Source organism: Streptomyces sp. NPDC090025 (assembly GCF_044748125.1).
Taxonomy (GTDB): domain Bacteria; phylum Actinomycetota; class Actinomycetes; order Streptomycetales; family Streptomycetaceae; genus Streptomyces.
On record NZ_JBIVFL010000010.1, the window covers coordinates 1 to 57061 of the forward strand.

At 71.9% G+C, this 57061-nt stretch carries 46 protein-coding genes (1 of these 46 cut by a window edge); 18 read left to right on the forward strand and 28 right to left on the reverse strand.

The window, feature by feature from the left end:
- Positions 1–291: 291 nt before the first annotated feature.
- Entirely contained in the window at positions 292–1944 is a 1653-nt protein-coding gene (locus tag ACIPXM_RS22250; protein WP_401657966.1) for a protein kinase, read from the reverse strand.
- 296 nt (positions 1945–2240) lie between these two features.
- On the opposite strand from ACIPXM_RS22250, the gene ACIPXM_RS22255 reads away from it, so the two are divergent.
- Positions 2241–3971, forward strand: a complete 1731-nt coding sequence (locus ACIPXM_RS22255) for a protein kinase (RefSeq protein WP_401657968.1) — start codon at positions 2241–2243, stop codon at positions 3969–3971.
- 39 nt (positions 3972–4010) lie between these two features.
- On the opposite strand, the gene ACIPXM_RS22260 is transcribed toward ACIPXM_RS22255, so the two are convergent.
- The 3 genes from ACIPXM_RS22260 to ACIPXM_RS22270 form a co-directional block, all read right to left on the reverse strand.
- Complete coding sequence (locus tag ACIPXM_RS22260) at positions 4011–5039, reverse strand: phosphotransferase (RefSeq protein WP_401657970.1); 1029 nt, start codon at positions 5037–5039, stop codon at positions 4011–4013.
- A 15-nt stretch (positions 5040–5054) separates the two neighbouring features.
- Complete coding sequence (locus ACIPXM_RS22265; RefSeq protein ID WP_401657972.1) at positions 5055–5543, reverse strand: pyridoxamine 5'-phosphate oxidase family protein; 489 nt, start codon at positions 5541–5543, stop codon at positions 5055–5057.
- Positions 5544–5792: 249 nt separating this feature from the next.
- Complete coding sequence (locus ACIPXM_RS22270; RefSeq protein WP_401657974.1) at positions 5793–6452, reverse strand: response regulator; 660 nt, start codon at positions 6450–6452, stop codon at positions 5793–5795.
- Positions 6453–6790: 338 nt separating this feature from the next.
- Here ACIPXM_RS22270 and pdhA point away from each other — a divergent pair, with 338 nt between their 5' ends.
- The 6 genes from pdhA to ACIPXM_RS22300 all read left to right on the forward strand — a co-directional run bounded on the left by pdhA (position 6791) and on the right by ACIPXM_RS22300 (position 13199).
- Positions 6791–7966: a pyruvate dehydrogenase (acetyl-transferring) E1 component subunit alpha gene (gene pdhA / locus ACIPXM_RS22275; RefSeq protein ID WP_401657976.1), complete on the forward strand. Its 1176-nt coding sequence runs from the start codon at positions 6791–6793 to the stop codon at positions 7964–7966.
- A 2-nt stretch (positions 7967–7968) separates the two neighbouring features.
- Positions 7969–8949 (forward strand): alpha-ketoacid dehydrogenase subunit beta, encoded by a 981-nt coding sequence (locus ACIPXM_RS22280; protein ID WP_401657978.1) that lies wholly within the window; start codon positions 7969–7971, stop codon positions 8947–8949.
- A 40-nt stretch (positions 8950–8989) separates the two neighbouring features.
- Entirely contained in the window at positions 8990–10441 is a 1452-nt protein-coding gene (locus ACIPXM_RS22285) for a dihydrolipoamide acetyltransferase family protein (RefSeq protein ID WP_401658486.1), read from the forward strand.
- Positions 10442–10463: 22 nt separating this feature from the next.
- On the forward strand, positions 10464–11138 hold the full coding sequence (locus ACIPXM_RS22290) for a hypothetical protein (protein WP_401657980.1): 675 nt from the start codon (positions 10464–10466) through the stop codon (positions 11136–11138).
- Between the two features lie 109 nt (positions 11139–11247).
- Positions 11248–11889, forward strand: a complete 642-nt coding sequence (locus ACIPXM_RS22295) for a GntR family transcriptional regulator (protein WP_401657982.1) — start codon at positions 11248–11250, stop codon at positions 11887–11889.
- Positions 11886–13199, forward strand: coding sequence for a nitrate/nitrite transporter (locus tag ACIPXM_RS22300; RefSeq protein WP_401657984.1), 1314 nt, complete (start codon positions 11886–11888; stop codon positions 13197–13199). The genes ACIPXM_RS22295 and ACIPXM_RS22300 overlap by 4 nt, the downstream gene beginning before the upstream one ends.
- Before the next feature lie 21 nt (positions 13200–13220).
- On the opposite strand, the gene ACIPXM_RS22305 is transcribed toward ACIPXM_RS22300, so the two are convergent.
- The gene (locus tag ACIPXM_RS22305) at positions 13221–14048 is read right to left on the reverse strand and encodes a maleylpyruvate isomerase family mycothiol-dependent enzyme (protein WP_401657986.1); all 828 of its coding nucleotides are present in this window, start codon (positions 14046–14048) and stop codon (positions 13221–13223) included.
- A 197-nt stretch (positions 14049–14245) separates the two neighbouring features.
- On the opposite strand from ACIPXM_RS22305, the gene ACIPXM_RS22310 reads away from it, so the two are divergent.
- Entirely contained in the window at positions 14246–15025 is a 780-nt protein-coding gene (locus ACIPXM_RS22310; protein WP_401657988.1) for a carbon-nitrogen family hydrolase, read from the forward strand.
- Between the two features lie 31 nt (positions 15026–15056).
- Here the strand turns inward: ACIPXM_RS22310 and ACIPXM_RS22315 are convergent, their stop codons facing one another.
- Positions 15057–16700 (reverse strand): PLP-dependent aminotransferase family protein, encoded by a 1644-nt coding sequence (locus ACIPXM_RS22315; protein ID WP_401657990.1) that lies wholly within the window; start codon positions 16698–16700, stop codon positions 15057–15059.
- Between the two features lie 73 nt (positions 16701–16773).
- On the opposite strand from ACIPXM_RS22315, the gene ACIPXM_RS22320 reads away from it, so the two are divergent.
- Positions 16774–18033: a trans-sulfuration enzyme family protein gene (locus ACIPXM_RS22320; protein ID WP_401657992.1), complete on the forward strand. Its 1260-nt coding sequence runs from the start codon at positions 16774–16776 to the stop codon at positions 18031–18033.
- A 135-nt stretch (positions 18034–18168) separates the two neighbouring features.
- Here the strand turns inward: ACIPXM_RS22320 and ACIPXM_RS22325 are convergent, their stop codons facing one another.
- The 3 genes from ACIPXM_RS22325 to ACIPXM_RS22335 are packed head-to-tail and all read right to left on the reverse strand — an operon-like array spanning position 18169 to position 20800.
- Positions 18169–18660, reverse strand: coding sequence for an LURP-one-related/scramblase family protein (locus tag ACIPXM_RS22325; RefSeq protein ID WP_401657994.1), 492 nt, complete (start codon positions 18658–18660; stop codon positions 18169–18171).
- Between the two features lie 18 nt (positions 18661–18678).
- Positions 18679–19431, reverse strand: a complete 753-nt coding sequence (locus ACIPXM_RS22330; RefSeq protein WP_401657996.1) for a hypothetical protein — start codon at positions 19429–19431, stop codon at positions 18679–18681.
- 22 nt (positions 19432–19453) lie between these two features.
- Positions 19454–20800 (reverse strand): hypothetical protein, encoded by a 1347-nt coding sequence (locus ACIPXM_RS22335; RefSeq protein WP_401657998.1) that lies wholly within the window; start codon positions 20798–20800, stop codon positions 19454–19456.
- Positions 20801–21038: 238 nt separating this feature from the next.
- Between ACIPXM_RS22335 and ACIPXM_RS22340 the strand changes: the two genes are divergently transcribed.
- Positions 21039–22883: an NHL domain-containing thioredoxin family protein gene (locus tag ACIPXM_RS22340; RefSeq protein WP_401658000.1), complete on the forward strand. Its 1845-nt coding sequence runs from the start codon at positions 21039–21041 to the stop codon at positions 22881–22883.
- A 43-nt stretch (positions 22884–22926) separates the two neighbouring features.
- Here the strand turns inward: ACIPXM_RS22340 and ACIPXM_RS22345 are convergent, their stop codons facing one another.
- Both ACIPXM_RS22345 and ACIPXM_RS22350 read right to left on the reverse strand, forming a co-directional pair.
- The gene (locus ACIPXM_RS22345; protein WP_401658002.1) at positions 22927–24225 is read right to left on the reverse strand and encodes a M18 family aminopeptidase; all 1299 of its coding nucleotides are present in this window, start codon (positions 24223–24225) and stop codon (positions 22927–22929) included.
- 298 nt (positions 24226–24523) lie between these two features.
- Positions 24524–26353: an acyl-CoA dehydrogenase gene (locus ACIPXM_RS22350; protein ID WP_401658004.1), complete on the reverse strand. Its 1830-nt coding sequence runs from the start codon at positions 26351–26353 to the stop codon at positions 24524–24526.
- Positions 26354–26561: 208 nt separating this feature from the next.
- On the opposite strand from ACIPXM_RS22350, the gene ACIPXM_RS22355 reads away from it, so the two are divergent.
- The 3 genes from ACIPXM_RS22355 to ACIPXM_RS22365 all read left to right on the forward strand — a co-directional run bounded on the left by ACIPXM_RS22355 (position 26562) and on the right by ACIPXM_RS22365 (position 29376).
- The gene (locus ACIPXM_RS22355) at positions 26562–27104 is read left to right on the forward strand and encodes an SseB family protein (RefSeq protein ID WP_401658006.1); all 543 of its coding nucleotides are present in this window, start codon (positions 26562–26564) and stop codon (positions 27102–27104) included.
- A 112-nt stretch (positions 27105–27216) separates the two neighbouring features.
- A complete protein-coding gene (locus ACIPXM_RS22360; RefSeq protein WP_401658008.1) occupies positions 27217–28179 on the forward strand; it encodes a pirin family protein in 963 nt (320 codons plus the stop codon).
- Positions 28180–28290: 111 nt separating this feature from the next.
- Positions 28291–29376 carry an AI-2E family transporter gene (locus ACIPXM_RS22365; protein WP_401658010.1) on the forward strand — a complete coding sequence of 362 codons (1086 nt, stop codon included), beginning with the start codon at positions 28291–28293 and terminating at the stop codon, positions 29374–29376.
- Here ACIPXM_RS22365 and ACIPXM_RS22370 read toward each other — a convergent pair.
- Positions 29373–30188: an MBL fold metallo-hydrolase gene (locus tag ACIPXM_RS22370; protein ID WP_401658012.1), complete on the reverse strand. Its 816-nt coding sequence runs from the start codon at positions 30186–30188 to the stop codon at positions 29373–29375. The two genes, ACIPXM_RS22365 and ACIPXM_RS22370, sit on opposite strands and share 4 nt — an antisense overlap.
- Positions 30189–30375: 187 nt before the next feature.
- Complete coding sequence (locus tag ACIPXM_RS22375) at positions 30376–32478, reverse strand: SpoIIE family protein phosphatase (protein WP_401658014.1); 2103 nt, start codon at positions 32476–32478, stop codon at positions 30376–30378.
- A 154-nt stretch (positions 32479–32632) separates the two neighbouring features.
- On the opposite strand from ACIPXM_RS22375, the gene aspS reads away from it, so the two are divergent.
- On the forward strand, positions 32633–34411 hold the full coding sequence (gene aspS, locus ACIPXM_RS22380) for an aspartate--tRNA ligase (RefSeq protein WP_401658016.1): 1779 nt from the start codon (positions 32633–32635) through the stop codon (positions 34409–34411).
- Positions 34412–34533: 122 nt separating this feature from the next.
- On the opposite strand, the gene ACIPXM_RS22385 is transcribed toward aspS, so the two are convergent.
- From ACIPXM_RS22385 to ACIPXM_RS22415, 7 genes are all read right to left on the reverse strand, one after another.
- Positions 34534–34977: a hypothetical protein gene (locus ACIPXM_RS22385; protein ID WP_401658018.1), complete on the reverse strand. Its 444-nt coding sequence runs from the start codon at positions 34975–34977 to the stop codon at positions 34534–34536.
- Entirely contained in the window at positions 34974–35402 is a 429-nt protein-coding gene (locus tag ACIPXM_RS22390) for a hypothetical protein (protein WP_401658020.1), read from the reverse strand. The genes ACIPXM_RS22385 and ACIPXM_RS22390 overlap by 4 nt, the downstream gene beginning before the upstream one ends.
- A gap of 23 nt (positions 35403–35425) precedes the next feature.
- Positions 35426–40018: a putative T7SS-secreted protein gene (locus ACIPXM_RS22395; RefSeq protein WP_401658022.1), complete on the reverse strand. Its 4593-nt coding sequence runs from the start codon at positions 40016–40018 to the stop codon at positions 35426–35428.
- Entirely contained in the window at positions 40018–40665 is a 648-nt protein-coding gene (locus ACIPXM_RS22400; RefSeq protein WP_401658024.1) for a hypothetical protein, read from the reverse strand. Before ACIPXM_RS22400 ends, ACIPXM_RS22395 begins: the two co-directional genes overlap by 1 nt.
- Entirely contained in the window at positions 40662–41129 is a 468-nt protein-coding gene (locus ACIPXM_RS22405; RefSeq protein ID WP_401658026.1) for an SseB family protein, read from the reverse strand. The genes ACIPXM_RS22400 and ACIPXM_RS22405 overlap by 4 nt, the downstream gene beginning before the upstream one ends.
- 207 nt (positions 41130–41336) lie before the next feature.
- Positions 41337–42944: a methionine--tRNA ligase gene (metG, locus tag ACIPXM_RS22410; RefSeq protein ID WP_401658028.1), complete on the reverse strand. Its 1608-nt coding sequence runs from the start codon at positions 42942–42944 to the stop codon at positions 41337–41339.
- Positions 42945–43059: 115 nt separating this feature from the next.
- Positions 43060–44712, reverse strand: a complete 1653-nt coding sequence (locus ACIPXM_RS22415) for a VWA domain-containing protein (RefSeq protein ID WP_401658030.1) — start codon at positions 44710–44712, stop codon at positions 43060–43062.
- Positions 44713–44921: 209 nt separating this feature from the next.
- On the opposite strand from ACIPXM_RS22415, the gene ACIPXM_RS22420 reads away from it, so the two are divergent.
- Positions 44922–46994, forward strand: coding sequence for a PhoX family protein (locus ACIPXM_RS22420; RefSeq protein ID WP_401658032.1), 2073 nt, complete (start codon positions 44922–44924; stop codon positions 46992–46994).
- An 88-nt stretch (positions 46995–47082) separates the two neighbouring features.
- Here ACIPXM_RS22420 and ACIPXM_RS22425 read toward each other — a convergent pair whose 3' ends face one another.
- The 6 genes from ACIPXM_RS22425 to ACIPXM_RS22450 all read right to left on the reverse strand — a co-directional run bounded on the left by ACIPXM_RS22425 (position 47083) and on the right by ACIPXM_RS22450 (position 53655).
- Entirely contained in the window at positions 47083–48075 is a 993-nt protein-coding gene (locus tag ACIPXM_RS22425; RefSeq protein WP_401658034.1) for a hypothetical protein, read from the reverse strand.
- A gap of 315 nt (positions 48076–48390) precedes the next feature.
- A complete protein-coding gene (locus tag ACIPXM_RS22430; protein ID WP_401658036.1) occupies positions 48391–49869 on the reverse strand; it encodes an APC family permease in 1479 nt (492 codons plus the stop codon).
- 332 nt (positions 49870–50201) lie between these two features.
- Positions 50202–52214: an FUSC family protein gene (locus tag ACIPXM_RS22435; RefSeq protein WP_401658038.1), complete on the reverse strand. Its 2013-nt coding sequence runs from the start codon at positions 52212–52214 to the stop codon at positions 50202–50204.
- Between the two features lie 185 nt (positions 52215–52399).
- On the reverse strand, positions 52400–52636 hold the full coding sequence (locus ACIPXM_RS22440) for a DUF2630 family protein (RefSeq protein WP_401658040.1): 237 nt from the start codon (positions 52634–52636) through the stop codon (positions 52400–52402).
- Positions 52637–52750: 114 nt separating this feature from the next.
- Complete coding sequence (locus ACIPXM_RS22445; protein ID WP_401658042.1) at positions 52751–53200, reverse strand: hypothetical protein; 450 nt, start codon at positions 53198–53200, stop codon at positions 52751–52753.
- Positions 53197–53655, reverse strand: a complete 459-nt coding sequence (locus ACIPXM_RS22450; RefSeq protein ID WP_401658044.1) for a hypothetical protein — start codon at positions 53653–53655, stop codon at positions 53197–53199. Before ACIPXM_RS22450 ends, ACIPXM_RS22445 begins: the two co-directional genes overlap by 4 nt.
- 175 nt (positions 53656–53830) lie before the next feature.
- Here ACIPXM_RS22450 and ACIPXM_RS22455 point away from each other — a divergent pair, with 175 nt between their 5' ends.
- The 3 genes from ACIPXM_RS22455 to ACIPXM_RS22465 all read left to right on the forward strand — a co-directional run bounded on the left by ACIPXM_RS22455 (position 53831) and on the right by ACIPXM_RS22465 (position 56471).
- Positions 53831–54235, forward strand: a complete 405-nt coding sequence (locus ACIPXM_RS22455) for a hypothetical protein (RefSeq protein WP_401658046.1) — start codon at positions 53831–53833, stop codon at positions 54233–54235.
- A gap of 311 nt (positions 54236–54546) precedes the next feature.
- Positions 54547–55608 carry an ATP-binding cassette domain-containing protein gene (locus ACIPXM_RS22460; RefSeq protein ID WP_401658048.1) on the forward strand — a complete coding sequence of 354 codons (1062 nt, stop codon included), beginning with the start codon at positions 54547–54549 and terminating at the stop codon, positions 55606–55608.
- Complete coding sequence (locus ACIPXM_RS22465) at positions 55605–56471, forward strand: ABC transporter permease (RefSeq protein ID WP_401658050.1); 867 nt, start codon at positions 55605–55607, stop codon at positions 56469–56471. The genes ACIPXM_RS22460 and ACIPXM_RS22465 overlap by 4 nt, the downstream gene beginning before the upstream one ends.
- Before the next feature lie 27 nt (positions 56472–56498).
- Here ACIPXM_RS22465 and ACIPXM_RS22470 read toward each other — a convergent pair whose 3' ends face one another.
- Both ACIPXM_RS22470 and ACIPXM_RS22475 read right to left on the reverse strand, forming a co-directional pair.
- Positions 56499–56870, reverse strand: coding sequence for a glyoxalase superfamily protein (locus tag ACIPXM_RS22470; RefSeq protein WP_401658052.1), 372 nt, complete (start codon positions 56868–56870; stop codon positions 56499–56501).
- A 121-nt stretch (positions 56871–56991) separates the two neighbouring features.
- A protein-coding gene (locus ACIPXM_RS22475) for a universal stress protein (protein WP_401658054.1) crosses the window boundary here: on the reverse strand, positions 56992–57061 show its 3' end. The gene runs 380 nt beyond the window's last position; only the last 70 of its 450 coding nucleotides appear in the window; the start codon falls outside the window, past its right edge; it ends in the stop codon at positions 56992–56994.

Consider the following 57061-nt stretch of genomic DNA (forward strand, 5'->3'; position numbering starts at 1 on the left):
GGTGTCCGGACTGTCGAGTCCACCGTGCTCCGCACGAGTTCCCTCGCCTTTACGTCCGGACACCCCCACCCCCACTCCGGCCCCGGCCCCCTCCCGCCGGACTCGGGAGAGAGGCCGGGGGTGGGGAGGGGGAGGGCAGGGGTGGGTGGGCCTCCGCCCCGTCGTTGGGCGGTGAGGGTGGGTGGGCTGGGGTGGGTGGGCCTTCGCCCCGCTGTTGTGTGGTGAGGGTGGGGCGGGGACCCGTCCGTCGTTGGGCGGTGAGGGCGGGGTGGGGCCGTCGTCCGGCAGGGGCTACTGCTGGGGCAGGTCGCCCGTCGAGATCTCGAAGGTGAACTCGGCGTCGTCCTTGCCGATGTCCGTGCCCTGGCGCGGGTACTGCGACATCACCGTGCCCTGCCCGTACGTCGCCTCGTCCACCGACGACTGCGCCTTGATCTTCCAGCCGGCCGCCTGGATGCACGCCTTCACGGACTGGATGTTCTTGTACGTGAAGTCCGGGACCTCGAACTTCGCCGGGTCCTGGCCCTCGCGGGGCTCCGTGCACTTCTTGGTGTCGATGGTCTTGGTGAGGTCCGGGCCCTTGTGGGTGGTGCCGTTGCTCGCGCTGCTGGTCGGGCTGTCGTCGCCGCCCTTGCCGTTGTCGCCGCCCGGGTCGCGGTTCATCAGCGAGACGCCGGTGATCGCGCCCGCGATCACGATCAGCGCCACCGCGCCGATGGCGATCTTGTTCCGGTTCCCGCCGCCGGTGCCGCCGGACGCGTGGCCGGCCTGCCCGGGCTGTCCCAGCGGGCTCTGCGCCGTGTACGGGCCGGGGATCGGCGCGGGCGCGGGCGTCTGGTACATCGGCGCGGGGGTCTGCGGGTAGCCGTACCCCGGCTGGGGCGTCGGGGCCGGGGTCGGCGGGCCGTACGGGCCGGGCTGCGGGGTGTGCGGCGGCTGGTACGGCGTCTGCATCCCGTGCGTGGACGGCGGCGGGGTCTGGCCGACCGGCGGGAAGACCGCCGAGCCGACGCCCGCGCCGCTGTTCACCGGGCCGCCCGCCACGATCACCGGCGCGCCGGTCTGTCCGGCGCCGAGCACCCGGAGGCACTCGTCGCGCATCGCGGCGGCGCTCGGGAAGCGCTCGTTCGGGTTCTTCTTCAGGGCCCGGGCCACCAGCGCGTCCATCGCCGGGGTCACCGACCGGTTGACGCTGGACGGCGCGACCGGTTCCTCCTGGACGTGCGCGTACGCGATGGCCAGCGGCGAGTCGGCGTCGAACGGCAGACGGCCCGTCAGGAGCTGGAACAGCATGATGCCGACCGAGTAGAGGTCGGAGCGGGCGTCGACGGCGCGGCCGAGGGCCTGCTCGGGGGAGAGGTACTGCGGGGTGCCGACGACCATGCCGGTCTGGGTCATCGAGGTGACCCCGGACTGCATGGCGCGGGCGATGCCGAAGTCCATGACCTTGACGACGCCGCGCTTGGTCATCATCACGTTGCCCGGCTTGATGTCCCGGTGGACCAGGCCCATCTCGTGGCTGACCTCGAGTGCCGCGAGCACGTCGCCGGTGACCTTCAGGGCCTTGTCGGCGGGCATCGCCCCGTACTGCCGGACGTCCGTGGCGAGCACCGAGCCGAGCGGCTGGCCCTCCACGTACTCCATGACGATGTACGGCATGACGGCGCCGTCGAGGCTGTCCTCGCCGGTGTCGAAGACCGAGACGATGTTGGTGTGCGACAGCTTGGCGACGGCCTGCGCCTCACGGCGGAAGCGTTCGCGGAAGGACTGTTCGCGCCCGAGCTCCGAGTGCAGCGTCTTGATCGCGACCTGGCGGTCGAGCGCGCTGTCGTACGCCAGGTACACCGACGCCATGCCGCCCTCGCCGAGCAGGTCGCGCAGCTGGTACCGGCCACCCGCCACCGATCCGCCCGCATAGCGCCCCTGTGCGCCGTCCTGGCTCATTCGTGCTTCCCCCTACACGCGCGCGTGGCGGCGCTGATCCGAAAATTTCCTGGCCAAGTCTGCCCCAGGGCCCTGCCACGTCAAGCCACGCACCGCTTCGGTGCCCGTTCCGTGACCCTCGGTGCGGCAAACGTCCCGGAAGCGTGACAGTCGTGCCACGGAATTTGCACAGGTGTACGTCTGAGGGTTGGATGGCCCGTTCATCGCGGACCGTGATGTCGTACGGAGCCTGTAGCGTGACGACTGGACACGGCACAGGGCACGACACGGCACCGAAGAGACGACGGCGAGGACTGATGGCACCCGAATCCGAAGCTGGTGGCGGTGTGCCGGACGCGTCCATCGACTCCTGGGGCGGCGCCCCGGAGGCCGTCGAGAGCGTCGAAGGTGTCGTCGGCGAGGGGCGTTACCGCCTGACGCACCGTCTGGGACGCGGCGGCATGGCCGAGGTCTACGCGGCGGAGGACGTACGGCTCGGCCGCACCGTCGCCGTGAAGCTGCTGCGCGCCGACCTCGCCGAGGACCCGATCTCCAAGGCCCGCTTCACCCGCGAGGCACAGTCCGTCGCGGGCCTCAACCACCACGCCATCGTCGCCGTGTACGACTCCGGCGAGGACTACGTCGGCGGCCAGTCCGTGCCGTACATCGTGATGGAGCTGGTCGAGGGCCGCACCATCCGCGACCTGCTGATCAGCGCCGAGGCGCCGGGCCCCGAGCAGGCGCTGATCATCGTCTCCGGTGTCCTGGAGGCGCTCGCCTACTCCCACCAGCACGGCATCGTGCACCGGGACATCAAGCCCGCCAACGTGATCATCACCCACGGCGGCGCCGTGAAGGTCATGGACTTCGGCATCGCCCGCGCCCTGCACAGCGGGCAGGCGACGATGACGCAGACCGGCATGGTCATGGGCACCCCGCAGTACCTGTCGCCGGAGCAGGCCCTCGGCAAGGCCGTCGACCACCGCTCCGACCTGTACGCGACGGGCTGTCTGCTCTACGAGCTGCTCGCGCTGCGGCCCCCGTTCACCGGTGAGACCCCGCTGTCGGTGGTCTACCAGCACGTCCAGGACGCCCCGGTCCCGCCGTCCGACGTCGCCCAGGCGGCGCCGCCGGAGCTGGACGGTCTGGTGATGCGCTCGCTGGCGAAGGACCCGGACGACCGCTTCCAGTCCGCCGAGGAGATGCGCGGCCTGGTGCAGTACGGGCTGCAGATGCTCCAGGAGCAGGGCAGCCACACCGGCGGGTGGAACACCGGACCGGTCGGCATGTACGACGGGTACGACCAGATGGGCATGCACACGCCCGGCGGCGGGGTCACCACGACCACGCCGATGGGCCACCCCATGCACCACGAGACGGCGCAGCGCCCGATCCTGCCGCCGATGAACCCGGACGACGGCGGCGTCGGCTACGACGGCGGCTCCGGTGGCTACGGCACGGGCGGTTACGGCCAGCCCGGTGGCGGCGGCAAGAGGTCCGGTCGTGGCCGGACGGTGCTGTTCATCGCGCTCGCGCTGATCGCGATCGTCGCGGGCGTCGCGTACGCGATCGACAAGTCGTCCGACAAGGGCGGCGACACCAAGCCGCCGGCCGTCACCGACTCCCCGTCGACGAAGTCGGAGTCGCCGACCCCGTCGGACGAGCCGTCCACCGAGGACCCCACCGAGGACTCGTCGTCCGGTGGCAACGAGCAGCCGTGGACGCCGTCGACCAAGCGGCCGACCTACCGGCCGACCACCCCGCCGCCGACGACGCCGCCCCCGTCGACCGATCCGACGGACACCACCGACGGCGGCACCGGCACCACCGAGGGGACCACCGAGGGCTCCACGGAAGGCAGCACCGAGGGCTCGACCGAGGGTTCGACGGAAGGCAGCTCGACGGGCACGTCGAACGGCACGACGACGGGCACCTCGAGCGGCACGTCCACGGGCACGTCGGCGGGCAGCACCAACGGCAACACCGGCACCTCGACCGGCACCGGAACCTCGACGGGCACCGGGACCAGCACCGGCACCGGCGCCTGACCGAGGGCCCGGTCCCCCGGAGCCCCGGGCACCGGCCCGTCAGCCCGTGAAGGCGTCGCGGACCGCCTCGTACTCCCTGGTCCACCACACCGCGAGGGCCGACACCGCGGGGAACTGCGGATCGGCCCTGCGGTCGTGCAGCTGGTAGCGCCAGCGCAGGGTCCAGAAGTCGTTGAGCCGCTCCCACCACACCCGGTGCACCGCCGCGGCCAGTTCCGCGCCGTCCGCCCCGGCCGCCCGCCGGTACGCGCGCGCGTACGCCCGTACCTTGTCCAGGGCCAGCTCGCCCGCCGGCCGTACGAAGAAGATCGCGGCGGCCCGGACCGCCTCCTCGGCGCGCGGGCGCACCCCGAGCCGGTCCCAGTCGACGATCGCGGCGGGCTCGGCGCCCCGGTAGAGCAGGTTGAAGGGGTGGAAGTCGCCGTGCACCCAGCCGCTGGCGGCGGCGGACGGCGGGCGGCGGTGGGCGTGCGCGGTGAGCAGCACCCGGCGTTCGCGCAGCCGGTGCTCGGCGAGCTCGTCGAAGCCGTCGCGGACGCGACGGGTGTGGATCAGCCGCAGCAGCTCGTCGATCAGCCGGTAGGTGTCCTCGGGCCGGGCGCTGGCCCGGCCCTCGCCCGGCGCGGTCCGGCCGGCCGACGGTTCCATCACCCGCTCCAGGCTGGTGTGGACCTGCCCGAGCAGGGTGCCGAGGCGGCAGGATCCGGCGGCGGACAGCTGGGCGCCGTCCCGGTGCCGGCCGTCGATCCACGGGTGGAGGGCGTAGCAGTGGCCGCCGATCACCGCGACCGTGCGGCCGGTGGCGTCGGGCAGCGGCGGGGCGACCGGCAGGCCGAGGGCGTGCAGCCGCTGGGTGGCCCGGTGCTGGCGCACGATGGTCGCGCGGTCGGCGGTGCGGGAGTCCAGGTGCTGCTTGAGGAAGTAGGCGCCGCGGGTGGTGGCGAGCCGGTAGCCGCGGTTGAGCAGCCCCTGGGCGACGGGCTGGCAGGACAGCGGCTCGCCCGCGTCCGCGTAACGGCGCAGCAGAGCGCCGACCGGGGGAACCAGTGGTGCAGATGAGCGCGGCACGCCGCAGATGTTAGATCACGCTACGTGGTGCAGGTGTCGCTCAGGGGGGCGGGTGGTGCCCGTGGTGCCGGTGGGTGGCGGCGTTTCGGCCACCGCGGCGGGCGCGGTCTGCTCGGCGGGATAGTCCAGCGTGTGCACCGTGACGAACTGGGGGTCGATGCGCATATAGACCGGCTGGAACGGTTCTCCGTCGACGGAGCTCGGCTCGGGGCCGAACGCGGCGATCTCTTCCTCGGTCGGCTCGACGATCTCGGCGGTGCCGGTGAACTGGACCGACCACTGGTTCCCGGTGGGCGAGCTGAGGTTGTCCGCTCCGTAGGCGACGACGCTTCCGTTGCAGGCCCGGTGGTATCCCAGGCCCCGGTGCAGCCGGATCAGCACATGGCCGCCCGCCACGATGTGGCGGGCCGGGGCGACGAACGGCATCGCCCGCATGCTCGTGGCCAGCCGTCCGTACGCGACACGGTTCAGCAGCTCGATGGCGCGGATCTCGTCGGTGGACATGGCTCCCACTCTCCGCCACCGGCATCATGTCGGGAAAGGGGCCCCTGCCCCGGTTCGGCGGGGACATAGGTCCCGAAAACCGGCCGTCCGGTCCGGTTGCATCCATTCGGGTGACGAAACCGGAATCCGGACAGGATCCGCACGGTGATTCCGCGATTCCACGTGGTGGTTCCGCGTGGTGATTCCGCGTGGTGATTCCGCGTGGTGGTTCCGCGCGGACGGCGGACGGCGGACAGCCGACGGCGGGCGTCAGCGGCGCTCGGCCTGCATCCTCGCCACATAGGCGGCGGCCTGCGAACGGCGTTCCATGTTCAGCTTCGACAGCAGGCTGGAGACATAGTTCTTGATGGTCTTCTCCGCCAGGTGGAGCCGCTCGCCGATGGCCCGGTTGGTCAGGCCCTCGCCGATCAGATCGAGGATCTTGCGCTCCTGCTCGGTGAGATTGGCGAGCCGGTCGTCGCCCTTCGGGCTGTTGCCGTCCCGCAGCCGCTCGAGCACCCTGGCCGTGGCCACCGGGTCGAGCAGCGACTTGCCCGCGGCGACGTCACGGACCGCCGAGAGCAGCTCGTTGCCGCGGATCGCCTTGAGCACATAGCCGGAGGCACCGGCCATGATCGCGTCGAACAACGCCTCGTCGTCCGCGTACGACGTCAGCATCAGACACTTGATCGACTCGTCCTGAGAGCGCACCTCCCGGCAGACCTCGACACCGCTGCCGTCCGGCAGCCGCACATCGAGCACCGCCACGTCGGGCCGGGTCGCGGGGATCCTGACCAGGGCGTCCGCCGCCGTTCCGGCCTCGCCGACCACCTCGATGTCGTCCTCCACGGAAAGCAGCTCGTGGACGCCGCGCCGGACGACTTCGTGGTCGTCCAGCAGAAATACCCGGATTTTTCCATCTTCGCGCACCCTGCCAGTCTCACATATTGGCTCTTCCCGCGCCCGGGGTGACCGGGATAACGTGCCGGTTGTTCCGACGAGGGCGTCGGGCCGTTGTCCGCGCGCTGACCAGCGGCGAGTCACCGCTTTTCTCGATTTACTTGGAAATCCAAGCAAAATCGCAGGTCAAGCGGGGTTTCGCAGGAATGCCGTGCTGTGGGTAACGTGCCTATGACGGCGCTCGCCGGGGCACCTGTCACGCCCGACCCGGTCGCGTCGCACCCACCCCGTGCGAAGAGTACGGAGAAGGCGGAGCCGCACTGGCTTACCGGCGAACCCGGGGGCCGGACCGACGGAGGAGCACGCACGTGACCGTGGAGAGCACTGCCGCGCGCAAGACGACGCGACGCAGCAGCGGCACCAAGCGCACCACCAGCGCGAGCGCGAAGCAGGCGCAGGCCGCACAGCCGGCCGAGCCGGAGCTCGTACAGCTGCTGACGCCCGAGGGCGAGCGCGTCCAGCACCCCGAGTACGACATCGACCTGAGCGCCGACGAGCTGCGCGGCCTCTACCGCGACATGGTGCTCACCCGCCGCTTCGACGCCGAGGCCACCGCGCTGCAGCGGCAGGGCGAGCTCGGCCTGTGGGCGTCGCTGCTCGGCCAGGAGGCCGCCCAGATCGGCTCCGGCCGCGCGCTGCGCGACGACGACTACGTCTTCCCGACCTACCGCGAGCACGGCGTCGCCTGGTGCCGCGGCGTCGACCCGACGAACCTCCTCGGCATGTTCCGCGGCGTGAACCACGGCGGCTGGGACCCCAACAGCAACAACTTCCACCTGTACACGATCGTCATCGGCTCGCAGACCCTGCACGCCACCGGCTACGCCATGGGCATCGCCAAGGACGGCGCGGACTCGGCCGTCATCGCCTACTTCGGCGACGGCGCCTCCAGCCAGGGCGACGTGAACGAGGCGTTCACCTTCTCCGCCGTGTACAACGCGCCCGTCGTGTTCTTCTGCCAGAACAACCAGTGGGCGATCTCCGAGCCCACCGAGAAGCAGACCCGCGTCCCGCTCTACCAGCGCGCCCGCGGCTTCGGCTTCCCCGGCGTCCGCGTCGACGGCAACGACGTCCTCGCCTGCCTCGCGGTCACCCGCTCCGCCCTGGAGCGCGCCCGCCGCGGCGAAGGCCCCACCCTCGTCGAGGCGTTCACCTACCGGATGGGCGCCCACACCACCTCCGACGACCCGACGAAGTACCGCCGGGACGAGGAGCGCGAGGCATGGGAGGCCAAGGACCCGATCCTGCGCCTGAAGACGTACCTGGAGCGCGAGGGCCACGCCGACGAGGCGTTCTTCGCGGAGCTCGAGACGGAGAGCGAGACGCTGGGCAAGCGCGTCCGCGAGGCGGTCCGCGCCATGCCCGACCCGGAGCACCTGGCGATCTTCGAGCACGTCTACGCGGACGGCAACGCGCTCGTCGACGAGGAGCGCGCCCAGTTCGCCGCCTACCAGGCGTCCTTCGCGGACGGAGAGGCCGAGTAATCATGGCTGTTCAGAAGCTTCCCCTCGCGAAGGCGATCAACGAGTCGCTGCGCACGGCCCTGGAGACCGACCCCAAGGTCCTGATCATGGGCGAGGACGTCGGCAAGCTCGGCGGCGTCTTCCGGGTCACCGACGGCCTGCAGAAGGACTTCGGCGAGGACCGGGTCATCGACACCCCGCTCGCGGAGTCCGGCATCGTCGGCACCGCGATCGGCCTCGCGCTGCGCGGCTACCGCCCGGTGGTGGAGATCCAGTTCGACGGTTTCGTCTTCCCCGCGTACGACCAGATCGTCACCCAGCTCGCCAAGATGCACGCCCGCGCGCTCGGCACGGTCAAGATGCCGGTCGTCATCCGCATCCCGTACGGCGGTGGCATCGGCGCGGTCGAACACCACTCGGAGTCCCCCGAGGCGCTGTTCGCGCACGTCCCCGGCCTCAAGATCGTCTCCCCGTCGAACTCCTCCGACGCCTACTGGATGCTCCAGCAGGCGATCCAGAGCGACGACCCGGTGATCTTCTTCGAGCCGAAGCGGCGCTACTGGGACAAGGGCGAGGTCGACACCGACGCCATCCCCGGTGAACTGCACCGCGCCCGGGTCGCCCTGGCGGGCACCGACCTCACCCTCGCCGCGTACGGCCCGATGGTGAAGACCTGCCTGGAGGCCGCCGCGGCGGCCGCCGAGGAGGGCAAGTCGATCGAGGTGCTCGACCTGCGCTCGATCTCGCCGCTCGACTTCGACACCATCCAGTCCTCGGTCGAGAAGACCCGCAGGCTGGTCGTGGTCCACGAGGCCCCGGTCTTCTTCGGCTCCGGCGCGGAGATCGCCGCCCGGATCACCGAGCGCTGCTTCTACCACCTGGAGGCCCCGGTGCTCCGGGTCGGCGGCTACCACGCGCCGTACCCGCCGGCGCGCCTGGAGGAGGAGTACCTGCCGGGCCTCGACCGTGTGCTCGACGCCGTCGACCGCTCGCTGGCGTACTGAGGACCTTGAGGAGAGCATCGTGACGATCCGCGAATTCAAGATGCCCGACGTGGGCGAGGGCCTCACCGAGGCCGAGATCCTCAAGTGGTACGTGCAGCCCGGCGACACCGTCGCCGACGGGCAGGTCGTGTGCGAGGTGGAGACGGCGAAGGCGGCCGTCGAGCTGCCGATCCCGTTCGACGGGACCGTGCACGAGCTGCGCTTCCCCGAGGGCACGACGGTCGACGTCGGCCAGGTCATCATCTCGGTGAACGTGGGCGGGGAGGTGGCCGAGCCGGTCGCGGAGCCGGTGGCCGTGCCCGCTGCCGCTCCCGTACCCGCCGCCGAGGAGGAGGCCCCGGCGGGCCGGACCCCGGTGCTCGTCGGGTACGGCGTGGCCGCGTCGTCCACCAAGCGCCGGGCCCGCAAGGCGGCGGACGCCCCGGCGGCCCAGGCCGTCGCCGCGCCCGTCGCCGCTCCGGTGGCTCCGGCTCCGGCCGCGCCGGTCACGGTGGTGCCCGAGCAGCTGAACGGTCACGGCCACGGCCCGGCCGCAGCCCGCCCGCTGGCCAAGCCGCCGGTCCGCAAGCTCGCCAAGGACCTCGGCGTCGACCTGGCCACGGTCACCCCGACCGGCCCGGACGGCATCGTCACCCGCGAGGACGTGCACCGCGCGGCGGCCCCGGCCGCCGAGGCGCAGGTCGTCGAGCAGCCCGTGGCCGAGCCGGTCGTGGCCGAGCCGACCGTGGCCGCGTCCGCGAACGTGGCCGTCGAGCGGTCCGCGGTGGCCGCGCCGCCGGCGGCGGACGGTGCCCGGGAGACCCGTATCCCGATCAAGGGCGTACGGAAGGCGACGGCGGCGGCGATGGTGGGGTCGGCGTTCACCGCGCCGCACGTCACCGAGTTCGTGACCTTCGACATCACCCGCACCATGAAGCTGGTCGAGGAGCTCAAGTCCGACAAGGACATGGCGGGCCTGCGGATCAACCCGCTGCTCCTCATCGCCAAGGCGGTCCTGGTCGCGATCAAGCGCAACCCCGAGGTCAACGCGGCCTGGGACGAGGCCGCCCAGGAGATCGTGCTCAAGCACTACGTGAACCTGGGCATCGCCGCGGCCACCCCGCGCGGTCTGATCGTCCCGAACATCAAGGACGCCCACGCCCAGACCCTGCCGGAGCTGTCCCGCTCGCTCGGCGAGCTGGTCGCGACGGCCCGCGAGGGCAAGACGACCCCGGCGGCCATGCAGGGCGGCACGATCACCCTCACCAACGTCGGCGTCTTCGGCGTCGACACCGGCACGCCGATCCTGAACCCGGGCGAGTCCGCGATCCTCGCGATCGGCGCGATCAAGTTCCAGCCCTGGGTCCACAAGGGCAAGGTGAAGCCCCGCCAGGTCACCACCCTGGCGCTGTCCTTCGACCACCGCCTGATCGACGGCGAACTGGGCTCCAAGTTCCTGGCCGACATCGCGGCGATCCTGGAACAGCCGAAGCGGCTCATCACCTGGAGCTGATGCCCCGTTCTTCCTGTTTCACGTGAAACAGGAAGCCCGGGTGGTGCGCGGTCGCGCACCACCCGGGCTTCGTCGCGTTCTCTGCCGCAGACGCGCCATCGATGCCATCGATGCCATCGATGCGATGATCGTTCTCGGACCAAGTCGGGCCAAGGGGGGATGCATCGTGCGTCATCAGAGGAGTGGACTCCGTACCAGGGGCGTGTTGTTCGGCGGCCTTTCGGCGCTGCTGGTGCCGTTGCTCGCGGGGTGCGTCAGTCAGAGCCGGGACGAGGTGCTGAAGGAGTTCGTGCTGGAGCTTCCGGCGTGCCCCACCGAGGCGGAGACGTTCTCGGGATCGACGGACGTGGCCGACTGGCACCTGGACATGAGCTTCACGGTGCCCCGTGCGTGCGCGGACACCTATCTCAAGGACCACGGTGTCGATCTCGACACCCATCTCACCTGGCCCGCTTCGGGGACGACCGTGATCGATGGCGTCACGATCCCGCCGGACACTCCGCCGTTCACGGACGGGGCCATGAAGCGGTTCGGGCTGTCTCTGGACCCGAAGAAGAAGTACGCGCTGTACAGAACGTTTCGTACGCCCAAGGACGCCAGGTTCAGGGTCCTCGTGGTGCCCGCGGGGGACAAGGTCGGGCTGTACATGGAGGTGGTGGGCCCCGGGTTCGTCCGAGGGTCCGGCAACGCCGGATAGGCCGGACAGGCCGGAGGCAGGTCCTTCGGCGCGACCGCACGGCACCCAGGCCCGTCCGCATCGCGGACGGGCCTGTCTGTTGCACCCCTGTTGTATCTATGCTGTGTCCATGCCTTCAGCACCGCCCGCGGCCGACCGCGTCTACATGCACGTCAAGCAGGCCGTCCTCGACCGCCGCTACGAGGGCGGGACGCTGCTCACCGAAGGGGAACTGGCGCAGGCCGTGGGCGTGTCCAGGACGCCCGTGCGGGAGGCGCTGCTGAAGCTGGAGATGGAGGGGCTGCTCAAGCTGTACCCGAAGAAGGGCGCCCTCGTGCTCGCCGTCTCCGCGCAGGAGATCGCGGACGTGGTCGAGACCCGGCTGCTCGTCGAGGAGTTCGCGGTACGGCGGGCGGTGCCCGCGCCCCCGGTGCTCGTCGCGCGTCTGGAGGAGCTCCTGGAGGAGCAGAAGCGGCGGGCGCTCGCCGGGGACCTGGCCGAGGTCGCCGTCACCGACCGGTGCTTCCACGCCGAGATCGTCCAGCACGCCGGGAACCAGATCCTCGCCCGCCTCTACGACCAGCTCCGCGACCGCCAACTGCGGATGGGCGTCGCCGTGATGCAGTCCCAGCCGGACCGGATCGCCAAGAACATCGCCGAGCACGCCGAGATCCTCGACCGGATCAAGGCGGGCGACGCCGAGGGCGCCGCCGCCTGCGTCCGGCAGCACCTCAGCTGGGTGAAGGTGCTGGTCCGGGGGGAGGCGCGATGAGCCGGGACGGCTACGGCTCCGCCGTCACCCTGCCCGGCGACCCGCCCGGCGGCCGACGCGCCGCCCTCGTCTGGGGCGTCGGCGTCTCCGTCTACTTCGTCGCCGTCATCTTCCGAACCTCGCTCGGCGTCGCCGGGCTCGACGCCGCCGACCGCTTCCACGTCAACGCCTCCGCCCTCTCCACCTTCTCCATACTCCAGCTGCTCGTCTACGCGGGCATGCAGATACCCGTCGGCCTCATGGTCGACCGGCTCGGCACCAAGAAGGTGCTGACCATCGGCGTCGTCCTGTTCACCCTCGGCCAGCTCGGCTTCGCGCTCTCCCCCTCGTACCCGATGGCGCTCGCCTCCCGCGCGCTCCTCGGCTGCGGCGACGCGATGACCTTCATCAGCGTGCTGCGGCTCGGCAGCCGCTGGTTCCCGGCCCGCCGCGGACCGTTCGTCGCCCAGGTCGCCGCCCTCTTCGGGATGGCCGGGAACCTGGTCTCGACGATCTTCCTGTCCCGCGCCCTGCACGGCTTCGGCTGGACCCAGACCTTCGTCGGCAGCGTCTTCGCCGGGGTCGTCGTCCTCGTCCCGCTGCTGCTGTTCCTGAAGGACCACCCCGAGGGGTACGCGCCGCAGCCCGCCCCGCACGCGGGCGCCGCCTTCGTCCGCCGCCAGATCGCCGAGTCCTGGCGCGAGCCCGGCACCCGGCTCGGCATGTGGGTGCACTTCACCACCCAGTTCCCCGCGATGGTGTTCCTGCTGCTCTGGGGGATGCCGTTCCTCGTCGAGGACCAGGGCCTGAGCCGGGGCACGGCCGGTGAGCTGCTCACCCTGGTGGTGCTCTCCAACATGGTGGTGGGACTCGCCTACGGCCAGATCATCGCCCGCCACCACACCGCCCGCGCGCCCCTCGCGCTCGGCACCGTCGCCACCACCGCCCTGCTGTGGGGCGCCACCCTCGCGTACCCCGCCGACCACGCCCCGATGTGGCTCCTGATCGTGCTGTGCGCGGTGCTCGGCGCCTGCGGACCGGCCTCGATGATCGGCTTCGACTTCGCCCGGCCCGCCAATCCGCCCGAGCGTCAGGGCACCGCATCGGGAATCGTCAACATGGGCGGTTTCATCGCCTCCATGACGACGCTCTTCGCCGTCGGCGTGCTGCTCGACGCGACCGGCGACGACTACCGGATCGCGTTCTCCTCGGTCTTCGTCCTCCAGGCCGTCGGCGTCGTGCAGATCCTCCGCCTCAAGTCCCGCACCGCGAGACGCGAACGGGAACGGCTCGTGGCCAGCCGCGTGGAGGCCGTGCACGTCCCCGCGTGAGCCCGACCGGCCAGGGGGCAGCTAGTTCGGCGTCACCGCGAAGTGCGCCAGGATCGCGCCCGCCAGGTCCTCGTCGCCCTCCACCTTGATCCGGTCGGCGACGTCCGCCACGCGGACCCGGCCGCAGGCCAGGCGCACATACGTCTCCCAGTCCAGCGCCAGCGTCGCCGCCGGGCCGAGCGACGGCGCCCCGTCCACCGAACCCCGGCCCTCGGCGTCCACCCGTACCGTCCGCAGGAACTCCACCGGGCCGCTCACGTCGAACACCACCGCCGACTGCGCGGGCGCGCCCGCGTCCCGCGCGACCACCTTCGGCAGCGCCGCGAGCAGCACGTCACGCGCGATGTACGCGCCGGGGGAGTCCAGGTTGCCCGGCACGCCGAGCGACGCCCGCAGGTCCTGCTCGTGCACCCAGCAGTCGAAGGCGCGCATCTGATAGGCGAGTTCCAGACTCTGCTCGGCGCCCAGCGGGGCCCGCATCAGGGCGTCCGGCTGCCGGGTCTCGTTGCGCAGCTGGCGGGCCCGGCGGATCAGGATGTACTCCAGCTCCGACGTCATCTCGGGACCGGTGTGGTGCCGCCGTACGTCGACCTGCATCTCCATGTAGCGGGCGAAGTCCGTGCGCACGTGGTAGAGATCGCGGGGCAGCGTGTGGATCGGCCGCGGGTCGCCCAGCATCTCGGTCTCCATGCCGATCACATGCGAGACGATGTCGCGGACCGACCAGCCCGGACACGGCGTGGCGCGGTTCCACTCGCCCTCGACGAGCGGCTGCACCAGCTCGGCTATCGCTTCGATGGAGTGGGTCCAGGCGTCGGCGTAGTTCTGGAGGCTGGGATGGACGGTCACGGGACCCCTCGGCGGTTCTTTTGTACGCGGTTGGCTGGAGCTGGTGTGGCTGGCGGGCGACTGCTCTTCCGGGCTGAAAACATGACGGGGTGGGAGGCTCGGACGCTAAGTTACGCTGCCCGAAGGCACCCCGGCAGTGCTTTCGTGTGACGATCGTAGGCCGGTGTTGACGGCTCGAATGCCAGGACGGTGGTACTGTGCGCGCCTCGCTGATCCAGATCGCGGTAGACCCGGACGAACCGGTCGACGACCGCAGGGCCCGGGTGGCCCGTCTCGTACGGGCCGAGCGCGGTGCCGCCGACCTCGTCGTCCTCCCCGAACTGTGGCCCACCGGCGCCTTCGCGTACGAGGAGTTCGCCGCCGAGGCCGAGCCGCTGCGCGGCCCCACCTGGACGGCGATGTCCGCCGCCGCCCGGGACGCCGGGGTGTGGCTGCACGCGGGCTCCTTCGTGGAGGCGGCGGGCGGCGCCCTCCACAACACCTCCCTCGTCTTCTCCCCCGACGGCGAACTCGCCGCCAGCTACCGCAAGATCCACCGCTTCGGCTTCGACAAGGGCGAGGCCGTGCTGATGGCGGCGGGCGAGGACCTGGTCACCGTCGACCTGCCGCAGCTCACCGTCGGCGTCGCCACCTGCTACGACCTGCGCTTCCCCGAGCTGTTCCGGGGCCTGCTCGACGCGGGCGCCCAGGCGTTCGTCCTCCCGGCCGGCTGGCCCGCCCGGCGCCGCGCCCACTGGACGCTGCTCGCCCAGGCGCGGGCCGTCGAGAACCAGGCGTACATGCTGGCCTGCGGCACCGCCGGGACCCACGCGGGCGTCGAACAGGCCGGGCACTCGATCGTCGTCGACCCGTGGGGCGAGGTCCTCGCCGAGGCCGGTCCCGGCGAGGAGGTGCTGCGCGCGGTCCTCGACCCGGCGAAGGTGACGGCGACCCGCGAGCAGTTCCCGGCCCTGAAGGACCGCGTGCTCGGGCGGTAGCCGCCCCGCGAGGGTCACGGCCCGGTGGTGGCTACACCGCGATGGCGTTCAGGGACGCCGGTACGGGTTCCCCGCCCGCCGCTCCGGTACGCGCCGGGCCCGCCGCGTACTCCTGCCAGGCCGCCGCGAGGCGCCGTACCGCCTCCCGCAACCGCGCGTGCGGCAGCAGGAAATGCAGCCGCAACGCGCGCGTGGAGCCGCCCAGGGCGTCCATCGTCGAGCCGGGCAGAACGGCGACGCCGTGGCGCAGCGCGAGCTGGGCGAACGACACCCCGTCGCCGTGCGGCAGTTCCACCCACAGGGTCTGCCCGCCCGTCACGGGCGGGCAGTGCCACGACGGCAGCAGCCGGGCCAGCTCGGCCCGCAGCAGGTCGTGCCCGGCGCGGAGTTCCGCCACGCGCGCGTGCACGAGCCCGTCGAAGCCACCGGAGCCGTCGGGGCTTTCGGAGCCACCCGAGCCGCTTGAGCCGCTTGAGCTCTCGGACCCGTCGTACAGCAGCCGGGCCGCGACGAGCTGCCCCGGCACGTTGCTGCCCAGGTCGTGCAGCGCCTTCAGCCGGGCAAGGCGTGCGACCAGCGGCGCCGGGCCGCGCACCCAGCCGATCCGCAGCCCGCCCCACACCGCCTTGCTGAGCGAACCGACGGCGATCACCTCCGACGCCTCCGACAGCTCGGAGCCGTACGCGGACAGCGGCACGGCCCGCCCCGCCCCGCCACCACCGCCACCGACGAAGTCCAGCTCCGCCGGGACCTCGTCGTCGACCAGCGGCACCCCGCACGCCCGCTCCGCCGCCACAAGCCGCCGCCCGAGCAGCGGCGGAAGGACGGCGCCCGTCGGGTTCTGGAAACGCGGGATCACATAGGCCAGGGCCGGGCGGTGACGCTCCATCACCTGGATCGCGGCCTCGACGTCGATCCCGTACGGGCCGACCGCCACCGGGTGCAGCACGGTCGCCGCCTCCCGGAACAGGTCGAGCGCCCCCGGATAGGCCGGGGCCTCCACCAGGACCCCGTCGCCGGGCGCGACAAGAAGGCGGGTGAGCAGTGCGAGGGCCTGCTGGGCGCCGGTGGTGACCAGGATCTGGTGCGGCTCCGTGGGCACCCCGCGCCGCGCGTACCGGGCGGCGACGGCGGCGCGCAGCGCGGGCAGCCCGGCCGGGTGGTAGCCGAGGTCCTCGGTCGGCAGGTCGAGCGTGCGGTACGCCTCCCGGACCGCGGGCGGCGGCGCGAGCGGCGCGGCACAGGTCAACAGGATGACGTCGTCGTCGGGTTCGAGCAGGTGCAGGAAGAGCGGGTTGGACGTCTCCGTCACCCGGGGAGCGGGGCTGGAGCCGGAGCCGGAGCCGGAGCCGGGACCGTGGACATGGCCAGGTCCGGCGCCCGGGGTGGCGGGCTCGCGCGGGCCGAGCGCGGCGGGCGCCACGCGCGTACCGCTGCCCTGACGGCGCACCAGCCGCCCCTCCTGCCGCAGTGTCTCGTAGGCGGCGACCACCGTCGTCCGCCCCACCGACAGCGCGGTCGCGAGCCGCCGGTCCGGCGGCAGCGGGGCGCCCGGCGGCAGCAGGCCCTCGTCGATCAACTGCCGCAGCCGGGCGGCGAGCAGCAGATACAGCGGGCCGCGCCCGGCCGACCAGCGGCCGAGCCAGGCGACGAGTTCACCGAGGGCCGGAGTCATTGGATCCATCGACGGACCAATCTGCCGGGATTGGACCTGTGGAGGCAAGTCTTCCGTCCCCACACTGACCGTCATGAGCGACAAGAGCGAACCGACCGTCACGAACCCCGCCGCCACGACCCCCGCCACGGCCACCGCCACCGCCACCGCCCGTCCGGAGACCCTCGCGGTCCACACCCCGCACCTGGACATCCCCGACAGCCGACCGCTCGGCGTACCGCTCCACCAGAACCACGTCTTCGTCTTCGACAGCGCCGACAAGCTCGCCGAAGCCTTCGGCAAGCCCGACTCGTTCCTCTACAGCCGGATGGGCAACCCGACCGTCCGCGCCCTGGAAGCCTCCGTCGCCCGCCTGGAGGGCGGCGCCGACGCACAGTCGTACGCCTCCGGCATGGGCGCCATCAACGGCGTGCTGCTCGCGCTGCTCGGCACCGGAAGCCACATCGTCGCCCAGCGCTGCCTGTACGGCGGCACGTACGCGGTGCTCACCGACCTCGCCGAACGCTGGGGCGTCGAGGTCAGCTACGTCTCCGGGACCGACCCGGAGGAGGTGCGGGCCGCGCTGCGCCCGGAGACCCGGCTGCTCTACCTGGAGACCATCGCCAACCCCACCACCCGGGTCTCCGACCTGCCCGCGCTGATCGCCGTGGCGCGCGAGGCGGGCGTGCCGACCTGTGTCGACAACACCTTCGCCTCGCCCCTGCTGTGCCGCCCGATCGAGCTCGGCGCGGACATCGTGGTGCACTCGGCGACCAAGTACCTGGCGGGTCACGCGGACGTCCTCGGCGGCGTCGCCGTCTTCAAGGACGCCGAGCTGCACCGGCGGGTGCGCCATCACGCGGTCGAACAGGGCGCGGTGACCGACCCGTTCGCCGCCTGGCTGACGCTGCGCGGGATGCAGACGCTGCCGCTGCGGATCGAGCGGCAGAGCGCGAACGCCGCCGAACTCGCGGCCCGGTTCGCCGCCCACCCGGCGGTCGCCGCCGTCCGCCACCCGTCGCTCGCCTCCCACCCGGACCACGAGCTCGCGGCCCGGCTGCTGCCCAGGGGCGGCGGCGGGGTGGTCTCGATCGACCTCGCGGGCGGCCGCGAGGCGGGCCGCGTCTTCGTCGAGGCGGTCCGGCTGGCCTCGCTCAGCGTCTCCCTCGGCGATGTGAAGACCCTGGTGATGCACCCGGGTTCGACCTCCCACCGGCAGCTCGACGAGACGGCCCTCGCGGCGGCGGGCATCGCCCCCGGCACGGTCCGCCTGTCGGTCGGCATCGAGCACGTCGAGGACCTGTGGGCGGACCTGGGCCGGGCGCTCGACCTGGCGCTCGCGAAGACCGCCTGAGCGACGGGCGTACGGGCCTGGGGCCCTCGTACGACCGCCTGAGCGACGGGCGTACGGGCCTGGGGCCCTCGTACGACCGCCTGAGCGACGGACGTACGGGCCGGGGGCACCGTACTGCGTCCGGTACGGGAGGGGTCAGTCCTCCCGCTCCCGCTCGGCCATCCGGATCACGCACACCGCGACCGCGATCTGCAGCGCCGCGTCCGCGTCCTCGCGGACCACGTTCACCGCGTACGTCTCGCGGACGTGGAACCACTGGCGGGAGATGTGCGCGAGGAGTTCGCCGTCGTACTCGACGGTGAACTCCCGGTCCAGGATCCGCCCGCTGACGTCGAGTTCGGTCCCGTCGACCAGGGTGACCCGGTAGTGGTTGCGCAGCAGCGACAGCCGCTTGCGGCGGATGACGGCCAGGTCCCGGTCGTCGCGCTCGATCGTCATCGCGTCGCGCAGGCTGAACATCTTCTGCCGCAGCGTGATGAGGACGTGCCCGTCCGGGTCCTTCAGCTCCAGGGTGTCGCGCAGCCGCAGCGCCTTCCCGTCGACGAGGAAGGCGTGGCGGCCGCGCTCGTCCTCGATCCAGTAGTCGTCGCCGATCGCGAACAGCTTGTCCCGCACCAGGTATTTCATGCCGACATGCCTTCCCCGTCAGGCCGGGAAGTAGCGGGTGAACGCGTCCGGGCTGGCGCCGAACATCGTGCCGAAGGGCGCGTCGAGCTGGTGGATGAGCAGCACGGTGAAGGCGATGAACCCGGCCAGGCCCATCACCATCACCATGTGGGTGGTGTTGCGGGTGATGCCGAACAGGAACATGAAGGCCAGGGTCAGCACACCGCCGATGATCAGGCCGGTCCACAGCACGGGGGAGAGGCGTTCGGCGGCGGCGTCCTCACGGTTGCGCCGGGCGTCGTCCACGTACCCGAGCTGCGCCAGTACCTCCTGCGCCGCGATCTGCTCGGACGGGCCCGCCTGACCGCGCAGCTGGCCTGCCTCCCGTAGTCGTTGCAGCAGCGTCCAGCCGTCCTGGCCGAGCGGTTCGCGCTCGGCCATCAGGGGCCATTCGACGTCCACGACATGGGTGGCGTACGAGCGGGCCGCGTCCCGCAGCGGCTGCCGCTGGGCGGTCGGCAGCGCGTCCGCGAGCAGATAGGTCTGGTGCAGCGCGCTCGCCTCGGCCTGCACCTGGTCGCAGGCGGCGGCCCTGGTGTCCCAGACGGACACCAGGCAGACGCCGAGCACGATCGCGTAGAGCACCGACACCATCATCGCGATGTACTCGGCGACGTCCTCGCGGGGTTCGGCGTCCGCGGGCGCGGGGAACAGCCGGTGCTTCAGGACCACGGCGAGCGCGGCGACGAGGGCGACGCCGAGGACGACGGCGAGCGTTTCGAACAGGGCCATGTGTGCGCTCTCCGGGGCTCTCTCAGCGGCGGCGGTTGCCGAGCAGGGCGGCGGCGAGGGCCGCCGGGACGAGGATCAGGAGCAGCATCACGGTCATGCCGAGGTGCGGGAGTTCCCGGCCCCGGCGGTGCAGGCGGCCGAGCAGGTCCTCGTCGTCGGCGACGGCGGCCCGGGGGTGGGTGGTGGGGTTCCCGGTCGTCCGGCCGGACCGCTCGGTCTGGTCGGGCCGCTCGGCCGCTCGCGGCTGCTGGGGTGCGACGGCGCCGGGCGGCAACGCGCCTTCCGGAACCGCTTCCTCCGGGGGTACGGGCCCGAGGGCCGGGGGCGCGGCCCCGAAGACACCGGCCGCCAGGAGCGCGCCGCCGGGTGCGGGCGCGAGCGCGAGCGCGGGGGCGGGTGCGCCCGGGGCACCTGTCGCCGGTCCTCCGGGCCGCCCGGTCCCGGGGCCGGGCCGTGTCCCAGGGGTCCCCGAGGTCCCAGCGGTCCCAGAGGCCCCGGCCGTGCCCGCCGTCCCCGAGGTCGGTACGGGCCGGGGCCTGGCGCGTACCGGGGGCGCGGCCACCTGGAAGGCGGCCTCCGCGCGGGCGGTGAGCAGGGGCGCGGGGCGCCGTTCGCCGCGCTCGCCCAGGGTCGTGACCCGGTCGCTGCCCGCGGCGAGGCCCGCGCTGCGATAGCGCCCGGGCCCGCGCCGTACGGTCGCCACGCACCCCGCCGAGACGCCCGGCGCGAGCTCCGGCAGGGTGCACACCGGGTCGCCGGGGGCGGCGGATCGGGCGGCGAGGGCCGGGTCGGTGAGCCGGACCGCGTGCACGGGCCGGTTGCCGAGGTTGGTGACGGTGTAGCGGACGGTGGCCGTGGCGAGGGCGGCCGCCCGGCCCGCGCCGACCGGCGGGACGACCCGGACCGTCTCGGTGAGCGCCAGGGCCCCGGCCACCCCCTCGTACCCGGAGCGGGTGCTCGCCGTGATCGTGCGCCGCAGCGAGGGGATGGCGCCGGTGGCCCGCGCGGTGCCGCCGTGCCGCCCGGGCAGCGCCCGGAAGCGCGCCACGCACTCGGCCGTCCGCAGCGCGCCGAGCGGCCCGCGCGGACAGGCCACCCGGCCGCCGGGCACCCCGGGCTCGGCGATCCGCACCCGGTACAGGTCGGCCTCGCCCCGGTTGACCAGGCGGTACCGCTTCACCACCCAGCTCCCGGCCCGTACCGTGGCGAACCGCCGGGCCGGGGCCGAGCCGTTCACGGTGACGGTCAGGGCGAGCGCGCCGTCCCCGGCACCGCCCGCGTGGGCGAGGGGCGAGGCGGTCCCGGCGAGCCCGACGAGCCCGACGAGGACGAGCACGAAAAGCACGACGAGCAGCCGCGTGACCCGCATGACGCCTCCCGGCCGTACGACCTGATGACCAAAGGACGATCAGGAGACCGGATGATCGGCCCGGTCCGTCCGTCATGCTCACAAGCCCGCCCCCGCCCACCCCCGCAGGACACGCCCTCGCCCCGCCCCGGCCCGCCACTTTCACCCGTCCGGAACCCGTCCGCCGCGCGGGGGCGCCCGGCCGGGGCTGCCACGGGACCGTGATCCGGCGTTCATCGGCGGATGGCAAGCTTGAACCATGAACGATGCCGCCCCGGCGCCCGCAAGCGCGCCCACCCCCGCGCCCGCCCCCCGCAAGCGTGCCCGTGTCCGTGCCCCCGAGCTGGTCGGGAAGGGGGGCTGGCTCAACACCGGTGGGAACGAGCTGACCCTCGCGGATCTGCGCGGGAAGATCGTTCTGCTCGATTTCTGGACCTTCTGCTGCATCAACTGCCTCCACGTCCTCGACGAACTGCGCGAGCTGGAGGAGAAGCACCGGGACACGCTCGTGATCGTCGGCGTGCACTCGCCGAAGTTCGTGCACGAGGCCGAGCACCAGGCCGTCGTCGACGCCGTCGAGCGGTACGAGGTGCACCACCCGGTGCTCGACGACCCGGAGCTCGTGACCTGGAAGCAGTACGCCGTACGGGCCTGGCCGACGCTGGTCGTCATCGACCCCGAGGGGTACGTCGTCGCCCAGCACGCGGGCGAGGGGCACGCGGGCGCGCTGCGCACCCTGGTGGCGGAGCTGGAGGCCGAGCACGAGGCCAAGGGCACGCTGCGGCGCGGCGACGGGCCGTACGTGCCGCCGGAGCCGGTCGCCACCGATCTGCGCTTCCCCGGCAAGGTCGTGCCGCTGCCGTCCGGGAACCTGCTGGTCTCCGACACCACCCGGCACCAGCTGGTCGAGCTCGCGGCCGACGGGGAGACCGTGGTGCGCCGGATCGGCGGCGAGGGCGTGTTCCGGGAGCCGCAGGGCCTCGCGGTGCTGCCGGACGGCAAGGTCGTGGTCGCCGACACCGTGCACCACGCGCTGCGCCTGTTCGACCCGGCGACCGGCACGGTCGAGCGGATCGCGGGCACCGGACGCCAGTGGTGGCAGGGCTCGCCGACCTCGGGCCCGGCCCTCGACGTCGACCTGTCCTCGCCGTGGGACGTGGCCTGGTGGCGGGGCAAGGTGTGGATCGCGATGGCCGGTGTGCACCAGATCTGGACGTACGACCCGGCGACCGGGACCGTCGAGGTCGCGGCCGGCACCACCAACGAGGGCCTGGTCGACGGGCCCGCCGCCGAGGCGTGGTTCGCGCAGCCCTCCGGGCTCGCGGCCACCGAGGACCGGCTGTGGATCGCCGACTCCGAGACCAGCGCGCTGCGGTACATCGACACCGGCTCCGAGTCCGGCTCCGACGCGTACGTCGTGCACACCGCCGTCGGCACCGGCCTGTTCGACTTCGGCCACCGCGACGGCGCCGCCGCGCAGGCGCTGTTCCAGCACCCGCTGGGCGTCACGGCGCTGCCGGACGGCTCGGTCGCCGTCTCCGACACGTACAACCACGCGCTGCGCCGCTTCGACCCGGCGACCGGCGAGGTCACCACGCTGGCGACGGACCTGCGCGAGCCGAGCGACGCGGTGGTGGTCGGCGAGGACGTGGTGGTCGTCGAGTCCGCCCGGCACCGGCTGACCCGGCTGCGGCTGCCCGAGGAGGCCGTCCAGGTCGACGCGGTCGCCCACCGCACCCGCCGCGAGGCCACCGAGGTCGCCCCCGGCGCCCTCCGCCTCGACGTGGTCTTCCAGGCGCCGACCGGCCAGAAGCTCGACGAGCGCTACGGCCCGTCGACCCGGCTCCTGGTCTCCTCGACCCCGCCGGAGCTGCTGCTGTCCGGCGAGGGCAAGGGCACCGACCTGTTCCGCGAGCTCGAACTGAACCCGGAGCTCACGGAGGGTGTGCTGCATGTCTCCGCGATGGCCGCGTCCTGCGACGACGACCCGGCGCAGGAGTATCCGGCGTGCCATGTCCACCAGCAGGACTGGGGGGTGCCGGTGAAGGTCACGGCGTCGGGCGTGGCCCGGCTGCCGCTGATCCTCGCCGGGATGGACGACTGACGAAGGCTCAGGCCGGGGCCCAGGGGCCCCGGCTCAGCCCGGCTCAGCCCGCCAGGAACGCCACCAGCGCGTTCGCCAGGTGGTGCGGGTCCTCCGCGCCGCACAGCTCGCGGGCGCTGTGCATCGACAGGCAGGCGACGCCGATGTCGACCGTCGTGATGCCGTGGCGGGCGGCGGTGATCGGGCCGATGGTGGTGCCGCAGGGCATGTCGTTGTTGGAGACGAACGACTGCCACGGCACGCCCGCCTTGTCGCAGGCGGCGGCGAACACCGCGCGCCCGGCGCCGTCGGTGGCGTACCGCTGGTTGACGTTCACCTTGAGGATCGGGCCGCCGTTGGGGCGCGGGTGGTGGGTCGGGTCGTGGCGCTCGCTGTAGTTGGGGTGCACGGCGTGGCCCACGTCCGAGGACAGGCAGACCGAACCGGCCAGGGCCCGCGCCTTGTCCTCGATGCCGCCGCCGCGCGCGTACACCGAGCGCTCCAGGACGTTGCCGAGCAGCGGGCCGTGGGCGCCGGTGTCGGCCTCCGAGCCGTTCTCCTCGTGGTCGAAAGCGGCGAGCACCGGGATGTACGGCAGCTCGGCACCGCTTTCCGAGACGGCGGCGGTGAGCGCCGCCACGCACGCGTGCACCGAGATGAGGTTGTCCATGCGCGGCCCGGCGAGGAGTTCGCGGTCGCGGCCCAGGTAGGCCGGGGCCTCCAGGGCGTGGGTCATCAGGTCCCAGCCCGCCACGTCCTCGGCGGCGACGCCCGCCGCCTCGGCGACGAAGGCGATCAGGTCGCCCTCGCGGGCCTCGCCCAGGCCCCAGACGGGCTGCAGGTGACGCTGGCGCTCCAGCTTCATGCCCTCGTTGACCTGGCGGTCGAGGTGGATGGCGAGCTGCGGCACCCGCAGCAGCGGCCGGTCCACGTTCACCAGGTGCTGCGAGCCGTCCTTCAGGGTCAGCCGTCCGGCGATGCCGAGGTCGCGGTCGAGCCAGCTGTTGAGCAGCGGGCCGCCGTAGATCTCGACGGCGACCTGGCGCCAGCCCTCGCGGCCGAAGTCCGGCTGCGGCTTGACCCGCAGGTTCGGGGAGTCGGTGTGCGCGCCGACGATCCGGAACGGGGTGTGCGGGGAGGCGCCCTCGGGCACGTACCAGGCGATGATCGCGCCGCCGCGGATCACGTACTTGCCACCGGTGGTGCCGTCCCAGGCGTCGGTCTCCTCGACCCGGTGGAAGCCGGCCTTCTCCAGCCGCTCGGCGGCGTTCGCCACCACGTGGTACGGCGTCGGCGAGGCCGCCAGGAAGGTCATGAGGTCATCGGTGTGGCGGCGGTCGAAGCCGGTGCGTGCGCTACTCATGACGTTCACCTTACGCAGCCCTTGGTATACGGCCGCCGGGTGTCACCGGTGCGCCCCGCACCGGCTGCCCGTCGGGGCCCCGGAACGTGCCCGGGCGCGACGGAGCGTGCGTCCACGGCCCCGGAACGTACGCCTCCGCCCCCGAACGTACGCCCCCGAACGTACGCCTCCGAACGTACGCCGCCGCCCCCGAACGTACGGAACGGCCCGCTCCCCTCCCCGGGAGCGAGCCGTTCCGCGTGTGTGGACTCAGGCGCGTACCTGTGCGGTACGAAGCGGCCCCCGAGGGGGCCCCTTCTTAGAACGCGGCCTCGTCCAGGTCCATCAGGGCGCCGTCGACGCGCTCGGCGAGGGCGCGCTCGGCGGCGACGCCCGGCAGGACGTTGGCGGCGAAGAACTTCGCGGCCGCGATCTTGCCCTGGTAGAAGGAGACGTCCTTGCCGGAGGCGCCGGCCGCGAGCTTCTCGGCGGCGACGGCGGCACCGCGCAGCAGCAGGTAGCCGACGACGACGTCGCCGGAGGCCAGCAGCAGGCGGGTGGTGTTGAGGCCGACCTTGTAGATGTTCTTGACGTCCTCGCCGGTGGCGGTGAGGTCGGTCAGCATGGCGCCGACGATGCCCTCCAGGTCGACGGCCGCCTTGGCGAGCGCGTCGCGGGCGTCCGCCAGGTCCTCGCCGCCGGTGCCGACCGCGAGGAACTTCTTGATCTCCTCGGCCAGCGCGTTCAGGGACGCGCCCTGGTCGCGGACGATCTTGCGGAAGAAGAAGTCCTGGCCCTGGATGGCCGTGGTGCCCTCGTAGAGGGTGTCGATCTTGGAGTCCCGGATGTACTGCTCGATCGGGTACTCCTGGAGGAAGCCGGAGCCGCCGAAGGTCTGCAGCGACTGCGCGAGCTGCTCGTAGCCCTTCTCGGAGCCGTAGCCCTTCACGATCGGGAGCAGCAGGTCGTTCAGGCCGTGCAGGGCCTTGGCGTCCTCGCCCGCCGACTCCTTGATCGCGATCTCGTCCTGCACGGAGGCCGTGTAGAGGACGAGGGAGCGCATGCCCTCCGCGTACGCCTTCTGCGTCATCAGCGAGCGGCGCACGTCGGGGTGGTGGGTGATGGTGACCTTGGGCGCGTTCTTGTCCATGAAGTTCGCCAGGTCGGTGCCCTGGACGCGCTCCTTGGCGTACTCCAGGGCGTTGAGGTAGCCCGTGGAGAGGGTGGAGATCGCCTTCGTGCCGACCATCATGCGGGCGAACTCGATGATGAGGAACATCTGGCGGATGCCGTCGTGCTTGTCGCCGATCAGCCAGCCCTTGGCGGGGTGCTGGTCGCCGAAGGTCATCTCGCACGTGTTGGACGCCTTGAGGCCCATCTTGTGCTCGACGTTGGTGGCGTAGACACCGTTGCGGGCGCCGAGCTCGCCGGTCTCCCAGTCGAACTCGAACTTCGGGACCAGGAAGAGGGACAGGCCCTTGGTGCCGGGTCCGGCGCCCTCGGGGCGGGCGAGGACGTAGTGGAGGATGTTCTCCTCCATGTCGTGCTCACCGCTGGTGATGAAGCGCTTGACGCCCTCGATGTGCCAGGAGCCGTCCTCCTGCTGGACCGCCTTGGTGCGGCCGGCGCCGACGTCGGAGCCCGCGTCGGGCTCGGTCAGCACCATCGTGGAGCCCCAGCGGCGCTCGACGGCGATCTTGGCGACCTTCTTCTGCGCCTCGTTGCCCTCGTTGTGCAGGATGCCGGCGAAGGCCGGGCCGGAGGAGTACATCCAGATGGCCGGGTTGGAGCCGAGCAGCAGCTCCGCGTAGGCCCAGATGAGCGAGCGCGGGGAGACCGTGCCGCCGATCTCCTCGGGGATGCCCAGACGCCAGTACTCGGAGTCCATGAAGGCGTTGTACGAGCTCTTGAAGGAGGCCGGCACCGGGGCGGTGTTGGTCTCGGGGTCGAAGACCGGCGGGTTGCGGTCGGCGTCGGCGAAGGACTCGGCCAGCTCGTTCTCGGCGAGGCGGCGGACCTCGTCGAGGATGCTCTTGGCGGTCTCGACGTCCATCTCCTCGAACGGACCGGTGCCGTACACCGTGTCGCGCCCGAGCACCTCGAACAGGTTGAACTCGATGTCGCGGAGATTCGACTTGTAGTGCCCCATGGCGACGGCTCCGTAAGAATCGGGGAGGCGGATGTCTCGTACAACGGTGGTGCGCGTACAGCGGTGGTGCGGCAGGCAGGCGGGCGCTACCCATGAGTAGCTGACGCTCCCTACGATGATGCTACCCGCCGGTAATAAGGGCAACCCCTCTTCGGACATCTGTGACGCGGGCCGCACGCCCCCGCCGGGCCTCGATAGGCTTCCGCCCATGTACGGCTACGAGCAGAGCCCGGGTGGGCAGCAGCAGTACGGCACTCCGCCGCCGCAGGCCGGGATGCCGGGCGGTATGCACCCCGGGATGCAGCAGCCCGGGATGCAGGGGATGGATCCGGGCATGGCCCAGGGCATGCAGGGCGGGTACGCGCAGCAGCCGCCGCTCTACCCCGAGCCGTCCCCGCCGTCGCTCGCCGACGCCGTGCGCGCCTTCACCACCGGCACCCTCGCCGCCGAGGACTTCCAGCAGATCTTCGCGACGTCCAAGGTGTACTGCCCGCGCGGCGACAACCCGGGCTTCCTCGCGCTGCACAACACCCAGCAGCCGGTGATCCCGATGTTCACCTCGCTCAAGGAGCTGCGCCGGTACGCGGGCAAGGAGTCCAAGTACTTCGTGATCACCGGCGCCGAGGTGATCGACCTGCTGCCGACCGGCTACGGCTTCGTCCTCGACATGGAGGGCGACCACCGGATGGTGTTCGACGCCAAGGCCGTGGAGCAGATGGTCGACTACGCGATGCGCCGGATGTACGGCTGACCCATGCTGGATCGCGTGGAACGCCCGGGAGGAATACCTCCCGGGCGTTCCGCGTTCTGGGTGGCAGAAAGTTCAGTGTTCAACTAAAGTGGACGTACAAGGAGGTCATCCCATGCCCGCCGTGACTGTCGAGAACCCGCTCACCCTGCCCCGCGTCAGCGCCACCGCCGACGCCGTCGCCCGCCCCGTGCTCGCCGTGACCACGGCGCCGCAGGGCTTCGAGGGCGAGGGCTTCCCCGTGCGCCGCGCCTTCGCCGGCATCAACTACCAGTACCTCGACCCGTTCATCATGATGGACCAGATGGGCGAGGTGGAGTACGCGCCCGGCGAGCCCAAGGGCACGCCCTGGCACCCGCACCGCGGCTTCGAGACCGTCACGTACATCGTCGACGGCATCTTCGACCACAAGGACTCCAACGGTGGTGGCGGCACCATCACCAACGGCGACACCCAGTGGATGACCGCCGGTGCCGGACTCCTCCACATCGAGGCCCCGCCGGAGCACCTCGTCGTCAGCGGCGGCCTGTTCCACGGCCTCCAGCTGTGGGTCAACCTGCCCGCCGCCGACAAGATGATGGCCCCGCGCTACCAGGACATCCGCGGCGGCCAGGTCCAGCTGCTCACCTCGCCCGACGGCGGCGCGCTGCTCCGGGTCATCGCGGGCGAGCTCGACGGCCACCAGGGCCCCGGCGTCACCCACACCCCGATCACGATGATCCACGCCACCCTGCGCCCCGGCGCCGAGATCAATCTGCCGTGGCGCGAGGACTTCAACGGCCTCGCGTACGTCATGGCCGGGCGCGGCACCGTCGGCGCGGAGCGCCGTCCGGTCCACCTGGGCCAGACCGCGGTCTTCGGCAAGGGCGGCGCGCTGACCGTCCGCGCCGACGACAAGCAGGACGGGAACACCCCCGACCTGGAGGTCGTGCTCCTCGGCGGCCGGCCGATCCGCGAGCCGATGGCGCACTACGGCCCGTTCGTCATGAACACCCAGGCCGAACTGCGCGAGGCGTTCGACGACTTCCAGGCCGGCCGGCTCGGCACCATCCCGGCCGTGCACGGGATGGGCGAGTAACCGAAGGCCGTCACGCGGCGGTCGACGCGGTACGGGGCGTCGTACGGGTGAGGTCACCCGTACGGCGCCCTGCGCGCGACGGCACACCGGGCGCCGTGGTCCGGTGGAGGCGTGCCCACCGAACCCCTGCTGCCGCTCGGCGCCCGCCGCACCGCCGCCTGGTGCGGGGTCGCCCTGCTCGTCGCGGGGGTCGCGGCCGTCTTCGTCTGGCTCTGCGTGGTCTTCCAGACCGCCGTCACCCCGGTGCTGCTCGCGCTGCTCGGCACCGCGCTGCTCGGCCCGCTCTACCGGCGGCTGCTTCGCATGAAGGTGCGGAAGTCGCTCGCGGCCGGACTGACCGTGCTCGCCGTGCTCGCCGTCGTCGGCGGCGCCACGTACATCGTGGTCGCCGCGCTGATCGAGACCGGCGGCCAGATCGTCGACTCGCTGCGGCAGGCCGCCAAGGGCATCGCCGAACACTTCGGCGCCGCCGGGACCTCCCTCGACGACCTCGCCACGAACGCCCAGAAACTCCTGGAGAAGTTCGGCGGCACCGCCGCCTCCGGGGTGATCACCGGACTCAGCGTGGTCGGCGAGATGATCGCCACCGCCGTCCTCGCGCTGCTCCTCATCTTCTTCTTCCTGCGCGACTCCGACCGCGCCGCCGACGTGCTGCGCTCGCTGGCGCCGCGCTCCACCGGCGACATGGTCGAGGCGATGGGGCGGCGCGCCTTCGAGGCCGTCGAGGGCTTCATGCGCGGCACCACCTTCGTCGCCTTCGTCGACGCGGTGCTCATCGGCATCGGCCTGCTGGTGCTGCGGGTGCCGGGCGCGGTAGGGCTCGCGGCCCTTGTGTTCGTCACCGCCTACATCCCGTACCTCGGCGCCTTCCTGTCCGGCGCGGTCGCCGTCCTCGTGGCGCTCGCCGACCGCGGCTTCGTCATCGCCCTGTGGGTGCTCGGTGTCGTCCTCGCCGTGCAGGTCATCGAGGGCAATGTGCTCCAGCCGGTGGTGCAGTCCAGGACCGTGCAGATGCATCCGGCGGTGGTGATGCTGGCGATCACCGCCGGTGCGTCGGTCGCCGGGATCCTCGGGATGCTGCTGGCGGTGCCGCTGACCGCCGCGTTCTTCGGGATCATCGGCGAACTGCGCAGCCGGTACGGGGCGCCCGAGGCATCGGACCCGGCTGAGGGCGCTGACGGGGCCGAGGCCGGCTAGGCGGTGGCCAGGCCGCCCGGCTGGAAGGTCCGCAGCATCGCTTCCAGGGCCGCCTGGTCGGGGCCGACGAACGGGTCCGTGTCCGGCGCCATCGTCAGCGTCTCGATCAGCTGCCCGGTCATCCGCACGGCGGGCGGCAGATGGGTGCTGAGCACGATCTCCGGGTTCATCCCACGCAGCTGGTCCACCCACACCCCGTACTTCAGCGGGTCCACCACCTGCACCCACGGGCTGTCGATCGTCGCCCAGAGCAGCTGCGCGGCCCGCAGCTCCTCGGGCTTCAGGTCGTTGGCGTGGCCGCTCTCGGCGAGCTCGACGGTCGGCATCGGGCCGCCGAAGCAGTCCGAGCTGAAGCAGATCCGGGTCCGCTCGTCGTAGAAGCCGACGGTCGCCGGGTTGTCGAACAGCGGCGGCCGGAACGCGTCGAGCTCGCGGTCCCCGACGTCCAGGCGCTCGCCCGGGTTGAGGAACATGACCCGGTCCATCGGCAGCGGCCGCTTGGTGGTCATCTCGCCCGCGCCCAGGAACGTGGTCACCACGCGCGCGTGCGGCGCGGCTTCGAGGAGGTCGAAGATGCCGCCGGTGTGGTCCTTGTCGGGGTGGGTGAGCCAGATCCAGCGGACGTCGGCGGGCTCGACCACCGCGCCGACGGCGGCGACGAAGTCGCGGTCCGCGAGGGAGAGCCCGGTGTCGACGACGACGGGTTCGGCGGCGGTCAGGACGTAGGCGTTGACCGGCATGTGGCCGATCCCGGGGACTTCCAGGCTGTCCGCGAGGACCGTGGTGTCGCTGCCGACCTTGTGGGTGTCCATGACGCGCTCCGTGGCTCCCCCCGCGGGGGCTGCCGCCGGGCTCCCGCGCGCGGCGGCCGTACGAGACCAGTCTCCGCCCGGCGGGGACGCGTCGCGAGGTGGGGCGGAGGTACGGGAGGGGGCCCGGCCCGCGCCCCAGGCGCCCAGGCCCAGGGCCGGGCCCAGGCCCAGGCCCGGGGCCGAGGGGTCAGCCCTCTCCCTCACCCTCGTTCTCGTTCAGCTCGAACCAGATCGCCTTGCCCTCGCCCCGCGGGTCCACGCCCCACGCGTCGGCCAGCATCTCCATCAGGATCAGCCCGCGCCCGCTCGACGCCATCTCGCCCGGGTGCCGCTTGTGCGGCAGCTCGTCGCTGGCGTCGGCGACCTCCACCCGCAGCCGCCGGGCCGCCGCGTCCCGGCAGACCACCTCGGCGACCAGCAGCGCGTCGCCGTCGGTGTGCACCAGGACGTTGGTGACCATCTCCGACACCATCAGGACCGCCGAGTCGACCTGGTCCTCGTCCGTCCAGTCGTGCAGCAGCTGCCGCAGCTGCTCGCGGGCGGCGGCGATCCGCTCCGGCTCGGCCTGCGCGACCGTCATCATCGTGCGGCGCGGGGCCTCCCGTACCGCCGTGCCCTGGCGGGAGAGCAGCAGCAGCGCGATGTCGTCCTCGCGGCGGTCGGCGAGCGGTCCGGTGGTGTGGTGCGACTCGGGGCCGTGGACGGCCTCCACCAGGCGGTCGGCGAGCGCCTCCAGGTCCTCGCCCTCGTCGGCCTCCAGGAGTTTGCGGACCCGCTCCCAGCCGCTGTCGAGGTCGTGCCCGCCGGTCTCCAGGAGCCCGTCGGTGCACATCATCAGGGTCTCGCCGGGCTCCAGGACGAGCCGGGTCGTGGGGTAGTCGGTGTCCGGGTCGATGCCGAGCGGCAGGCCGCCCGCCGTGGGCCGCAGCAGCACCGTGCCGTCGGGCATCCGGACCGCCGGGTCGGGGTGCCCGGCGCGGGCGATGTCGACGGCGCCGGTCTCCAGGTCGACCTCCAGGTACAGACAGGTCGCGAAGCGCGGCCCGCCGTACTCCTCCTCGCCCGGTGTGCCGTCGGTGATTCCGTACAGGAAGCGCGAGGCGCGGGACAGCACCGCGTCCGGGCGGTGGCCCTCGGAGGCGTACGCGCGCAGGGCGATCCGCAGCTGGCCCATCAGGCCGGCGGCCCGTACGTCATGCCCCTGGACGTCCCCGATGACCAACGCGATCCGGCCGGCGCCGGACCCGCCGGGCAGCCGGATCAGGTCGTACCAGTCACCGCCGATCTGGAGCCCGCCGCCGGTCGGCACATAGCGGGCGGCCAGCCGGATGCCGGGGATGCCGGGGCCGATGACCGGCATCATCGCGCGCTGCAGACCGAGCGACAGCTCCCGCTCGGACTCGGCGACCCCGGCCCTGGCGAGCGCCTGCGCCAGCATCCGGGCGACCGTGGTGAGCACGCTGCGCTCGTCGGGCGTGAACGACACCGGGTGCTTGAACGCGGCCATCCAGGCGCCCATCGTGCGCCCGGCCACCACCAGCGGCACGAACGCCCAGGAGCGGCGGCCGAAGCGCTGCGCCAGCGGCCAGGTCATCGGGAAGCGCCGGGCGTACTCCTCCGGGCTCGGCAGATAGATCGCCCGCCCGGTCCGTACGACCTCGGCCGCCGGGTAGTCGGTGTCCACGGTCATCGAGCTGAACGGGCCCTCGTCGCCGTCGCCGTGCCCGTGGTGGCCGATGACGGTGAGCCGTTCGCCCGCCATGCCGAAGACGGCGAGTCCGTCCGGCGAGAAGCCGGGCATCGACAGCGACGCCGCCACCCGAAGGACCTCGGCCGTCGACCGGGCCTCGGCGAGCGCCCGGCCCGCGTCCAGCAGGAACGCCTCGCGGGAGCGGCGCCAGTCGCCGGTGATCGGGGTGTGCGGGCCCGCCGTGCCGGGCTGCGGCTCGGCGACCTCCTGGAGGGTGCCGACCAGCTGGTAGTCGTTGCCCTCGATCAGCGGCTTGGACCGGCTCCGTACGGTACGGATCACCCGTCCGTGCTCATCCATGATCCGCAGCCGGGCCTCGGCCAGGGTGCCCTCGGCGACGGCGAGCGCGACGACGCCGTCGATCTCGTTCCAGTCGACCGGGTGGAAGCGGGAGCGCACCTGCGCCTCGGCCAGCCGCACGGGTGCCGCGGGCAGCCCGAGCAGCCGGGCCGCCTCCGCGTCGAGGGAGACCACCCCGGAAGCGTTGTCCCAGCGCCACAGGCCGGTCGCGATGGCGGCCAGGACTTCCTCGGTGCGCATTGCCCCACTGTATGAATATCGGACACCAGGTCGCCACTGAGAGTATTCGGATCCCGATCCTGGGTGTCCCGGTAGGCTGGGAAAGCCTTGGATCGCCTTGATACGGCCCAGGGTCACCACCCCATCCGCATTCCCGAAGACTGGATGAACGACGATGCATCGGTACAGGTCCCACACCTGCGGCGAGCTCCGCGCCTCTGACGTCGGCACCGACGTCCGGCTCAGCGGCTGGCTGCACAATCGGCGCGACCTGGGCGGCATCCTCTTCATCGATCTGCGCGACCACTACGGCATCACCCAGCTGGTCGCCCGTCCGGGCACCGCGGCGGCCGAGGTGCTCGACAAGCTGACCAAGGAGACCGTCGTCCGGGTGGACGGCAAGGTCGTCTCGCGCGGCACGGAGAACGTCAACCCGGAGCTCGCGACCGGCGAGATCGAGATCGAGGCGGCCGACGTCGAGGTGCTCGGCGCGGCGCAGCAGATCCCGTTCACGATCAACGCCGACGACGGTGTGAACGAGGAGCGGCGCCTGGAGTACCGCTTCCTCGACCTGCGCCGCGAGCGGATGCACCGCAACATCATGCTGCGTTCCGCGGTCATCGCCGCGATCCGCTCCAAGATGGTGGCGCTCGGCTTCAACGAGATGGCGACCCCGATCCTCACCGCGACCTCCCCCGAGGGCGCCCGTGACTTCGTCGTGCCGTCCCGGCTGAACCCCGGCAAGTTCTACGCGCTGCCGCAGGCGCCGCAGCAGTTCAAGCAGCTGCTGATGATCTCGGGCTTCGACCGCTACTTCCAGATCGCGCCCTGCTTCCGCGACGAGGACGCCCGCGCCGACCGCTCGCCGGGCGAGTTCTACCAGCTCGACGTCGAGATGAGCTTCGTCGAGCAGGAGGACGTCTTCCAGCCGATCGAGAAGCTGATGACGGAGCTCTTCGAGGAGTTCGGCGGCGGCCGCCCGGTCAGCTCGCCGTTCCCGCGGATCCCGTTCCGCGAGTCGATGCTGAAGTACGGCAACGACAAGCCGGACCTGCGCACCGACCTGGAGCTCGTCGACATCACCGACGTGTTCGAGGGCTCCGAGTTCAAGGCGTTCGCGGGCAAGCACGTCCGCGCGCTGGCCGTGCCGGACACCGGTGACCAGCCGCGCAAGTTCTTCGACGGCCTCGGCGACTTCGCGGTCTCGCTCGGCGCGAAGGGCCTGGCCTGGGTCCGCGTCGGCGAGGAGAACGCGCTGACCGGCCCGATCGCCAAGTTCCTCACCGAGGAGAACGTCAAGGTCCTCACCGAGCGCCTCGGCCTCAAGCCGGGTCACGCGGTGTTCTTCGGCGCGGGCGAGTTCGCCGAGGTCTCCAAGATCATGGGCCCGGTCCGGGTCGAGGCCGCCAAGCGCGCGGGCCGCTTCGAGGAGAACGTCTTCCGCTTCGCCTGGATCGTCGACTTCCCGATGTACGAGAAGGACGAGGACACCGGCAAGATCGACTTCTCGCACAACCCGTTCTCGATGCCGCAGGGCGGCCTTGAGGCGCTGGAGACGAAGGACCCGCTGGACGTCCTCGGCTGGCAGTACGACATCGTCTGCAACGGCATCGAGCTGTCCTCGGGCGCGATCCGGAACCACGAGCCCGACATCATGTTCAAGGCGTTCGAGATCGCCGGCTACAGCCGCGAGGTCGTCGAGACGGAGTTCGCGGGCATGCTCCGCGCCTTCCAGTTCGGCGCCCCGCCGCACGGCGGCATCGCCCCGGGCGTCGACCGCATCGTGATGCTCCTCGCGGACGAGCCGAACATCCGCGAGACGATCGCCTTCCCGCTGAACGGCAACGCGCAGGACCTGATGATGGGCGCTCCGACGGAGCTGGACGAGGCCCGTCTGAAGGAGCTGAACATCGCGCTGCGCAAGCCGGCGGAGACGAAGGTCGTGGAGGGCTAGTCGGTAGCCGTTGGCCGACAGCTGGTAGCCGTTGGCTGGTAGCCGGTCGCTGTACGCGGAAGGGCCCGGGATCGGAGGACGATCCGGGGCCCTTCGGCGTACCCGGCGGGGCGGGCGGGCCCTTACTGCCCCTGGGCCTGTTCCTGGACGACGATCCAGTAGTCGTCGTCCTCCTCGATGACCCCGCACACCACGCGGCCGTCCACGGACATCGCCACGAAGTCCAGCCCCTCCTCCGGCCGCGCGAGCCCCGCCGCGAGCCGGGCCCCGTCCCGCCACCGCACCACGGCCCACCCGGCCTGGGCCGCCCCCGGCCCGGAGACCCCCAGCAGGAACGCCCCGTCCACCGCGAACAACCCGCACCGTCGTGCGTGCAGGTGCCACAACCGGTCCACTTCGGCAAGCGCTCCGGCCTGCCCGACGGGAACCGTGGCCGAGGGCCGTGTCTCCCAGTTGGCCACGCTCCGCAGCGCGTCGAGAAGGGGCGGGACACCCTCGGGCGCGGGGCTGTGGGAGAGATCCAGCCCAGTGGCGTCGGCGATCCGGCGGAGCCGCGCGGTGCTCATCGCTCGTGGGACAGGTGATGGTCGCCGTCGCCGCCGGCGGCGATGAGGGAGCGAAGCATACGGATGATCGCATCCAGATCCTTCAATGCCGCGACGCAGAAATCCTGGTCCCGCATGGCCAGGTTGACGCGCTCGTCAAAAGTGCCGACCGCTCTGTCGTCATGGTTCCCCTCCAGGAGGGTGGACGGAGCCAGGAGCCAGTTCCGGCGGGACGTGTCGATGCCCCATTCCACCGAGGTGGGTGTCGAGCGCACTGCCTGCTCGATGAGCCGGAGGTTTTCGTCCGTGGGCGTCTCGAACCGCCATCCCAGATAAGGAACCTGGTAGTAGCCGTACAGCGGATGCCGATCAGCGCTGAGCCTGAACCACTTCAAGGGGCCCAACTTGCTGAGTGTTTCGCCGGTTTGGCGGGCACGCGTGGACATGAGCGCGAAGACCTCCTTTCCTCTTACCAGAGCGGGCCAGAGTACCCGCCGTCGGTGACGAGAAGCTTCTTTCCGGGGTTCAAGAGTCTGATGGAGCGCTCGTAGTCGCCGTAAGGAATCGGGTCACTGCTCATGACGGGGTCGTAGACGTATCTGCCGTCCGTGTACACATCATGGAAGCGGTACTCCTCGACCTTCGCCCCCATCTCCTCGGGTATGCGAATTTCAGAGCTGCCGCGCATGATGAAGTTTATTATCTTCCCGTTCCCGCTGGACCCCTCAAGGACCCGTTCGGCAATTTCGGAGCAGTCGATGTTTCCGCCCCTCGGAGCCGCGCGCATGGCGTCGACGGCAGCCTGGTCGGCCGGGAAGTCGGGATTCGGCCCTCTGAAATCGAAGGGGCCGCGTTCCCCGCATCCGTCCGGCGCCAGGCCCAGTGGGTCCGCCCACCGCTGCGGATTGCTGACGTACGTCGCCGGGTTCGGCGCCGGCACCAGGCCCAACGGGTCCTGGCTGAGATAGCGGGCCGGCTCGGGGTCGTAGTAGCGGAAGTAGTTGTAGTGGAGGCCGGATTCGGGGTCGAAATACTGGCCCGGGAAGCGGAGCGGGGTGTACGCGGTGGCGTCGCGGGTCCAGGCGGTCGTGCCCCAGAGGGTGGTGCGGGCGCGCCAGGCCAGTTCGCCCGACTCGGCGACGAGTTCGGTCGGGGTGCCGATCAGGTCGGTGACGATCGCGAAGAAACGACTCTCGTCGGTGTCGCGACGGCGTTCCGTCTGAGCCAGCGGACGCAGACCCGCGTGATCCCAGGTGAGCGTGACGGTCTCGGTGGACTGCTCGCACAGGGTGGTGCCGTCCCAGGTGAAGTAGACCGACTCCGTTGCCGAGTGCTTGGCGACGCGGCGGCCCAACGGGTCGTACACATAGCGCCACTGCGTGCCGTCGGGCGTGGTCAGCGCCGTGAGACGGTCCTCGGCGTCCCAGGTGTAGCGCCAGGTGTCCGGCTTGCGGGACAGGCGGTGCTTCTGCCGCACCACCGCACGGCCCTGGTCGTCATGCTCGTAGCGGACCCGGCCGGCCCGCGTGATCCGGGTCCCGGTATAGGCACGGGGGCCCGCCGCCTCCGGGGCGCCGGGCCAGACAGCCTCCGTCTGGTTGCCGCTCTCGTCGTACGCGTACCGCTCCTCCCACCGGTCGGCCCGCACCGCGGTCACCCGGCCCGCCGGGTCCAGATCGAAGCGGCGCGGTCCGGTGAGGCGGTCGTCGACCCCGATCAGGCCACCGTCCGCGCGATAGTGATAGGCCCGGTACTGGAGGTGCCTGCCCCGGCCGGTGACCTCGTGGGTGGTCAGCCGGCCCGTCTCGTCGAACGACGAGGCGAAGGCGGCGAACTCATCCACCGTGCGGGTCAGTTCGCGACCCATCGCGTCGCGTGTGAACGACATGGTCCGCCCTGACGTCGTCAGTTCCGCCCGTCGGCCCGCCGCGTCGTACCGCCATGCGCTCACTGCCCCGCCCGGAGTCGTCCGGGTGGTACGGCGCCCCATCGCGTCATGGGTGAAGCTGACCGTACGACCGTTGACGGTCTCCGACAGCAGGCGCCCGTACCGGTCGCGCAACCGGGTCAGGGTGGCCTCCGGGCTCGTCGCCATGGCCAGTTCGTCGAAGACGTCGTACTCGTACGTCGTGATCACGCCGTCCGCGTTCTTGCGGAGCGGCTGCCCGAGGGCGTTCCGATCGATCCGGACCGTCTGCCCGGCGCCGTTGGTGCGGGACACGAGGCGGCCTGCGGCGTCGTGGGCGTATGTCAGGGTCCGGCCGTCGAAGTCGGTCTCCGAGACCGTGCGCCCCGCCGCGTCGTAGGCGTAGCTCCAGGTCAGCCCCTGCGGGTCGGTGACGCCGGTCAGCTGCAGCGCTGCGTCGTGGGCGAAGGAGTAGCGCGCGCCGTCCGGGTCGGTGCGGCTCGCGAGGACGTCGAAGTCGCCGTAGGCGAAGCGCGTGGTGGCGCCCAGAGCGTCCGTGTGGGTGAGGCGGTTTCCCTCGCCGTCGTACGTCCACGACTCCACGGTGCCGTCGGGGGCCGTCCGGCGGGAGAGCCGCCCCTCGGGCGTCCACTCCTGCCGGATCCGCGCACCCAGCGGGTTCGTGACCAGGGTCGTACGGCCGAAGGCGTCGTACGCGTACGACGTCGTCGCGCCGAGCGGGTCGACGATCTCGACCACCCGGCCGGCGTCGTCGCCGCGGACCCGGGTCACCGCGCCGAGCGGGTCTTCCACGGCCGTGAGCCGGCCCCGGTCGTCGTACGTGAACTCGGTCCTGGCACCCGAAGGGCCCGTCACCGACGTGCGGTTGCCACGCTCGTCGTACGTCTGCCGCACCGTGGTGCCGTCCGGACGCCGCACCCGGACCGGCAGGCCGAGTCCGTCGTACTCCGCCGTCGTCGTCCGACCGTCCGGGCGCGTGACGGAGACGAGCCGGCCCTCCACGTCGTAGGCGCTCATGGTGGTGTGCCCGAGCGGGTCCGTACGGGACAGGAGTCGGCCGCGGGAGTCATGCGTGAAGCGTGTGACGGCGCCGTCCGGGGCGGTCTCGGCGGTGATCCGAGCGCGGTCGTCGATCGTGTACCGGGTGGTCCGGCCGAGTGCGTCCGTGTACGTCGTCTCGCGGTCGCCCCAGGTGAAACGGGCCGCCATGACACCCGCGCGGCCCGACTGGGACACACAACGGTGACGATCGTCGTAGACGGATTCGTAGCGGTGCCCGTTGCTGTCCGTCCAGGACGTCATACGGCCGTGCTCGTCGTAGCCGAAGGACAGCGGACGGCCCGCCGAGTCGGCGACGGAGGTCAGCTGTCCTTCGGTGTAGCCGTACTGGCGGACTTGTTGGTCATCGAGGTGGAGTGCGGTGATCCGGGAGCCGTCGGTGGTCAGCCGGAGCCGGTAGCCGCCGTGATGGACCACCTCAGCGGGTGCGCCCGCCGTGTCGTAGCCGAAGGCGATCCAGTTGCCGTTCCGGTCGTCGACGTGGACGAGCACGGCCTCCGATCCGTCCCCGACCGTGGCGAAGCGGCGTACGAGGCCGCTCTCCGGCTCCGTGACCGTGTACGTGTCACCGTCCGCATCCCGGTCCAGGGCCCAGCGGCGCATGCCGTGCGTCGGAAGGACCGGGACACCGGGAGCCGGGTGCGGAAAGGCGAGAAAGCTGCCGTCCTCGCAGATCAGCAGTACTCCCTCCGCGTCGACCTCCAGACGCTGGTCGAGCGTCGAGGCCCAGCTGGGCCCGAACCAGCGACCCGCGCGATAGGCGGACTCGAAGGTACGGGTGAGGGCCAGCGGCAAGGCCCCGGGCAGCGCGATGTCGGTCTGCGGGAGCACCATCCGCCCGGTCGCCATGTCGACCGGGTCGCTCTCGCACTTCCGCTCCGTGCAGGCGCGTCCCGTGCCGTGCGGGTCCTCGGCCTGGCCCTCGCGGGCCGGCCTCCTCGTGCCCGCGGGCACGTCATCCAGGTGCTTCAGCCGGGTCAGGGCCTTCAGACCGCCCGCGCCCTTCGTGCCGATCAGCTCGGGGACGAGTCGGCCGAGGAACTCGGACGGGTCGCCCTTCGCCGCGTCCCATGCGTTCTTCAGGGCGCGGTCGGGGTTGGCCACGGTGGAGACCAGACCGGCGAGCGTCGTGTTGACGCCCTTGTAGTACTCCGCCGGGTGGGTCAGGTTGTACCAGTCGGTCGGATTGACCGAGCGGACGAAGTTGACGAGGCCGGCCGTGCCCTTGACGACGCCGCCGCCGAAGTGCGCCAGCTCCATGCTCTGGCCCACGCCGTAGTCCAGCAGCTCGGTCCTGGCCTTCTCCAGCCCGGTCGGCTCCTTCGGTGCGTGCGCCAGCGCGGCGGACACCGCCGCCTTAGCCGTCTCACCCGCCTCGTCACGGCCCTTGCGGGCATCGTCGAGGACCTCACGCGCCCGCTGTCGTTTCGCCTCGCCAGGGTCGGAGAACTCTCCCGGGTGTGGCAGCGGACTGTCGCCGGCGCGGGCGGCGGTGTAGGCGTCGACCTTTTTGTCGTACGCGTCGGCGGCGGTCTTGGAGTCCTTGTCGCCCTCCTCGTACAGCGCGATCGCCTCGCGAGCCTTGCCCTGTGCGCTCACGACCGCCTTCGCGTACGACTCCAGGGCGGTGGCCGCGCTCTCCATGGCGTCCGCCGCGTGCAGCCAGTCCGTCGGCAGCGTCTGGAATTTCGCCCGGAAGGTGTCGGCCGCGGCGCCCTTCCAGTGACCGGGGTCCAGCTTTCGCATACCACCGCCGACCAGGTCGAAAGCCTTGGAGAAGTCCCGCAGGTTCTTCGCAGCGGCAGCGATCTTCTCCGGCTTGCCGTGGATCAGCTCGTCCGCTTCCTCGGTCTGTCCGAGCTGCCGCTCCCCGATCTGTGCGCCGAGCGACGAGGCGGTCGCATCACCCCAGTCCTCGACCGTGTCCGCCCAGTCGTGCGCGCCGGCTTTGTCCAGCGCCTGTCCGGTCAGGTCCGTCACCTCGTCGACGCCCTCGCCGACGAGTTCCTTGCCCTTGTCGATGCCGGAATCGATCTTGTCGACGATCCTGTCGCCCCACCCCCGCCAGTCGACCATCAGCGGCTATCCCCCCACCGTGGCTGACCGGCCTGCCGGATCGTCTCCTGGTCGGGTTCGAGTGTCTCCTTGAGCTGTTCGTCCATCGCGTCACGCAGTTTCGGATCCAGCGCACCGGATCGCTCCATGGAGTCCAGCAGCGAGTCCTCGACGTCGTACGTCGTGTTCTTCCAGGTCTGCTTCACCTCTTGGTGCGCCTCGGTGAACGACTCCCGACTCCAGTCCGCGCCGTCCCACGCGTGCTGGTCCCGGATCGTGTCCCAGCGCATCTGCTCGACCTCGTCCTCGGACAGATGTGGGTTGCCGTTGAGGGAGTTCACGCCGATCTTGAACGAGTTCTTGATGTACTGCTCCTGCTCCGCGAACGAACCGGCCGACAGGCCGACCCGCTGCGAGAAACCGTTCCCGCGCAAGGTCAGCGAGCGCACGCCCCATTCCCAGCGGTCGCAGAAAGTCTGGAACTGCGACGTCAGCCCGGCGTGCCCCAGCTCAAGACCGGAAAGCGCCAGGTCGGAGAACCCGCGCCCCATCGTCGCCTCGCCGATCATGCCGAGCTCCCTCAGCTCGGCATGCGCCAGGTCGATGCCCTTCGCGATCTCCGCCAGTGCCGCCGACGGCACCGCGAGCTCAGGCTCGCTCCCACTCATCGCGCCCCCGTTTCTCCGGGATCCGGGCCCGGATCCACCGCCACCCCATCCGGAACGATGCCCGCCACCGGCGGGAACACCATCCCGTCCACGCTGCCCGCGTCCAGAGCCACCCCGCCCGGACCGGGCAGCATCGGCACCATCACGTCGAGGAGCCGTGCCCCCAGAACCGTCCGGTAGGTCCACTCCCGTCCGGACTCACCCCGAGCGGCCGCGAACCGCGCCAGCGCCTCCTCGTCGGAGAACGCGCAGATCCATCGGACCCCGTTCTGGTCCGCGGTCCACAAGCTTCCCTGCTCGTCGTACGGCACCAGCAGCGCCGTACGACGAAACTCACCCAGCAAACACGCAAACTCGCGCCGCGCCGTGGCCGCGTCGGGTTCGGGGCCAGCGGCTGCCGAGGCGATGGTCGACGTCGCCGCCGCGAGATCGGCCAACCTCGAAACACGTCGCTGCTCTGCCACACCGCCCCCCCGGGTTCACGCTCTACGGGTGTCCGAGCGATTGTCGCCCTCAAGTGTTCCCGACCGCAATCACATTGGCCGGATGGTGACGGTCCGCCCGCGAAGTGTCCATCGCGCGCGGCGGAAGACCGTACGGCGAAGGCCGCCGCCCCGGGCAGGGGCAGCGGCCTTCGTACGGGACCGGGTCCCGCGGACCCGGTGCCAGGGTCAGTCCTTCTTCGGGTCCTCGAGGCGGGGGAAGAGCACCGCGCCCTTCGTCACCGTCGAGCCCTCGGGGAGCTGGCCCCAGGTGCCGGCCGACTGGACCGGCTGCGCCGCGAGGGCGCCCAGGGACGCCTCGGCGCCCAGGGACTCCCACAGCTTCTCTGACGTCTCCGGCATGATCGGGTTCAGCAGGACCGCGACCGCGCGCAGCGACTCGGCGGCCGTGTAGAGGATCGTCGCGAGGCGCGCCCGGCCCTCCGCCGACTCGTCCTTCGCGACCTTCCACGGCTCCTGCTCCGTGATGTAGCCGTTGACCTGCTTCACGAAGTCGAAGATCGCCAGGATGCCGGACTGGAAGTCCAGCTCCTCGCCGATCTTCCGGTCCGCCGTCTCGACCGCCTTCGCCAGACCCTCGTGCAGCGCCTTCTCGGCGTCACCGTCGGCCGTCGCCGCGGGCAGCGCGCCCTCGAAGTACTTGCCGACCATCGCCGCCACGCGCGACGCGAGGTTGCCGTAGTCGTTGGCCAGCTCGGAGGTGTAGCGGGCGGAGAAGTCCTCCCACGAGAACGAGCCGTCGCTGCCGAACGCGATCGCCCGCAGGAAGTACCAGCGGTAGGCGTCCACGCCGAAGTGCGAGGTCAGGTCCTGCGGCTTGATGCCGGTCAGGTTCGACTTCGACATCTTCTCGCCGCCGACCATCAGCCAGCCGTTGGCCGCGACCCGGCCGGGGACCGGCAGGCCCTGTGCCATCAGCATCGCGGGCCAGATCACCGCGTGGAAGCGCAGGATGTCCTTGCCGATGAGGTGCACGTTCGCCGGGAAGGTCTCGTCGAACTTCGCCGGGTTCTCGTTGTAGCCGACCGCCGTCGCGTAGTTCAGGAGCGCGTCGATCCACACGTAGATCACGTGCTCGGCGTCCCACGGCACCGGGATGCCCCAGTCGAACGTCGACCGCGAGATCGACAGGTCCTCAAGGCCCTGCTTGACGAAGTTCACGACCTCGTTGCGCGCCGACTCCGGCTGCACGAAGCCCGGGTTCGCCTCGTAGAACTCGAGCAGCTTCGGGCCGTACTCGCTCAGCTTGAAGAAGTAGTTCTCCTCCTTGAGGATCTCCACCGGCTTCTTGTGGACGGCGCACAGCTTGGTGCCGTCCTCCGCCTCGATGAGGTCGCCGGGGAGCTTGAACTCCTCGCAGCCCACGCAGTACGGGCCCTCGTAGCCGCCCTTGTAGATCTCACCCTTGTCGTACAGGTCCTGCACGAACTCCTGGACGCGGTCGGTGTGCCGCTTCTGGGTGGTGCGGATGAAATCGTCGTTCGCGATGTTCAGGTGCTCCCAGAGGGGCTTCCACGCCTCCTCGACGAGCTTGTCGCACCACTCCTGGGGCGACACGCCGTTCGCCTCGGCGGTGCGCATGATCTTCTGACCGTGCTCGTCCGTGCCGGTGAGGTACCACACCTTCTCACCGCGCTGGCGGTGCCAGCGGGTGAGCACGTCGCCTGCGACGGTCGTGTAGGCGTGGCCCAGGTGAGGAGCGTCGTTGACGTAGTAGATGGGGGTCGTGACGTAGAACGCCTTCGAGCCCTGCTTCTCGGATCCAGTGGCCGCCATGGTGCGAATTTTAACGGCCCGGCGGAGGTCCCCTCACACGGTTAAACCGGGGGCGCCCCGGGGCGGGATCTCCCACCCCGGGGCGCCCCGGTTCCGTACGTCGATCCCTTACGCGTCAGAGGGACCAGCCGGCGAGCAGCCTCCGGTAGAACTCGGCGTCCGGCGTCCCGGCGGGCGTCGGGCCCGCGAAGTGCACGGCGGTACGGGGGGTCGCGAGCTTACGGAGGTAGTCGAACGCCTTCGCGTCCTCCTCGCCCCACACCGTGAACCGCCAGTGGATCTCCCGGTCCGCCCGCTCGGCCGCCTCCGTCAGCGCCTGCGTGGCCGCCGTCTTCGACTCCGGGGCGCCGTCCGTCTGGAACACGACGAGCGCGGGCCGGGACGGGTCCGCCGACTTGTCGTGCAGCGCGAGGACCTCCTCGACGGCCCGGTGGTAGTTCGTCCGGCCGAGCCGCCCGAGGGTCGCGTTGATCTCCTCGACGCGGGTGGGCGTGAGGTCGGCCCTGGTGAGGGTGGCGGTGCCGTCGATGTCCGTGGAGAAGAAGACGGCGGTGACGGTCGCCTCCTCGCCCGGGTCGGCCAGCTGCTCGGCCAGGGCCATCGTCTGCTCGGCGAGGCGCTGGACGGAGCCGTCCTTGAAGTACGGGCGCATGGAGCCGGAGCGGTCGATGACGAGGTAGGTGGTGGCGCGGGCGGTGGCGGGGTCGAGGTTGAGTTCGCGGAGGGCGGTGGCGGCGGCGGTCTCCGGCTGGGCCGGGGCGGGTGCCTTGGCCGCGACCGGCTCAGGGGCGGCGGCGGTTTCCGGCTGGGCGGGGGTGGGTGCCTTGGCCGTGACCGGCTCAGGGGCGGCGGCGGTTTCCGGCTGGGCCGGGGCGGGCTCGGGCTCGGTTGCCGCAGGGGCCTCGTCCGCTGCTGCAGCGGCGATGGGCTCCGGCTGCGCCGGGGTGGCCTCGGGCTCCGCTGCCTGAGCGGCGGGCTCGGTCGTGGCCTCCTCGGCCGGGACGACCTCTTCCTCCGCCGGTACGGCGGCGGTGTCGGCCTCCGGGCCGGTCAGGTCCTGCTCGGCCTCGACGGCCGTTTCGGCCTGCGGCGCGCTCTCGCCCGCGGCGGCGATGGTCTCCGGCTCCGCCGGGGTCTCCTCGGCCGGGGTTTCGGCAACCGGCTCCGGCGACTCGGAGTCATCGGCCTGCGGCGCGCTCTCGCCCGTGGCGGCGGCCTCCTCCGGCTCGCCGGCGGCATCGCCACTCACAGCCACCGGCTCGTCGGCAACCTCGGTCACCGTCTCGACCTCTGCCACGGGCTCAGCAGCGTCCGGAGCATCCGCCTCAGCGGCCTCAGCGGCAACCGGCACCACTGCCTCAGCCACCGGCTCGGCGGTCACCTCGGCCACCGGCTCAGCCACTGCCTCAGCCACCGGCTCAACCGCCTCGGGCGACGCCGCCCCGTCCTCCCGCCGCGCCCCCGGAATCTGCGGGTTGTCGAACGACGCCGCCACCAGGTCCGCCGCCGCCCGCGCCGCCGCCGTCTCCCGGACCGGTGCCGGGGTCGACGACGAGGCGGCGACCGCCACCGCAGGCGCCTCCTCGCGGGACTCGGGCACGGTCACGGACTCGGTCACGGCCACGGACTCGGGCACGGACCCGGTCACGGACACCGACTCGGACGCGCTCGCCTGGGCCGGGACGGAGGCTGCCGTCTGGGGGGTGGGATCCGCGGTGGTCGTGCGGTCACGGCCGAAGACCTTGCGCAGCAAGCTCCGAATACCCATGGGCGAACCCCTTCGCATGAGTTGGGCGATATGCGTCCTTCATCCCTGGCCAGGGCGGACACGTAAGGTTAGCGGCCACCCCGCCCCCGCCCTACGACCCGGGCACCTCGCCTCGCACGGGATTCATCGCGCGTTCACCCTCCCGCCGCCGTCGTGCCGATGTATGCACATAACGTCACCGCCGACCGAACCAAGTTCTGGAGGACGACGTGCGCAAACTGCTGCCGATGCTGAGCAACCACTCGCACGGAGGCGGCCGTTCCGCCATGACGTGCCGTTACCGCTGTGGCGACGCCTGTTTCCAGGAGGTCCCCAACACCTCCGAGAACGACTACATGGGCGACGTCATCGCCGGTGTCCTGTCCCGGCGTTCGATAGTCCGCGCCGCCGCCGTCGTCACCGTCGCGTCCGCCGCCGGTGCCTCCCTCGCGCTCAACAACGCCCAGCCCGCCGAGGCCCACGGCTCGCACGGGGGCGGCCACGGCCACACCCCCAAGGCCGACGGTGCCCGCGGCCTGCGCTTCGCGCCCGTCGCGCCCAACACCGCCGACCAGGTGACCGTCCCCGCCGGGTACTCCCAGAACGTCGTCATCCGCTGGGGCGAGCCCATCCTCCGCGGCGCCCCGGCCTTCGACTCCGAGAAGCAGACCGCCAAGGCCCAGGCCGGTCAGTTCGGTTACAACAACGACTTCCTCTCGCTGCTCCCGCTGCCCGGCGAGCACAACCGCCAGGTCCTCGTCGCCAACCACGAGTACACCGACGAGAACCTGATGTTCCGCGCGTACGACCCGGCCAACCCGACCCGCGAGCAGGTCGAGATCGCCTGGGCCGCGCACGGTCTGTCCGTCGTCGTGGTCCAGGAGGAGCACCGCACCGGCAAGCTCTCCCCGGTCAACCGCCACCACCTGAACCGCCGCCTCACCGCCACCAGCAAGTTCGAGCTGACCGGCCCGGCCGCCGGCAGCGCCCTGGTGAAGACCTCGGCCGACCCGGCGGGCCGTACCGTCCTCGGCACGCTCAACAACTGCGCCGGCGGCACCACCCCGTGGGGCACCACCCTCCACGGCGAGGAGAACTTCAACCAGTACTTCGCCAACGGCTCCTCCGCCACCGACAAGCGCTACGGCATCGGCGCCGCCGCCACCGAGCGCAAGTGGGAGCGCTTCGACAAGCGCTTCGACCTCAAGCAGGAGCCCAACGAGGTCCACCGCTTCGGCTGGGTCGTCGAGCTCGACCCGTACGACCCCGAGTCCACCCCGCGCAAGCGCACCGCGCTCGGCCGCTTCAAGCACGAGGCCGCCCAGCCGCGGCTGACCGACGACGGCCGCCCGGTCGTCTACATGGGCGACGACGAGCGCTTCGACTACTTCTACAAGTTCGTCTCCAGCAAGCGGATGAAGAAGGGCGGCTCGCGCGCCGCGCACGCCCACAACCTCACCCTGCTCGACGAGGGCACCCTGTACGTCGCCAAGCTGACCGGCGACTCCCCGGCCGCCGAGATCGACGGCACCGGCAAGCTCCCGAACGACGGCGAGTTCGACGGCAGCGGCCAGTGGATCCCGATCGCCACCGCCACCGCCACCGGCGCCGTCTCGCACGTCCCCGGCATGACCGCCGAGGAGGTGTACGTCTTCACCCGCCTCGCCGGTGACAAGGTCGGCGCCACCAAGATGGACCGCCCCGAGGACGTCGAGCCGTCCCCGCGCACCGGTCGCGTCTACATCGCGCTCACCAACAACACCGACCGCGGCAAGGCCGGCAAGGCCCCGGCCGACGAGGCCAACCCGCGCAACCTCAACAAGCACGGCCAGATCCTGGAGCTCGCCGAGCACTGGGACGACCCGGCCTCCGACGGCTTCGCCTGGCGCCTCTTCCTGGTCGCCGGTGACCCCAACGACCCGTCCACCTACTTCTCGGGCTTCCCGAAGGAGAAGGTCTCCCCGATCTCCTGCCCGGACAACGTGGCCTTCGACCCGCACGGCAACCTGTGGATCTCCACCGACGGCAACCAGCTCGGCTCGCACGACGGCCTCTTCGGCGTCGCCACCCGCGGCGAGCGCCGCGGTGAGCTCAAGCAGTTCCTGACCGTCCCGCGCGGCGCCGAGACCTGCGGCCCGATCGTCCAGGACCGTCGCGTCATCGTCGCCGTCCAGCACCCGGGCGAGATCGACGGCGCCTCCGTCGAGAAGCCCGCCTCGGTCTGGCCCGACGGACCCGGCAAGATCGTCCGCCCCGCCGTCGTCGCCGTCTGGCGCACCGACGGTGACGACATCGGCCTGTAGTCGAGAGCCGAGTAGAGCAAGAACCAGTCGTACGCGCAGGGGGCGGCCCGGTCCGCCCCCTGCGGCGTTCCCGCCCACCCGGTACGGGCTACGCCCCCACTCCCAGCCCCTCCCGGAACCGTACGATCTGCTCCTCCGGCTCCCCCGTGTACACCCACGGCACCCACGCCGCCCGCGTCCCGAGCAGCGTCAGGAGCTCCCGGGCCAGCTCCACCTGACCCGCGTAACACGCCGCGTGTGCCAGGTAGTTGAGGTCCGCCACCTCCTCCGGTGCCACCGGGCGGCCCGGCTCGCGGCCGCCGATCCAGCGGGCGAAGGTGCGGCGCAGCTCGGTGACCGCGAGTTCGTGCTTCCAGTGCTGGTCGAAGCCGCGCACCGGGACCGGGCCGCGGCCGAGCGCCCCGTCCACCACATAGCGGTACTCCTCCACCCGCGCGATCTGCACCAGGATCGGCAGCGCCGAGCCGGGCGGCGCCACCCCCGCCGCGTCCCGCGCGAAGTCGTACATCGCCCCGTGCGTCCCGTGCCAGCGGGCCGACCAGTAGCGGAGCACCTGGGTGTGCCCCTCCGTGTTGTACGGGTCCCGGTGCCGCAACTCGTCGAACCAGTGACGCAGTTGGCGGCGGGGCACACCGCCCTCGTAGAGCCGGGCCACCGAGAGCAGCGCCACCCACGGCATCGGGTCGACCGGCGCCGCCTCCGCCGCCGTCAGGCACGCGTCGACGGCCGCGTCCACCCGGGCCCGGTCCATCGTGGAGCCGCGTCCGGCGGCGATTGCCGCGTCGAAGACCCGTACGACCTCGGTCGCCGCCCGCAGCACGGCCGCGTCCGGGTTCCCGGGCTCCGCCGCCCGCCACACCTCGACCGTCGAACTGCCCGCCGCCGCGTGCGAGAGCAGGCGCAGCCGGTGGGTCCGGCGCGGCCAGTCGTCGCCGGTCGCCTTCAACAGGTCGCGGACGCCCTGCCAGCGGCCGATGACCATGTCGTGGCGTGCCTCGGTGAGGGCCCGGTCGCCGAAGTCCGGGTCGAAGTCCGGGGTGAAGCGGCCCTGGCGGGCCGAGCGGCGGCGCAGCGCGGCCATCCGGGTGCCTCCCTCGCGAGCAGTGACCAGCGGTGACCGGTGGGATCACCGGCGGACCGGCAGTGGACCAGCAGTGGATCAGCAGTGGTTCAGCGGTGGTGCCTGAGAACGTGGTGCGGGGTGGTGGCTGTGCGGGTAGACCGGTATATCCGCCGATGCGTTGCCTCGGATCCTGGATCCCGTACATCGGATCCCGTATCCCGTACTTCGGATCTCGTACTTCGGATCTCGTACATCGGATCCCGTACATCGGATCCTGGATCCTGGATCCTGGATCCTGGATCCGAGATCCCGTACCCGCCCGCTCCGTCGGACTCAGAAGTCCGTCGCCAGCGACTCGTCCTTCCGGCGCGCCCGCGGCGAGTGCGGCGACGCGAACGGCTCCGCCGCCGCGAGCGCCCGCGCCGCGTCGAGCCGGGCCTGGTCGCGGTAGTAGGCGCTGCCCCGGCGCCAGTACATCAGCATCGGCAGCACGCCGACGGCCAGGCCGCCGAGCCCTATGGTCCGCGCGGTGGGGGACAGTTCGCCGAGCGACTCGACGAACACCCACAGCATGAACGCCGAGCCGAGCAGCGGCCACACCCCGCCGAGCAGGAACTCCTTCACCGAGCGCAGCAGCAGCCGTTTGTACGCGACGACGGCGGCGAGCCCGGCCAGCGCGTAGTAGAACGCGGTCAGCAGGCCGATCGCGCTGACCGCGTCGGCGAGCACCCGGCTGACCGATCCGGCCGCCGCCGAGCCCGCGAAGAGGACGAGCGCGGCGACGCCGACCGTGATCACCGCGACCCAGGGGGTGTTCCAGCGGCGGTGCACCCGGCCGAGGGCGCTGGGCAGGGTGTGGTCGCGGCCCATCGCGAACAGTGAGCGGGTGACCTGGATGAGGGTGGTCTCCAGGGTGGCGACCGTCGACAACAGCACGGCGAGGACGAGGAGTTTGCCGCCGGTGCCGGGCCAGATCTCCTGGCCGAGGACGGCGAGCACGTTCGCGCCGCCGCGCTCGATCCGCCCGGCGCTGAGCAGCACGTTCACGGCGACCGTGAAGGCTTCGAAGAGCAGGAACACCAGGCCGACGCCGACGAACGCGGCGATCCCGGCGGTCCGCCGGCTGTTGCGGGTCTCCTCGCTGAGGTTGCTGGTGACGTCCCAGCCCCAGTAGTAGAAGGCGGCGATCAGCGCGCCCGACGCGAAGCCCGCCGTGCCGTCGAACTGGGAGAGCCCGAACCAGGACCAGTCGAAGGCGGTGGCGCTGCCCCGGTGCGCGACGGCGCCGAGCACGAAGGCCACCAGGATGAGCAGTTCGACGCCGGTCATGACGAGCTGGGCCCGTACGGTGAGCCGGGCGCCGCCGAGGACGACGAGCAGCATCATCAGGAACCAGCCCGCGCCCACCACCGACGACAGCGCGGTGTTCTCGGCGAGTTCAGGGTCGATCAGGGACAGCGTCAGGGATCCGGCGGGCAGCGAACCGGCCACCATGAACAGCGTGGCGGCGACGACCAGCGCCCAGCCGGACAGGAAGCCGAGGAACGGGTGGAGGGTGCGGCCCACCCACGAGTACCCGGCGCCCGCGTTGACGTCGATCCGGCCGAGCCGGGCGTAGGCCAGGACGATGCCGAACATGGGTATCGCGCAGTAGAGCAGCGACGCCGGTCCGGCCAGCCCGACGGCGCCGAAGAGCACGGCGGTCGTCGCGGCCAGCGAGTAGGCGGGGGCGCTGCCGGCCACGGCCATCACGATGGTGTCGAAGGTGCCGAGGGCGTTCGGCTGGAGACCTCTGCCGGAAGTGGGGCGCATGGCGGTGTCCTCGGGGGCGGGAGGAGCGGGGGAGGTGGGGGAAGCAGGAGATGCAGGAGATGCGGGGGAGGCGGGGGATGACGCGGGGGAACTGAGTGTGTGCCGATGTGGTCGTGCCGAAGTGGCCGCGCCACCGGGACGTTTGTGGCCGGGGGAGGGGCGCGGAGCACGCGGTACGCAACACGGAGCACGGTGAATTCGTGCGCATCGTAGTCGCACCCGGTGGAACGGGTGACGGCGGTGGGAGGGTTGGGTTCCGCAACCGCCGGTAAGGGCATCCGTACGCCCCTTTGGCGAGGTTTAGGGGGCCGGGCGGGACCCACAGGCGCGGCTCACCGACGCGGGACCGGGACCGGGGTCGCGATCGCCCGCGCCGCCCGGACCTCCTGGCGCAGCGGGGCCAGCACCCCGTCCTCGTCGCCGCCGAGGTCCACCCGTACCGCCACGAGGACGTCGCTCGCCCGCAGTCCGTCCGCCAGCTCCCGCAACTGCCGCTCCACGGCGGCCACCTCCGTCGGCTCGGGTGGCGGCGCGCCGTGGTCGACGCGGATCCGGGCGGCGGTCGTGGCGTCCACCATCCGTTCGACGGCGATGGCGAGCGGCCACCACGCGGCGGCCAGGTCCCCGGCCGGTGGCGGCTCGGTCAACGCCCGCTGGAACTCGGAGCGTACGGCCGACATGTCCCGGTACAGCTTGCGCCGGGCCCGGTGCCGGGCGGCCGTCTCGGCGCGCTCGCCGGGCCGGGCGCCGAGGGCGAGGGTCAGATATCCGGCGGTGTCGGCGACGGCGTCCGCGAGCCGGTCGGCGACCCGGGTGTGCCAGGACTCCGGCCACAGCAGATAGCCCGCGATCAGCGCGATCCCGCAGCCGATCAGCGAGTCGTACAGGCGCGGCAGCACCAGGTGGAAGCCCTGGTGGTTGAGCAGGTCGGACAGGAGCAGGATGACCGGGGTGATGGCCGCGGTCTGGAAGGCGTACCCCTTCGCCGAGAACGCCGGGATCAGCGCCGCGAGCACCAGCATCACCGGCACGTCCCACCAGCCGCGCGGCACCGCGGCGAGCACCGGCGCGGCCAGGATCAGCCCGGCGGCCGTGCCGAGCGCGCGCAGCACGGCGCGCGAGAACACCGAGCCGAAGTCGGGCTTCAGGACGAACGTGACGGTGAGCGCGACCCAGTACGAGCGGGGCACCGGGATGATCGAGACGAGCGCCTGGGCGAGGCCGATGCAGAGCGCGAGCCGCAGGCCGTACCGCCACGAGCTCTCCGAGAGCAGCACGCCGCGGGCCGCCCGGCGGAACCGGACGCGCAGCGCGGCGGGGCGGCCGAGCCGGTCGTCGACGTTGTGCGGATCGGGCTCGGTGCGGTGCACCACGCCCGCCGCGTGCCGCAGCGCCGCGTCGACGGCCTTCTCCGACGGGCGGGTGGCGGGCGGCAGTTCGAGCGCGGGCCCGCCGGGGCCATGCCCGCCCTTGCCTCCGCTACCGCCGCGCGCCCCGCTGTCGCGCGCCACGGCGTCGGCGAGCGCGCGCACGGCGGCCGGGATCTCCGGCGGGACCGGCCGCCCGAGGTGCCGGGCCGCGATGTGGGTGGCGGGCGCGGCCTCCAGGAGCGGGATGACCACGTTCAGCTCCGCGAGCAGCCGCACCAGGGTCGGCGCCCGGCCGTGCTGCCGGGCCCGGCGGGCGAGCACCAGGTCGTAGGACTGGTTCAGCGACGCGGTGACCTGCTGCCGCTTCTCGTCGTACGTGTCGGCGCCCGCCGCCTCGTACAGCTCGGCGATCGACCGGTAGGTCCCGGCGACGGCGGCGCGTTCCGGCTGGCCGCCGCGCCACGGCCAGCCGAGCAGGGTGAGCACCAGGACGACGACGCCGCCCGCGGTGAGCAGCAGCGGCGCCTTCCACCAGGGGTCGGGCATCGGCAGGCCCGCGCCGACCACCGCGTTGAGCAGGAGCAGCAGCCCGGAGACGGAGGCGACCGCGCCGATCGACGAGATCATCCCGGAGACGAGCGCGACCAGGGTGAGGGCGCCGACCGCGAGCCAGCCGTGCCCGAAGACGAGGGTGCCGAGGGTGACGCCGAGGGCGCCGAAGAGCTGCGGGACGGCGATGTTGAAGATCCGCATCCGGTAGGCGTCGGCGGTGTCGCCGATGACCCCGGAGAGGGCGCCCATCGACACCAGGGCGCCGTAGGCGGGCTGTCCGACCGCGAACCCGACGGCGAGCGGCGCGGCGAGCGCGATCGAGGCGCGTCCGACGGCCGGCCAGGGGACGGGGGTGGAGCTGGGCCGCAGCCCGGCGGTGAGCCAGGCGGGCGGGGACAGCCGTGCGGGTGCGGGTTTCGCCATGCGTCAAACGTACGGGGGTGTACGGGGGTGGGGGACGGGTCCGGGGGCGCGCCGCCGCCGGGAGATCCGGGCGGTGACCTGGGCGGACCCTAGGTTCGGGGTCTGGGGCGGGGGCCCTTGGGCCGGTCGCTGCCCGGGTCCGGCGGCCCGGACCGCCTCGCGTCGCCGGACCCCGCGGACACCCCCTAGTTCCGGTAGCCCTCGACCTCCGACGCCGGGCGGACCGCCGCCGTGTCCGGGTCCTCGCCGAACTCGCTCTTCGCACGGCGCTGGCGCAGCAGGTCCCAGCACTGGTCGAGCTGGACCTCGACCGCGGCGAGACGGGTGCGTTCCTCGTCGAGGAGACCGCCGGAGCGCTGGCGCAACGCGCGCTCCTCCTCGACGAGGGCGCCGATGTTCTCGAGGATCTCGTCGTTGTCCATGCCCTCAAGCGTGGCCCCTCGGCGCCCGCCGCGCGACGCGACGGAGCCGAGGGGAGGACCCGGGCCATGGGCGGGCCGTGGGCCGCTCGGTGGCGGTCGCTCAGCGCCGGTCGCTCAGTGCCGGACGGCCTGCGCGACCTGCGCCTCCGTCGCGCCCGACAACGTGCGGTTGCTGCGCGCGGTGCCGTCCTTCGACTTGCCCGGCTCCACGCCGTCGATGTTCAGGACCACCGAGTCGAGCAGATTGCCGCCGCTGTCACGGAAGTTGACCATGACCGTGTAGTCGGCGGCCTTGTCCTTCGGGTTGGTCGCCGTGACGGTGGCGACCGTGCGGTCGCCGTCGGTGGAGGTCGGCCCCGCCTTCACGTCGCCGGTGGCCTGGACGCCGTCCTTGATGTTGTCCAGCTGCTGCTGCGCGGCCGACGCGGCCGCCGCCGTGGCGGAGGAGACGATGTCGCCCGCCTTGTTCTTGGCGTCGTCGCAACCGCTGAGCACGAGGGTCAGCGGCAGCGCGAGCGTCATCAGGGCCGCGCCCGCGGCCCGGCGCCCCGGGCGGCGCCTCACCGCTGCTCGCCGTACGCGTCGTCGGCGGCCAGCGCCCAGATCACGAAGATCGAGATGGCCATCGAGAACAGCGCCCACCACGGCTGGTAGGGCAGGAACATGAACTGCGCGACGATGTTCAGGGCCGCGAGGGCGATGCCGCAGACCCGGCCCCATTCCGCGCCCTTGAGGATGCCGTAGCCGACGACGGCGACCACGATGCCGAGGCAGAGGTGGATCCAGCCCCAGGTGGTCAGGTTGAACTTGAAGACGTAGTCGCCGACGCGGGCGTAGACGTCGTCCTCGGCGATGCCCGCGATGCCCTGGAGCACGTCCATCACACCGGTGACCAGCATGAGGACACCGGCGAACAGGGAGCCGCCGGCCGCCCAGCCGCCGGATCCGCCGGGCTGCTTCGGACGGGGCGGCTGCGGGGACTGCGGGGGCTGCTGGGGAGGTGCGGTGTTCTGGCTCATGGGCTCATCGTGGGATCGGCCGTTCGGGCGCGAACCTTCTGTTGCGCCGTACGGGTGAGGGGGCCGGGTCCGGCACTGATCCACTTGCGGGGGGTGCGGCACGGCGGTCCCCTTGATGGTGCGGCGCCGACCGTCGCACCGGGAGGGGAAACGGGAGGGGAAAGGAGCCCGTGCCATGGCCGCACACGCAGCGATACGTCCCCGCAGGGGGCTCAGCACCAACGGCTGGGGTCTGCCGGTCACCATCGGCATCGCCTACGGCCTGTACGCCCCCGTCATCGCCCGCCGCGGCGGGCCGCTCTCCTGGGGCCAGCTCTGGCTCGGCCTCGTCTCGGCGGTCGTCCTCGCGGTCGCGATCCACACCCTGCGCACCCGTGGCCGGGCGCTGCCGCGCGAACTGCGGGCGGGTGCCTGGGCGGTGCTCGCCGGCGGCGCGACCGGCTTCCTGTTCAGCCTCTCCGACCACAGCGTGTTCTCGTCGTCGATGCTGGGCGCGATCGTCGGCGCGGGCACCTTCGCCGCCACGTTCTACCTCTTCTACACGCACGAGGACGCCCGCGGCCGCCCGGCGCCGTACTGACCCGGCCTGACCGACCGGCCCGGCTGACCTGGCTGTCCTGGCTGGCCACCTCGCGGGTTCGTACTCATGTGGGGGATGGCGGGCGGCGGCCGTCCGTCGGAGACTGGAAGGCAACGGATCCGGGATCCGGGATCCAAAATCCGGGATCTCGGATCCACGATCTCGGATCCACGATCTCGGATCCACGATCTTGGATCCACGATCCCGGACCCCGGATCCCGGATCTCGGATCCCGGATTTTGGATCCGAGATCGTGGATCCAAGGACTCGATCCCGCCGCCCGCCCGCCGCCCGCCGGGAGGACCCGTCCCATGCCCTCCGACCACCGCGCCGCCGACCTCGCCATCGAGACCGAGGGGCTGGTCAAGGTGTTCGGCACCAACCGCGCGGTCGACGGCATCGACCTGCGCGTCCCCGCCGGAGCCGTCTACGGCGTCCTCGGGCCCAACGGCGCGGGCAAGACCACCGCCGTGAAGATGCTGGCCACCCTGCTGCGGCCGGACGGCGGCCGGGCCCGGGTGTTCGGCAAGGACGTGGTGAAGGACGCCGACGCCGTGCGCGGCCGGGTCAGTCTGACGGGGCAGTACGCGTCCGTCGACGAGGACCTGACCGGCACCGAGAACCTGGTCCTGCTCGGCCGGCTCCTCGGTCACGGCCGGGCCGCCGCGCGGGAGCGCTCGGCGCAGCTGCTCGCCGCGTTCGGGCTCGCGGAGGCGGCGGATCGGCAGGTGAAGAACTACTCGGGCGGGATGCGGCGCAGGATCGACATCGCCGCGTCCATCCTCAACACCCCCGACCTGCTGTTCCTCGACGAGCCGACCACCGGCCTCGACCCGCGCAGCCGCAACCAGGTCTGGGACATCGTGCGCGCGGTGGTCGCCCAGGGCACCACCGTGCTGCTGACCACGCAGTACCTCGACGAGGCCGACCAGCTGGCCTCCCGGATCGCCGTGATCGACCACGGCAGGGTCATCGCCGAGGGCACCAAGGGCGAGCTGAAGGCGTCCGTGGGCTCGGGCTCGGTGCACGTACGGCTCCGGGACCCCGGGCAGCGGGCCGCGGCCGAGCAGGTGCTCGCCAGGGCCCTGAACGCGACCGTGCAGCTGGACGCGGACCCGGTGGCGCTGACCGCGACGGTCGACGGCCGCGGTACGGGGTCAGGCGGCGGTACGGGGCGGGGCACCGGCCGCTCCTCGGACCCCGGCACCGACCCCGGCAGCGACCTCGGCGCCGCCGAGCAGGCCGCGCGGGCGCTCGCCGAGCTGGCCAGGGCCGGGATCACCGTCGACAACTTCGCCCTCGGCCAGCCCAGCCTCGACGAGGTCTTCCTCGCGCTGACCGACCGCCCCCGCCCCGAGGAGGGCCCGGCATGACCACCGTGACCACCGGCAAGGACACCCGGTCCGCCGACGCCCTCGATCTCGTCGCGCCCCGCGCCGACGAACTGGCCGCCCTGCTGATCGGCGGCACCCGCCCACCGCGCCCCAGCGCGCTCTCCGCCTCCCTCACCTTCGGCTGGCGGGCCATGCTGAAGATCAAGCACGTGCCGGAGCAGCTGTTCGACGTGACGGCGTTCCCGATCATGATGGTGCTGATGTACACGTACCTCTTCGGCGGCGCGCTGGCCGGGTCCGTCTCGGCGTACATCCAGTTCCTGCTGCCCGGCATCCTGGTGATGAGCGTCGTGATGATCACCATGTACACCGGCGTCTCGGTCAACACCGACATCGAGAAAGGCGTCTTCGACCGGTTCAGGACGCTGCCCATCTGGCGGCCCGCGCCGATGGTCGGCTATCTGCTCGGTGACGTCGTGCGCTACGTCATCGCCTCCGCCGTGATGCTCACGGTCGGCATCGTCATCGGCTACCGGCCGGACGGCGGGCTGCCGGGGGTGCTGCTCGGGGTGGCGCTGCTGCTGGTGTTCTCGTTCGCGTTCTCGTGGATCTGGACCATGTTCGGACTCCTGCTGCGCAGCGAGAAGTCCGTCATGGGCGTCAGCATGATGGTGATCTTCCCGCTGACCTTCCTGTCCAACGTGTTCGTCGACCCGCGGACCATGCCGGGCTGGCTCCAGGCGTTCGTGAACAACAGCCCGGTCACCCATCTCGCCACGGCGGTACGGGAGTTGATGGCCGGGCACTGGCCCGCGGCGGACGTCGCCTGGTCGCTGGGGTGGTCGGCGCTGTTCGTGGTGGTGTTCGGCGCGGTGACGATGCGCCTCTACAACCGCAAGTGACAGCGGATGACTTGGCCCTTCTCGGCCCTACTTGGCGCGGGGAGTGGTCTGCTGGACGGCCCAGCGGTTGCCGTCGGGGTCCGCGAAGTAGACGAACGACCCCCACGGCTGGTCGTCGATCTCGCTCACCGGCACGCCCCGCCCGGTGAGGTCGGCGTGCGCCGCCTCGATGTCGGCGACGACGACCTGCATGTTGTCCAGGGAGCCCGGCGCCATCTCGGTGATGCCCTTGCCGAAGGCGATGGAGCAGGCGGAGCCGGGCGGGGTCATCTGGACGAAGCGGATGTCGTCGCTGACGCGGTGGTCGTGGTCGGTGTGGAAACCGACCTGCTCGTAGAAGGTCTTGGCGCGGTCGATGTCGGTGACGGGCACGCCGATCAGTTCGAGCTTGATGTCCATGAAGGCCATCATGCTCCGGGCCCTGCCGGGCCGCCCGTCGAATCCGCCGATTTCGAGGGGCGGCCCGACCGGGGCCGGAGCGACCGGAGCTGGAGCGGCCGGAGCCGGAGCGGCCGGGGCGCTACGCGTCCTCGTCGTCGCCGGTCTCGCCCCGTACGACCACGACCGGGCACGGCGCGTGCTGGGCGACG

What these genes read in the sequence shown, in the direction of transcription:
- ACIPXM_RS22250 (WP_401657966.1), bottom strand. Translation starts at nt 1,944, where the DNA reads ATGAGCCAGGACGGCGCACAGGGGCGCTATGCGGGCGGATCGGTGGCG.
- ACIPXM_RS22255 (WP_401657968.1), top strand. Translation starts at nt 2,241, where the DNA reads ATGGCACCCGAATCCGAAGCTGGTGGCGGTGTGCCGGACGCGTCCATC.
- ACIPXM_RS22265 (WP_401657972.1), bottom strand. Translation starts at nt 5,543, where the DNA reads ATGTCCACCGACGAGATCCGCGCCATCGAGCTGCTGAACCGTGTCGCG.
- ACIPXM_RS22280 (WP_401657978.1), top strand. Translation starts at nt 7,969, where the DNA reads ATGGCTGTTCAGAAGCTTCCCCTCGCGAAGGCGATCAACGAGTCGCTG.
- ACIPXM_RS22285 (WP_401658486.1), top strand. Translation starts at nt 8,990, where the DNA reads ATGCCCGACGTGGGCGAGGGCCTCACCGAGGCCGAGATCCTCAAGTGG.
- ACIPXM_RS22295 (WP_401657982.1), top strand. Translation starts at nt 11,248, where the DNA reads ATGCCTTCAGCACCGCCCGCGGCCGACCGCGTCTACATGCACGTCAAG.
- ACIPXM_RS22300 (WP_401657984.1), top strand. Translation starts at nt 11,886, where the DNA reads ATGAGCCGGGACGGCTACGGCTCCGCCGTCACCCTGCCCGGCGACCCG.
- ACIPXM_RS22315 (WP_401657990.1), bottom strand. Translation starts at nt 16,700, where the DNA reads ATGACTCCGGCCCTCGGTGAACTCGTCGCCTGGCTCGGCCGCTGGTCG.
- ACIPXM_RS22320 (WP_401657992.1), top strand. Translation starts at nt 16,774, where the DNA reads ATGAGCGACAAGAGCGAACCGACCGTCACGAACCCCGCCGCCACGACC.
- ACIPXM_RS22325 (WP_401657994.1), bottom strand. Translation starts at nt 18,660, where the DNA reads ATGAAATACCTGGTGCGGGACAAGCTGTTCGCGATCGGCGACGACTAC.
- ACIPXM_RS22330 (WP_401657996.1), bottom strand. Translation starts at nt 19,431, where the DNA reads ATGGCCCTGTTCGAAACGCTCGCCGTCGTCCTCGGCGTCGCCCTCGTC.
- ACIPXM_RS22335 (WP_401657998.1), bottom strand. Translation starts at nt 20,800, where the DNA reads ATGCGGGTCACGCGGCTGCTCGTCGTGCTTTTCGTGCTCGTCCTCGTC.
- ACIPXM_RS22340 (WP_401658000.1), top strand. Translation starts at nt 21,039, where the DNA reads ATGAACGATGCCGCCCCGGCGCCCGCAAGCGCGCCCACCCCCGCGCCC.
- ACIPXM_RS22345 (WP_401658002.1), bottom strand. Translation starts at nt 24,225, where the DNA reads ATGAGTAGCGCACGCACCGGCTTCGACCGCCGCCACACCGATGACCTC.
- ACIPXM_RS22350 (WP_401658004.1), bottom strand. Translation starts at nt 26,353, where the DNA reads ATGGGGCACTACAAGTCGAATCTCCGCGACATCGAGTTCAACCTGTTC.
- ACIPXM_RS22355 (WP_401658006.1), top strand. Translation starts at nt 26,562, where the DNA reads ATGTACGGCTACGAGCAGAGCCCGGGTGGGCAGCAGCAGTACGGCACT.
- ACIPXM_RS22360 (WP_401658008.1), top strand. Translation starts at nt 27,217, where the DNA reads ATGCCCGCCGTGACTGTCGAGAACCCGCTCACCCTGCCCCGCGTCAGC.
- ACIPXM_RS22370 (WP_401658012.1), bottom strand. Translation starts at nt 30,188, where the DNA reads ATGGACACCCACAAGGTCGGCAGCGACACCACGGTCCTCGCGGACAGC.
- ACIPXM_RS22375 (WP_401658014.1), bottom strand. Translation starts at nt 32,478, where the DNA reads ATGCGCACCGAGGAAGTCCTGGCCGCCATCGCGACCGGCCTGTGGCGC.
- aspS (WP_401658016.1), top strand. Translation starts at nt 32,633, where the DNA reads ATGCATCGGTACAGGTCCCACACCTGCGGCGAGCTCCGCGCCTCTGAC.
- ACIPXM_RS22385 (WP_401658018.1), bottom strand. Translation starts at nt 34,977, where the DNA reads ATGAGCACCGCGCGGCTCCGCCGGATCGCCGACGCCACTGGGCTGGAT.
- ACIPXM_RS22390 (WP_401658020.1), bottom strand. Translation starts at nt 35,402, where the DNA reads ATGTCCACGCGTGCCCGCCAAACCGGCGAAACACTCAGCAAGTTGGGC.
- ACIPXM_RS22395 (WP_401658022.1), bottom strand. Translation starts at nt 40,018, where the DNA reads ATGGTCGACTGGCGGGGGTGGGGCGACAGGATCGTCGACAAGATCGAT.
- ACIPXM_RS22400 (WP_401658024.1), bottom strand. Translation starts at nt 40,665, where the DNA reads ATGAGTGGGAGCGAGCCTGAGCTCGCGGTGCCGTCGGCGGCACTGGCG.
- metG (WP_401658028.1), bottom strand. Translation starts at nt 42,944, where the DNA reads ATGGCGGCCACTGGATCCGAGAAGCAGGGCTCGAAGGCGTTCTACGTC.
- ACIPXM_RS22415 (WP_401658030.1), bottom strand. Translation starts at nt 44,712, where the DNA reads ATGGGTATTCGGAGCTTGCTGCGCAAGGTCTTCGGCCGTGACCGCACG.
- ACIPXM_RS22425 (WP_401658034.1), bottom strand. Translation starts at nt 48,075, where the DNA reads ATGGCCGCGCTGCGCCGCCGCTCGGCCCGCCAGGGCCGCTTCACCCCG.
- ACIPXM_RS22430 (WP_401658036.1), bottom strand. Translation starts at nt 49,869, where the DNA reads ATGCGCCCCACTTCCGGCAGAGGTCTCCAGCCGAACGCCCTCGGCACC.
- ACIPXM_RS22435 (WP_401658038.1), bottom strand. Translation starts at nt 52,214, where the DNA reads ATGGCGAAACCCGCACCCGCACGGCTGTCCCCGCCCGCCTGGCTCACC.
- ACIPXM_RS22440 (WP_401658040.1), bottom strand. Translation starts at nt 52,636, where the DNA reads ATGGACAACGACGAGATCCTCGAGAACATCGGCGCCCTCGTCGAGGAG.
- ACIPXM_RS22450 (WP_401658044.1), bottom strand. Translation starts at nt 53,655, where the DNA reads ATGAGCCAGAACACCGCACCTCCCCAGCAGCCCCCGCAGTCCCCGCAG.
- ACIPXM_RS22455 (WP_401658046.1), top strand. Translation starts at nt 53,831, where the DNA reads ATGGCCGCACACGCAGCGATACGTCCCCGCAGGGGGCTCAGCACCAAC.
- ACIPXM_RS22460 (WP_401658048.1), top strand. Translation starts at nt 54,547, where the DNA reads ATGCCCTCCGACCACCGCGCCGCCGACCTCGCCATCGAGACCGAGGGG.
- ACIPXM_RS22465 (WP_401658050.1), top strand. Translation starts at nt 55,605, where the DNA reads ATGACCACCGTGACCACCGGCAAGGACACCCGGTCCGCCGACGCCCTC.
- ACIPXM_RS22470 (WP_401658052.1), bottom strand. Translation starts at nt 56,870, where the DNA reads ATGGACATCAAGCTCGAACTGATCGGCGTGCCCGTCACCGACATCGAC.